Genomic DNA, 57,671 nt, shown 5'->3' with positions numbered 1-57,671 from the left:
TTGAGTGAACAGCTTGGTGTTGACGATTTTTCCGAACTGCTTGCACATGAGTTGTTTTTATACGATACCCAACCCCCGGCGATGGTGGGGATCAATAATGAATTTATTACATCTGCACGGCTGGATAACCTGCTAAGCTGTTTTTTGTGCACGGATGCCATACGGCATGCCGCGCAACAGGAAAAAGGGCAGTTCTCGCTGATGGTTTGCAATGACCATGAAGAGGTGGGCAGTGCTTCAGCCTGTGGTGCGCAGGGGCCGTTTCTGCAGTCAGTGCTATCACGCATTGCCGCACGCTTTTCGCATGCCGAGATCAATCAGCAATCAGAAGCTGTTGAGCGCATGATCCGGCGCTCACTGTTTTTATCCATTGATAACGCACACGGGTTACACCCCAATTTTGCCGATAAGCACGACGCTGGCCATGGTCCGCTGTTGAATCAGGGGCCAGTGATAAAAATTAATGCCAATCAGCGTTATGCCAGTAACAGTCAATCCACTGCGCGATTTGTGAATATCTGTCAGCGCGTCAAAGTTCCTTATCAATCCTTTGTGGTGCGCAGCGATATGGGCTGTGGCAGCACCATTGGTCCGATTACAGCATCCGGCATTGGCGTGGAAACCATCGATATCGGCGTACCCACCTGGGGTATGCATTCCATTCGTGAGACAGCAGGCAGTCAGGATGCGGCCTATCTGGCTGCAGCGCTGTGCGACTTCTTTACCTCGGATACGCCTTAACCGGCTTTATTTTGCTTGCGCAAACGTTTTTGTTCCCGCTGGTCAAATCGCCAGGGATCAACAATGCCAGCCAGTTCCAGACTCAGGGGACTGGGTTCGCCAGCAATGATTGACGCGAGGTATTCTGCCAGCAAAGGACAGGAAACGCTGCCATGAGAACCGTGTCCGGCATTGATATAAAGCCCTGGTAATCTGCTGACAACACTGTTGTCACTGGCGCTGGATTGCAGATGACGGGTGCCGCCATATTGTCGACTTGGTGTCAGCGGATCTGGAATAGCCCCGGCCAGCGGCAGGTAATCACCTGAGCTGCCACGAAAACTGGCGCGACCTTGGGTTGGCGTTTCCTCAGACAGAGCCAATACCTCACCGACAATGCCCAGCTTCTCCCGGTTTTCTTTGTGCTCTTGTGCTGAGATGGCGTCATCGCTGGCGCCTTTGACATAACTGGCACCGACGCAGTGAAAGCCGTTGTTTGCCGGAGTCAGATAACGCTCACCACAGATGACAGCGTGCTGTGTCTGACTGATTTCGGTGGCTGGTATCAGACTGACCTGACCGCGTAGCGGGTTGACAGGGAAGCGTTCGCTGACATCGAGCCCCTGAATACCGAAACTGTTTGCCAGTATGACGATGTCAGCCGTAACCAGGCTCTGGTTTGTCTCATCAAGCAAATGCCACTGATCGTGCTCATAGTGTAGCGAGTCGACTCGGCTGCTCAGTTGTACCGTAATAGCGGGGTGGCTCAGGCAAAATTCAGTGGTCGCCTTAGGGTTGATGGTGCCTCCCTCTGGCAGGTACAGCCCGGCTTCTGTCAGATCAAAGCCCGTTTCCTGCGCAGACTGTTCTGCTGTCAGTTCAGCCAGCGCATGGTTCGGATAATGGTCGAACTCACCGGGTTCAAAGCGGCGACGCGTTTTGGCGTAAGCACTATTGAGAGTCAGTACACCGCAGGGTGACCATTGAATTTGCTGCTCAGAAGCAAGATCCAGCTGATGATAAAAGCGCTGTGCAAACAGGTAGCAGTGCAAGTGAAACTGCCAGAGAGCATCCTGCTGCCGGTTGAGTCGTAACTGCACAACAGCCGTCGGGTTGCCGGAAGCGCCGGATGCCACTTCCTGGGCCGCGTCAATGACAGTGATCGCATAACCACGCTTAGCCAGTGCATAAGCGGTTGTCGCACCCGCCAGGCCTGCGCCAACGACGACAGCGCGGGGTCGCGGCTTGTTTGTGCTTGTCTGCGGTTTGGCATTGGCAGCGACCTGTTCACTTGGCTCTGCGCTCAGGCTGGCTTTGAGCATTTGTCGTTTGTGGCCAAAACCGGGTGGCTTCTCGACACTGAAACCATAACTCTTCAAGGCGCGAACAACACGACCGGTAACGCTATAGCTACTGACTGTTGTGCCAGGCGCAGCCCGGCTGGCAATCAGCTCGAGCAGATCATCCTGCCACAGCTCCGGATTGTGGGGTGGCGTGAACCCGTCCAGAAACCAGCAATCGACTGGCATGCGGGCAGGGTGGCTGCGTAATTGCGTTAAGGCATCACCGAAATAAAGATCCAGGGTGACATTGCCAAACACCAGGCGGTGACAGCCTGCGGTATGGTCATGGTATTGTGCCAGTAACTGGTCACGCCAATGTGCCAGTTCTGGCCATTGAGACAGTGCACGGGTCAGGTCTGTCAGCGTTAACGGGTGTTTTTCACAACTGACATAATGCAGCCTGAGGTGCTTGCATTGTGCCTGTTGCCAACGTTTCCAGCAGGCCAGGAAGTTAAGGCCCGTGCCAAAACCCAGTTCACATAGAAGAAAAGTGCCGTTCTTCCCCTCCTTATCAGCCAGTGCCTGGTCTTTGTCTCGCCACCGTTGCAGCAGATTATTGGCCTGCAGAAAGACATGCTCTGTTTCGGCCAGACCGCCGGCACGGGAAAAATAGACGTCGTCAAACACCGGAGAATAAGGTGATCCGTCAGGCTGCCATTCAATGACTGCCGGTTTAATCTGTCTCTCTGGATGTGCTTTTTGAGGCTGCTTATTGGAAGGGCTGGACATGTCACAAGTGGTGTCGTTGAGTCGGGTTAACAGGATCAGGCCAAGGCCGGATCGTACAGTGGGTCAGGTAATCAGTCATTCTAGCATAATGCCGCTTACCCTGAGGTTTGTGTCAGCCGCAACGAATAAGTCCAGGTCAGTGAAATAAGTCGTCTGCTGGTGTAAAATGCCGCCCTTACTTTGAATGCAACAAATTTAACAGGTGCCGAATGGAAATTAATCCGTTACTTCAAAAGATAAAGGACTTCAGCGAGCGTACTGATACGCTTAGGGGGTATCTTTGACTACGATCTGAAAAAGGATCGTTTGACGGAAGTGGAGCTGGAACTGGGTGAAGCGTCCGTCTGGGAGAAACCGGATTATGCTCAGGAACTGGGGCGTGAACGCTCCAGCCTGGAGCGGGTGGTCGGCACCATCGACCGGATGTACAGCGGACTGGATGACAGCCGTGAACTGCTTGACCTGGCTCAGGAAGAGAGTGACGAAGAACTGCTGGGCGAAGTCATTTCAGAGCTGAACAAGCTGGAAACCGATCTGGAAGCGCTTGAATTCCGTCGTATGTTTTCCGGCAAGATGGATGAAAGCAATGCCTTTCTTGATATACAGGCTGGGTCAGGCGGTACCGAGGCCCAGGACTGGGCAGAGATCCTGATGCGCATGTATATGCGCTGGGGCGAAGACAAAGGCTTTGGCGTGGAGATCATGGAGGTCTCCGCGGGTGAGGTGGCTGGTATTAAAAGTGCCACGATTCATTTCAGTGGCGAATACGCCTTTGGCTGGCTGCGTACTGAAACCGGCGTTCACCGCCTGGTGAGAAAATCACCCTTTGATTCCGGCAACCGTCGTCATACGTCGTTTTCCTCTGTATTCGTTTCTCCGGAAATTGATGATGATATTGAGATCGAGCTGGATATGTCGGATGTTCGAGTCGATACTTACCGTTCCAGCGGCGCCGGTGGCCAGCACGTTAATACCACGGATTCCGCGATCCGTCTGACACACATCCCCAGTGGTATTGTGGTGCAGTGCCAGAACGAGCGTTCCCAGCACAAGAACAAAGACCGTGCGATCAAGCAGCTAAAAGCCAAGCTGTACGAGATGGAGGAAATGAAACGCCGCGAAGAGGCACAGGCGGTGGAAGCAGAAAAGTCAGACATTGGCTGGGGTAGTCAGATTCGTTCCTATGTGCTGGATCAGTCGCGCATCAAGGATCTGCGTACCAATGTCGAAAATACCAACACAGGTGCTGTGCTCAACGGTGATCTGGACAAATTTATCGAAGCCAGTTTGAAAATGGGATTGTAAGCAATGAGCTCGAACCAGGAAAATCAATCAGTCGACAACGCCGCTGCCAGCGCAGCTGAAGATAACAAGCTGATCGCTCAGCGTCGTGAAAAACTGGCAGCCATTCGAGAAAAACGCAACGCTTTCCCGAATGCGTTTAGACGCGATTCGCTGGCTGCTGACCTGCATGCCAAGTTTGCCGAGCATTCTCGTGAAGAGCTTGAGTTACAGGGGCATCCGGTGAAAGTGGCCGGGCGCCTGATTCGTCAACGCGGCCCTTTTTCTGTGATTCAGGACAGCAGTGATCAAATTCAACTGTATGTGAATCACAAAGCGTTGCCTGCGGAAATGATGGCTGAAATTAAGTCGCTGGACCTGGGTGATATCGTTGGCGTAAGTGGGGTTATGTTCCGCACTGGTAAAGGCGAGTTGACGGTCAATGTGGAAGAGCTGCAGTTACTGACCAAAGCACTGCGCCCACTGCCGGACAAATGGAAAGGGCTCTCTGATACCGAGTTGCGCTATCGTCAGCGTTACGTAGACCTGATTGCCAATGAAGAGTCGCGCCGCACATTTAAGCTGCGCTCGCAGATCATCGCCTGTATGCGTCAGTATTTCGAACAGCATCAGTTTATGGAAGTGGAAACACCCATGATGCAGGTCATCCCCGGTGGTGCGACGGCCAAGCCGTTTATCACGCATCATAATGCGCTGGATCAGACCATGTATCTGCGTATTGCACCTGAGCTTTACCTGAAGCGTCTGGTGGTCGGAGGCTTTGAGAAGGTCTTCGAAATCAACCGCAATTTCCGCAACGAAGGTCTGTCGACCCGTCATAATCCGGAATTCACTATGGTTGAGTTCTATCAGGCCTATGCGGATTATCATGACTTGATGAATTTTACCGAAGATATGATGCGGCATATTGCTGAACAGGTTCTGGGTAATAGTGTCGTAACGTACCAGGGACTGGAAATCGATTTTGCCCAACCCTTTAACCGGCTTTCGGTACGCGATGCCGTGCTGAAGCATTGCGATGAAGTCAGTGAGGCGGACCTGGCGGATCGTGACTCACTGAAATCTGCTGCTGAAAAATTTGGTATCAAGGTTGATGATGGCTGGGGCAGTGGCCGCATTCTGATGGAAATTTTTGATGAGAAGGTTGAGCATCATCTGCTGCAACCGACATTCATCACAGAATACCCTACCGAGGTTTCGCCTTTGGCTCGTCGCAGTGACGATAATCCGGAGGTAACGGACCGGTTTGAACTGATTATTGGCGGACGAGAACTGGCTAACGGTTTCTCGGAGCTCAACGATGCGGAAGATCAGGCCGCTCGGTTCAGGGAGCAGGTCGAACAGAAAGATGCCGGCGATGATGAAGCCATGCATTACGATGCCGATTACATCAATGCACTGGAATACGGTATGCCGCCAACGGCCGGTGAGGGCATTGGTATTGATCGTCTGATCATGCTTTTTACCGACTCGGCTTCCATTAAGGATGTGTTGCTGTTTCCGCATATGCGCCCGACAGCAGTTTAAACTTTCCTGTTATTGATGGGGTTCGGCATGAGTGATACGGCGACACGGAGCATTCAACTGGATGAGTCCTGGAAAGCCGTATTGCAATCGGAGTTTGATCAGCAATACATGCTGCGATTGCGTGAGTTTCTGCTGGCTGAGAAACAGGCGGGGCAAACGATCTACCCGCCTGGTTCCGAAATATTCGCTGCGCTTGATACCACACCGTTTGATCGAACGCGTGTGGTCATCATTGGTCAGGATCCTTATCACGGGCCAGATCAGGCGCAAGGGCTGTGTTTTTCGGTTCGCAAGGGTGTGAAGATTCCACCGTCCCTGCAAAACATCTACAAAGAGCTGGCTTCTGATCTGAGCGCCCCTGTGCCCACGCATGGTGATCTTCGCAATTGGGCTGATCAAGGCGTGTTGCTGCTCAACGCGGTGCTTACCGTCAGGGCAGGGCAAGCCAATTCACATCAGGGTAAAGGCTGGGAGACTTTTACAGACAAAGTGATAGCCACCCTCAACGAGCAGCGCGAGAACCTGGTTTTTATCCTCTGGGGCAGCTATGCCCAGAAAAAAGGCAGCGTCATTGATACCGATAAACATTTTGTTATTCGCTCACCACATCCTTCGCCTCTGTCTGCACACCGTGGCTTTTTTGGCAGTCAGCCGTTTTCACGCTGTAATGCTTATCTGCGTCAAACCGGCCAGACAGAAATAAACTGGGCAATTGACTGAACGCGATGCTGACGTCAGTCATGTCGTGATACTGGAGTACATCATGAGTCAAAGCGGACGCGCTATCGTCATCGGAGCCAGTCATGCGGGGTCGCAATTGGCGCTGCATTTGCGTAAGTGTGGCTGGGAAGGAGAGATCGTTCTCATTGGCGCAGAGAATAACCTGCCATATCACCGCCCCCCGCTGTCAAAAGCTGTGATGTCCGGCGATAAAACGGCTGAGCAGATCCTGTTGCGCCCGGAAGCCATGTACGAGAAGCAGTCAGTGACCCTGAAATTGGGCACACAAGTTAAGGCGATTGATCCCGACAATCACCTCGTCACGTTGAGTGATGGCAGTGAGTTAAGTTACGACAAGCTGGCACTTTGTACCGGTGCCCGGCCTGTCAAGTTGCCCCTGGGTGATGGTCTGGGTGGCGTACATTATTTACGCACCCTGGATGATGTGCTGGCCATCAAGGCAGAGCTGGATGGTATTTCACGAGTCGTCGTTGTCGGTGGCGGGTATATCGGCCTGGAGGCCGCTGCAGTGCTCGCCAAAGCTGGCAAGCAGGTGACAGTCCTGGAGCGAGAATCCCGGCTGTTACAGCGTGTCACCGGTGAGCAGATGTCTGCTTATTTTAAAGCACTGCATGAGCATCATGGTGTTGAGGTGGTCACCCATTGTGAAGTTACCGCTATCAATGGCGAGGGTTCGGTCAGCGAAGTCGTAACGGCGGATGATAAGGTCTTTGCTGCTGATATGGTTATCGTGGGTATCGGCGTGGTGCCGGAAACCGGACTGGCAGAGCAGGCCGGCCTGCGTCTCGATAATGGTATTGCCGTTGATGCTTATGCGCAGACCAGCATGACCGATATCTACGCGGCAGGGGACTGCAGTTCACACCCCAGTGCATTGTATCAACGCAGTATTCGCCTTGAGTCTGTGCAGAATGCCAATGACCAGTCACGTGTGGCGGCAATCAATATGTGTGGCGAACAGCAGCAATACACTGCTACTCCCTGGTTCTGGTCGGATCAGTTTGACATCAAGCTTCAGTCAGCGGGTCTTTGCGAAGGCTATGACCAGGTGGAAACGGATGGCGAGGTCAGTCCTGAGAACAAAGACGGATTCGTTGTCAGGTACTACCATCAAGGCCGATTAATTGCAGCCGATTGCATCAACCGCCCCAAAGATTTTATGGCAATAAAAAACAGCCTGGCCTAGTGTCACAGATTTAGTGACAGGTTAGTGGCATCTTGAGTGTCAGCCTCGATAGACACAACCGCTGGTGCAGGTTTCGCGAATCTGGATTTCGCTAAGTTCGGGCAGTGTCGGCTTGAGTTTGTCCCAGATCCAGCGTGCGATGTTTTCACTGGTCGGGTTTTCCAGCCCTTCAATATCATTCAGATAATAATGATCCAGCTGGTTCAGGATGGGCTTGAAGGCCTGTTTGATGTCACCGAAGTCCATCACCCAGCCGGATACCTCGCCAACGGGTCCGGATACACTCAGGCGTATCTGAAAAGAGTGTCCGTGCAGGCGGGCACATTTGTGATCTTCTGGCACATTGGGTAAACGATGTGCCGCTTCAAAACTAAATTCTTTAAAAATTTCCATGGTAACCCGTGGTTAATCGGTTGAGACAGTCGACTGTGTCATGAAAGTGCGATGATGAAAATTCTGCCTCCACTTTCGTTGACAGTGCCAGGTATTGCGTAGACAGATTACCCTGCCTTTACTGCAAAATCTGGCTGAATTCAAGGGCGCACATAGTACTCTCAGTAAATTAAAAAACAAAGCGACATTTTTGTAAATTTCATTTGACAAGTCTGCTCAAGTCGGTAAAATGCGCGTCACTCAATACAGCGGGTGGTTAGCTCAGTTGGTAGAGCGTCGCCCTTACAAGGCGAATGTCGGGGGTTCAAATCCCTCACCACCCACCAGACTTCCTTGCGTTGTTAACGCAAGTTTAGTGACAAAGTCTGGGTTCATTCGCAGTATTGCGGTATGCGGACCGGTAGTTCAGCTGGTTAGAATGCCGGCCTGTCACGCCGGAGGTCGCGGGTTCGAGTCCCGTCCGGTCCGCCATTATTTTGAAAAGCCGTTGTTTATCAACGGCTTTTTTTATGTCTGATATTTCTGTACGCCTGCCTCATTCGTCTTTGCCAATTGTGCCGGCCACACTATGATAGTTTCACGACATTCACACAGTGATTCCCGATGGCACTGACAGATATCAGCCAGGACATTCTCACGCTGGCCGGCAACCCTGGGTCTGTCAGGATTACTGCCATCCATGACGATCTGCTGCGCAAGCGGGGTGTCAGGCTGCACCTGCTTCGTCTGGATTTGATCGATGTTGCACTGGGTGGTAACAAGATCTTCAAGCTCTACGGCAATTTGCTCACTGCTCAGAAACTGGGGTTTGATACGCTAATCAGTTTTGGTGGTGTCTGGTCTAACCACCTCTATGCCTTGGCTGCAGCCGGGCAGCGCCTGGGTCTGAAAACCAAAGCCATTATTCGTGGCGAATTACCTGCCCATGGCAATCATTGTCTGTCTTTCCTCAAATCCTGTGGCATGGAACTGTATCCGGCCAGTCGTCAGCAATACCGCCAGCGTCATGATCCGGTGTGGCAGCAGGAACTGTTGTCGTTACATGGTCCCGCCTGGCTGATTCCAGAGGGGGGAGCAAACCTGGCAGGAGTGGAAGGCTGTCAGCAACTGGCATTTCTGATTTCACAGTTGCCTGGCGGATATGATGAAGTCGTGCTGCCATGCGGAACGGCAACAACGCTGGCAGGCCTGGTGGCAGGCATCAGTCTGCTTTCGAGGCAACAAGGTACACCTTCACTGTCATTCAGACACCCTGCATTCGAGACGAGAGAGAAAGTCCCTGCTGTCAGAGGCATGGTGGTGTTGAAAGGCATGACGTCATTGCAGGCTGAGATTGAGCACTGGCTGCGCTGCCAGGGCGTCAAACATTGTGTCGACTGGTGCCTGGATGCCTCTGCGCATTTTGGTGGCTACGCGAAACGTTCGGCAGAAATCAGCCACTTTAATTATTCCTTCTGGCAAACGCACGGCATACCACTTGAACCGGTCTACAGTGGCCGCATGATGCGAGCCCTTTTTCAGCGTATTGAGGATGGTTACTATCCGCACGGAACTCGATTGCTGGCGTTGCATACGGGTGGTTTGCAGGGGCGCAGTGTAGACGAAGCCGATATTGCATGAGGGCGGTGTTGATGGTCTTCTTTGTTAGTAAGTGGTAAAAATTCCCACAAACAGGTAAGCTGTCGATCCGACACTGATTCTTGAACCTGGCTTGAACCTATGACAGCCGATCAGCCGTGTTTTGAACCACGACAGCAAGGCTCTGAGCCGCGCATTCAGGCGCGCGCTTTGCCTTGTTCAGCACTGCATTCATCATCATTAACGATGGTACTGCTGGCGTTCTGTGCCTGGTTGTCCGTATTCGCTGTGAGCAAGGTGTCAGCGGCCCAGGAAACGGCACCTGTCAGCGCTACCTCTGCTACGACAAGGGGTGTACAGGAATCAACTGCAGGCAGTCGGTTCAATTTCCCTGTCAGTGATATCGAAAGTTTACGCCAGGGGCAGCTATTTACCTTTACCCTGCCGGGTAACCAGCCAGTGGCTGTCAGAATTCGTCATGACAGCTTTTACCCCAATGGTGACCGGGTTATCCGCGGCTACAGCGACGACGGGCTTTTCTCACTGGTACTGACAATCAATAGCCAGGCTGCTTTTGCTGATATTGTCACACCAGACAGGCACTGGCTGTTTGAAGGCCAGCGCGTCGGTGAAATGATGCAGGGGCGTTTCTTTGAGCCGCAAACCCAGTCTGGACACGGCTCTTTGCAGGATTATGTGTTGCCGCGTCAGACATTGCAGCAATCGCCAAAACCCTCGCGCTCTGACAGAACCGGTGATGTCGTGGCAGCGACTTCTGGTCTGTCGATCAGCCAGCACTTTAGTGAGACAGCATTATTTCTGGATCGTAGTCAGGACCTGGAAGTGACGATTGAGGTTGAGAACAGCAGCCAACTGACTCTAAGACGCCCCATTATTGATATTTACTTCATCCTGGAAGACAGTGCGCTACTGTCTGCACCGGCCTGCCAGCAACGTTTTTCACAAGGCCAGCCGGTCCTGTCCTGCCAATTGAATGAAACAGTCGCTCCTGGAGAACGGGCGGAGCTGCGTTACCAGGTACGGGTACCGCCCAAAACATCACCCATGCGGCTGTGGAGTACCGTGTTCGTTGACGAGCTACGCCATGATGCCTGGATAAACGTGGTGCATGATGTGGCGGCAACACAGGAAAATGGTGACCGTGACGCACAACTGAGTCCGTTTAACCAGGTTCTTGATGAGAAGCTGGACAGGGACCGGCTGGACAATGTCATCATTGATCTGATGGCGGTCTATTCCAGCGATACCGCTGGTCTGTATGGGCGACAGGTAACCACGCGAATTAACCAGCTGATCAGCGTCAGTAACCAGGTCTTTCAGGACAGTGGTATCGGTATCACCCTTCGGCCAGTGTATTACCATGAAGCTGATTACCCCTCCGCCGGCGTGGACATGCATCAGCAGCTCGATGAGCTGACAGCAGGTTCACATCCTGAATTCCGCGACCTGGCGTCTCTTAGACAGCGTTACGGTGCAGACCTGGTCGCCATGTTTCGTCCGGTCGGCAATGGTAATCCGCTGTGCGGATTGGCTAACCTGGGTGGCCATCGCAGCCTGGGCGATTTCACTGCCTTTAATGACAAGGCCTATGCTTATTCGCTGATCGGTATAGATTGCGGCGTTAGCTCGGTACTGGCCCACGAACTCGGGCATTTGATGGGGTTAACGCATTCGCGCCGCGAGAACGGCGAGGGCGGCACCTTCCCTTATGCCACAGGGCATGGTGTTGACGGACGGTTTGCTACGGTGATGGCCAACCCGGCCGATTTCAACGCCTCGCTGCGTATACCGTTGTTCTCCAGTCCGGCGTTATCCTGCCAGGGACAGCCTTGCGGTGTTGATCACCGTGACTTGCAAGCAGGCGCTGATGCTGTGCGAACCTTGAATCTGGTACGTTTCCAGATTGCCGATTACATGCCGACCCGGATGCCATTATTGCCGTCCCGAACCGTGGGTAGTATGACGGGTAACAGCAGCAATGCTCACATTTCACTTGCTGCCATGGTTGACGGCAGCCTGGATTACTCCTACACCGTGACGCCGACCCAGCAGCTTGATATCAATGCTGGTTTTTATATTGATCCGGTGCATGTGGGTAAACAGGGACAGTTCCATGTTCTGGCTGACCTGAGTGCGGCAGGGCTGGGTTATTTGCAACTGGAACATAACGGGCAGATACACAGCTGGGATGGTACTGCCGGGGATCTTGTTCCCTACCGGCCGGAAGAGCAGCTATCGCCTGTGGAATATCTCAATATACTGGACAACTTCCAACCGTTGCCAGAGTTGGTCGGACACCCTCTGGTGCTATATATCGCTTACCAATTGCCTGCTACTGGTGAACTGGTTTATACCGTCGAGCCACTAGTGGTGCAGATTGAGGGACAGCCCTGATATACTCGCGCACTGGCACTCCACTCTTGCGGGCGAAATCACAACATGTCCAGTTTCCAAAAAATCGGCTTGGTGGGACGACCGGATCATGCCGGTGTTGTTACCACGTTACGCCGCCTCATTGATTTTCTTCTGTCCCGTGAACTCGATGTGAAGCTTGAGTCCCGCACCGCCGACATGGTGCCGGAAATTCATCAACCACATTGCCATCGTGATGAACTCGGTGCTCAGGTTGACCTGGTGATTGTCGTTGGTGGTGATGGCAGTATGCTCAACGCGGCCCGGGCACTGGCCAATGATACTGTTCCGGTACTTGGCATTAATCGGGGGCGATTGGGTTTTCTCACCGACATACGCCCGGATGAAATCGAAACAGCCCTGTCAAAAGTGCTCGATGGGCAATTTCGCGACGAATACCGTTTTATGCTGGAATTCTCAGTCCGGCGTAACAATGAATTGCTCAGCGGCGGGACAGCCCTGAATGATGTTGTTCTGCATCCGGGCACAGCCGCGCAAATGATTGAGTTTGAGCTGTTTGTGGATCAGCAGTTTGTGAATTCCCAGCAGTCTGACGGGCTGATTGTAGCAACGCCTACGGGCTCAACCGCCTATTCACTGTCTGCGGGCGGACCGATTATGCATCCGAATATGAATGCACTGGTGCTGGTGCCAATGAACCCGCATACCCTAAGCAGCCGGCCACTGGTGATAGATGCTGATCTGGAAATTTGCGTAAATGTGGTTAAACAACGCTCAGTGTTACCGCTGGTCAGTTGTGATGGTGCGGTGCAATTCTATACAGAGCCGGGAGATCAGATCATTATTCGTAAAAAGCCAGGCGCACTGCGGCTGATCCACCCACTGGATTACAATTACTATGAGGCTTGTCGCAGTAAACTGGGCTGGGGCAATCGGCTGGTCAAAGACAATGATTAAAGCATTACAGGTTGCCGAAGGTACAGATCTGCGGCCCCTGGTGGCCATTCTGCGTCGCCAGGCGATTCCGCATCAGGTGACCGAAGCCGCTGGCGAACTGGTGGTCTGGACGCGCAGTGAAGCGGATGCCCAGCTTATTCAGGCCAGTTATCAAGCCTGGCTGGAAGGACGAATAGAAGTGCCTGACAGCCAGATTGCAAATGGTACTGCCGGTATTCCGGTCAAAGACCTGGCCAACAACTTCCTGGCCGCATACTGGCGAGCCCCGATCACCGTTTGTACCATTCTGGCAGCGGTGTTACTGGCACTGGCCAGTGGCTTTGGTACCGACCGGGTTGTGATCTCTGCCTGGCTGTTTCCGGATGTGATTCGCGGTGGCATGAGCTGGCTGTCGCCAATGCTATGGCTGCAGATGCTGGCGCCGGCATTACTGCATTTTGGTGCTATTCATTTGATTTTTAATACCTTGTGGCTATGGTTTTTCGGCCGCATGATGGAACCCCACCTAGGATGGCAGCGGTACCTGCCACTGCTGCTCTTGCTGGCTCTGGCGGGTAACGCCGCCCAGTATCTGTGGAGTGGTGGGCAAAATAATTTTGGCGGACTGTCCGGTGTCGTCTATGGCCAGATCGGCTTTATCTGGATCTGGCAAACGCTCAACCCGGCCAGTCCATTACGATTACCCAGGGCAATGATTGGCCTGTTTATCTTCGCATTAATTGCCATGGAAGTGCTGGCGTCCTCGTTTATTGCTACCGCAGCGCATGCCGGTGGCCTGGTAGCCGGGATGGCGGCAGCAGGCCTGTTCTCATTGGGTCGCCGTTAAGCGGATTAGACAGAGGGAGTGTTTATGTCAGATAACTCAGATAAGCCAGATCACCTGGCTAAAGCGTCAGAAAAAGAAATCAATTCCATTCAGGATATTCTGGAGATGATGAATCCGGAAGTGCATATGAACCTGAAAACGGCAGTGGAATTGGGCAAATGGCCTGATGGCCGCAAGCTGACCGATGAGCAGCGGGCGAACTGCCTGCAGGCGATTATTGCTTATGAACGCGCAAATTTGCCGGAAGAGCAGCGTGTCGGCTACATTGACCGCAGTGGTCAGCAGAAGACGCATTGTGATGATCCGGTCGCGACAGATGAACCGGTGCCATTGAATATCATCAAGCACTGATTGTGAAAATGTTAAGGGGATAATGTTGGAAACACTGGCTACAGGCGTCGCAAGAAAAATGCGTAGCCGTCTAACTGCACCTGTCAGTTATGAGATGCCGTTAGGCGAGTCATCGGTCGGGATGAATGAGCTGATCGGTGGCACTGTCCGCTTGCGTTACCTGGGGCGGATATTCTGTGTGCACTGCGGTCGTGCCAGCAACAAGAGCTTTAACCAGGGATACTGCTATCCCTGCTTTCAGTCGCTGGCGCAGTGTGACAGCTGCATTATTCACCCGGAGCGTTGTCACTTTGATCAGGGCACCTGCCGGGAACCGGCCTGGGGTGAAGCGTTCTGCATGCAGGATCATATTGTTTACCTGGCCAATTCTTCCGGGTTGAAAGTCGGCATTACCCGCTCAACCCAGATACCGACCCGCTGGATTGACCAGGGCGCCATTCAGGCGCTGGCCATTGCCCGGGTTCGCAGCCGCTTGCAAAGCGGTGTGCTGGAGGTGATGTTCAAGAAATTCGTCAACGACAAAACCAACTGGCGCGATATGCTGCGCGAAGGAGACCAGCCGGTTGATTTGATTTATGAGCGGAATACCCTGTTGGAAAACAGTGCCGAAGACCTCAAAGAGATGACAGAACAATACGGCTTTCATGCCTTGAGTCTGATCAAGGGAATCGAACCGACTGATATTACGTACCCGGTGCACGGGTACCCGGAGAAGATTTCTTCGTTTAACTTTGACAAAGATCCGGTGGTGGAAGGCACATTGTTAGGTATCAAAGGACAGTACCTGATGTTTGATACCGGAGTGATTAACATTCGCCGTTTCGGCGGTTATGAACTGGAACTGGCAAGAGACTGATTATGAAAGAAGCACAGGCAAGCACGATTTACTTAAAAGATTACCGCGTGCCGGAATTTCTGATAGACCGCACAGAGTTACGTTTTGAACTGGGTGAATCAGAGACACGCGTGATCTCTCAGTTAACCATGCGCCGTAACCCGGAATTGCTGGGCAATGCCGCAAACACGTTGCGCCTTGATGGCCAGGAGATGGAGCTGGTCACGCTCAGTCTGAATGGCCGGCAACTGACCCCCGATCAATATAGCGTGGATGACGATTCGCTGACGATTCATGGACTGGATGCACTGCAGGGTGATAATGACGACGGGGCATTCCTGCTCAGTTGCGAGACGCTGATCAAGCCCCAGGAGAATACCAGCCTGGAAGGGTTGTATAAATCCAGTGGCATGTTCTGTACTCAGTGCGAAGCAGAAGGTTTCCGCAAGATTACCTACTACCTGGACCGCCCGGATGTGATGTCTGAGTTCATAACAACGGTCGTAGCCGATAAAGCAAAGTACCCGGTACTTTTGTCCAATGGTAATGATATCGAACGAGGTGAATTTGAAGGTGGCAAGCACTGGGTCACCTGGGAGGATCCGTTTCGCAAGCCCTGCTACCTGTTTGCCCTGGTGGCCGGCGATCTGAAATCCATTGATGATCAATACACTACCATGAGCGGTCGTACGATTGACCTGAGAATCTTTGTCGAAGCCAAAGACCTGGACAAATGTGATCACGCCATGGTGTCCCTGAAAAATGCCATGGCCTGGGATGAGAAAGTTTACGGGCGCGAATATGATCTCGATATTTTCATGATCGTGGCGGTGGATGATTTCAATATGGGCGCCATGGAGAACAAGGGCCTGAATATTTTCAATACTTCCTGCGTCCTGGCGAACCCACAAACCACAACCGATACCGCTTTTCAGCGCGTCGAAGCCGTTGTTGCGCACGAGTACTTCCATAACTGGTCCGGTAACCGGGTCACATGCCGTGACTGGTTCCAGCTCAGCCTCAAAGAAGGTTTTACCGTATTCCGTGATTCCGAGTTTTCTGCGGATATGGGCTCTCGCACCGTTAAACGCGTGGAAGATGTCAGTTTCCTGCGCACGCACCAGTTTGCAGAAGATGCCGGTCCAATGGCACATCCTGTGCGACCTGATTCTTATATGGAGATTTCCAATTTCTATACGCTGACCATTTATGAAAAAGGTGCAGAAGTCGTGCGCATGATTCATGAGCTGTTAGGCGCGGAAAATTTCCGTAAAGGGTCTGATCTGTACTTCCAGCGCCATGATGGCCAGGCGGTAACCACTGAAGATTTTGTCGTGGCGATGGAAGAAGCCAGTGGTCGAGATCTGACCCTGTTCCGCCGCTGGTACAGCCAGGCGGGTACGCCGGTGCTGACTGTCAGTGGGCGGTATAACAGTGAGGAGCAGGAGTATCACCTGCGCGTCAAACAGACCTGTCCGGCCACACCCGGACAGCCCGAAAAACTGCCCCTGCACATTCCGCTGAAAATGGCGTTGCTGGATTCACAAGGGCAGGAAATAGCGTGCCAGTTGCAGGGTGAATCGAAAGACACGGGAGAATCCGATCCACAGCAGGAGCGGGTCCTGGATGTCACCGAAGTTGAGCAGGTGTTTGTCTTTGCAAATGTGCCAGAAGCACCAGTACCTTCGTTATTACGTGGCTTCTCGGCTCCCGTCAAACTGCAGTGTGATTATAGTCGTGACGAATTGGTCTTTTTAATGACTCAGGACAGTGATGGTTTCAATCGCTGGAATGCGGCACAGTCGCTGGCAGTGGATGTTATCCAGGAGTTGTTGCAGGCTCACCAGTCCGGCAGCAGTGTCAGTGCCGACCCTCTTCTGAGCCAGGCTTTTGCCGATGTACTGAACACAGCGATTGTGGACGCCGAAGCCAGAGCAAACAATGCACAAGACTCTGATGCATTTGCAGATCAGGCAATGCTGGCCAAGTTACTGGCACTGCCCAGTGAAGCCTATCTTAGTGAACTCTATGATGTCGTGGATGTGGACGGCATTCATGCGGTTCGCGAGAGACTTGCCAGCGACTTGGCTGCAACGCATAAAGCGGCTTTCTCACGCCTCTTTGAGCTGTGCCGCAGCGACGCGCCTTATGTGGCTGATGCGGCCGGTATCGGTCAGCGTGCCTTGAAAAATACGGCGCTGGCCTGGATGGTAAGAGCCGAGACACCAGAAGCACTGTCAGTCTGTTATGCCCAGTTTGAACAGGCAGAAAACATGACAGATCGCGATGCGGCGTTACGATTACTGACCAATGCTCAGTCCGACTATGCCGAACCGTTACGTGAGAAAGCCCTGAGTGCATTCTATGAGCAGTGGCAACACGAAGCCCTGGTGGTTAATCAGTGGTTCTCGATTCAGGCTTTGAGTGACCGTCCTGGTGCGCTGAGTCGTGTTAAAGCACTGATGGCACATTCGGCATTTGATATCCGTAATCCGAACAAGGTGCGATCAGTCATTGGTGCTTTCTGTCAGCACAATGCCTTGCATTTTCATGACCGCAGTGGTGAAGGCTATGCCTTCCTGGCTGATCAGATTATCGTGCTCGATGGTTTAAATCCGCAGATTGCCGCTCGTTTGCTGACGCCTCTGACACGGTGGCGTAAGTATGATGCCGACCGCCAGGAGAAGATGAAAGCTGAGTTGCAGCGAATTGCCCAACAGAGCGATCTTTCTCCCGATGTCTATGAGGTCGTCAGCAAGAGCCTTAAATAACAGCAGGGTAGTGCGTCAGCGGCATTACTGCGCTGGCGCACTGTCCGCCATGACATTGTCCGATTCCAGGGTAAAGGTGCCGCTGAACTCTTCGTTTAATGTATAGGTGTATTCACCGGCTGGCTGCCCGTAAACAGACAGAGGCAGGTACTTGGTAAAGGGTCGTGTCGCCTGTGTGCACAGGACCACTTCAGGGCTCTCCAGCCAGGTATCATTCAGGTAATACGCCCGGACTTCATAATGGTTCTCGGCCAGCTTTTCCCGAACATAGCCAAAACCTCCGCATCCAGTGGGGAAGGTTCCCTCAACCCGCAGTAATACCTGGGCGGGTGTGTTTGACGTCTGGACGACTTCGACACTTTCAATCACATCCAGTAGTACACCCTCCTTGATGTTGGTCAGTTTCCACTGGTTATCCCCGGCAGGCTCCAGGCCAATATCCTGGAAATGCCCCGGCATACCTGCGGCATCAACCATGGGTATAAACAGCTCTCCGCTGTTTTCGTCGTAGCTCGGAACAGGCTCGGCCATGACTGCTGAGCTTATCGCGGCGCTGGCGATCAGGACGGATAATGATGTAACTGCTTTCATTGCTAACCTCCGTTAAGGTAAATTCGTGTGGGAATTTTTATCAGTTTTTCCGGGGAGGCGTCAATGTATTAACGACTTGATGTAAGCAATGTGTGACTGCAGACACATCTGGGCTGTAGTGAGTGATATCAGGGGCAGGGAGGTGAGGGCAGGTAAAGCAGAGCAAAGGCTGCTCTACCTGCCAGTGAAGGGGAGGTTTAATCGGCGGGTGTAATGCGCAGAATCTGGTCTGGCTGCTCCCGCTTGGCTGGTGTCATTTGCCGGCCATCGTGATTACTGGTACCGACATAGAGTGCACCATCAGGGCCTACTGCCAGTGCTCGCAGGCGTCCGTAAACGCTGTTGCCTTCGGCATCATTGAACCATCGCTCAATGGCAGTTGGCTTGGTGGGCTGACTTTCATCTTCAAAACGGATCCGCATCAGGTTTTGCCGATCCTGAGGCTGGAAGCCCAGCACAGAGACGAAAAGGTCGCCCTGAAACTGAGGCATCAGGTCCGCGTCATAGAACAATACGTCACCGGGAGGTGAGGAGTTGGGCGCAAACGCAAGAATGGGATCCACATACTCAGGTGAATCAATGGCACCGACCATGACTGGCCAGCCGTGGTGCTCGCCGCCTTGCAGCACAATAATGCGATCATGTGCCATCAGACGGTCTTCGCCTGTTGGACCGTGATCACCAGCAAACAGCAGGCCAGTATCAGGCTGCCAGCTCAGGCCGTGCGGGTTACGCATGCCGTGAGCCCAGATCGGGTTGCCGGGCCAGGGGTTGTCGGCTGGCACGCTACCATCAGGGTTCAGGCGTAATACAGCGCCGTTAGGGTCTTCCAGGTTGTTTGAACGCTGCCTTTCGAAGGCATCACCGGTTGCCGCATAGAGTTTGCCATCCGGCCCGAATTCCAGTGTGCCGCCACTATGACTGCCTCCGCGGGCTTGTGCTGCCAGGCCATCCAGCAGTATTTCTTCCTCACCGGCACGATCACCCAGATCCTGGAATCGGCTGATACGGTTTAGTGGCCCCTCTTCGGTCTGGTAGGTATACATCAGATACACCCAGGGTGTTTCCGGATAATCCGGGTGAAAGGCCTGACCGGTCAGGCCACTTTCGCCCTGGAAAAACGTGATGTCTTCGATCGATAGCCATGGTGTATCTGAGGTGCTGCCATCCTGTTCAAAGATTCTCACGCGCCCGGGTCGCTCGGTTACCCACATGCGCTCATCAGGCGCAAAGCGGATATTCCAGACCACTTCCAGGTCACTGGCAAACTGCTCAACCTGAATGCCTTCAGGCTCCGGTACCCACTGCATTTCGGGCATGTCAGGAATGTCGCCGCGAATGATCTCATCCTGGGCACTGGCCTGGCTCATGCCAATACACAGCGCCAATGCACTGGCCGTGCCGATAAACTGATTGTTTCGATGTTGGAGGGTGTTCATTCGCTTCATACTGTATTCCTTTATCAGCGTGTTTAAGCGGGGGCTGTCTTATCGACTGCCCAATTTTGCGAGAGTATAGGTCAGCGAGACCTTCTAGTCAGTGTCACTGGGCGTGTATCCACGACGGTGTGTCTATTTTGCTCACTATTTGTCAGCATTTTTAACAGGGGTGCTTGCATTGAACAGGTGACGAAAGTCATGCCAATTTCACCAATGTTTGGTGATTTCGCCAATATGAGGAATCAGCGACTTATTCTGTTAAGCCCCGTTAACGTATCTATTGGTATATAAATCATAGGGTTGGGTTTATATGTGGTAATTGGCACAAAATGTGCTCAACACTACCCTGTCACGATTTAAAAAATTAAAAACTGAACGATCACGGAGGGATTATGTTGCGAATGTTATTGATGGGTGCCTTGTGTCTGTCGCTGATGAGTTGCCTGTTTACGGTGGACTCCAAGCAATCAACGCGAGAAAGCAGCTGGAGCGATCATGAGCGTGACCAGCTGGTTGTCGGCCAGACGGATGCGCAGTGGCTGCGAACGCATATTGGCGAACCCGATCAAGTCAGTCGCCTGGAAGGAGGGGCTGAGATCTGGCGCTATGAAAATGATAAACGCTCAAAGTCACGGGTGGGGCTGATTTTACTGTTCAATATTAACATTGAAAGCGATTCCACGGAGACACTGGCGTTAACGCTGGAGAACGGTGTGGTGACCGATCAGTGGGTGGAATACCGTTAACCGGGGAAAGTGCTCAAAAGATTTTGCAAGGCAACAGTCAGTGGGCTTTGTGAACTCATGGCTGACAAAAAAAGCCTGCCGGTCATGCTGAACGGCAGGCTTTTTTAACGGTGCGGTCTGTCTCTATTAAGAGGTGACAGCCACGTTAGTCACGGGAATTTCTTTGGCACGATCAGCCGCTTCCATATACGACTTGATCTCGTTGAAATTCAGGTAACGGTAGATGCTGTCAGACATGGTTTTCACTTCACCCATGTAGGACATGTACTCTTCCATGTTGGGGATTTTGCCCAGTGCAGATGCCACCGCAGCCAGCTCGGAAGAGGCCAGGTAAACATTGGCACCGTCACCCAGACGGTTCGGGAAGTTACGCGTTGACGTTGAAATCACCGTTGAATTTGGTGCCACACGTGCCTGGTTACCCATGCACAGTGAGCAGCCAGGCATTTCCGTGCGTGCACCGGCGACACCGAATACGCTGTAAACGCCTTCTTCTGTCAGTTGGTGCTGGTCCATCTTCGTTGGCGGAGACACCCACAGGCGTGTTGGCAGAGTGCCCTTAACCTGCTTCAGTACTTCACTGGCGGCACGGAAGTGGCCAATGTTGGTCATACAGGAGCCGATGAAGACCTCATCGATTTTCGTACCCTGAACGTCAGACAGTGTTTTCACATCGTCCGGATCGTTCGGGCAGGCCAGCAGCGGCTCTTTGATTTCATTCAGGTCAATTTCAATGACCTTGTGGTAATCGGCATCGCTGTCAGCTTCCATCAACTGAGGATCTTCCAGCCAGGCTTCCATCGCCTGGGCACGACGCTCCAGTGTACGGGCATCGCCGTAGCCTTCGCTGATCATCCAGCGCAGCAGGGTGATGTTGGACTTGAAGTACTCGATGATTGGCTCTTTGCCCAGGTTGATCGTACAGCCAGCCGCTGAACGTTCGGCAGAGGCGTCAGACAGCTCAAATGCCTGCTCCACTTTCAGGTCAGGCAGACCTTCGATTTCCAGGATACGGCCAGAGAAGATGTTCTTCTTGCCTTTCTTGGCGACGGTTAAGTCACCAGACTGGATCGCAGCATAAGGAATGGCATTAACCAGATCACGGAGAGTGATACCTGGCTGCATTTCACCTTTGAAACGAACCAGTACCGACTCAGGCATGTCCAGTGGCATAACACCTGTGGCAGCAGCAAACGCTACCAGGCCGGAGCCAGCCGGGAAGGAAATGCCCAGCGGGAAACGGGTGTGTGAGTCACCACCGGTACCGACGGTGTCAGGTAACAGCATGCGGTTCAGCCAGCTGTGGATGATGCCGTCACCCGGACGCAGGGCAACACCGCCACGGGTCTGAATGAAATCAGGCAGTGTGTGCTGGGTATCGATATCAACAGGCTTGGGATAAGCGGCCGTGTGACAGAAAGACTGCATGACCAGGTCAGCAGAGAAGCCGAGACAGGCCAGATCTTTGAGCTCGTCACGGGTCATTGGACCGGTCGTATCCTGAGAGCCAACCGTCGTCATTTTCGGTTCGCAGTAGCTGCCAGGGCGAACGCCCTTAACGCCACAGGCTTTACCCACCATTTTCTGGGCCAGGGTAAAGCCTTTGCCACTTTCTTCGACAGTAAATGGCTTGCGGAAATCTTTGGCAGGGCCAAGACCCAGTGAAGTTCGGGCCTTGTCCGTCAGACCGCGACCAATGATCAGCGGGATACGGCCACCGGCACGCACTTCGTCCAGCAACACGTCAGTTTTCAGTTGGAATTCGCAGACCAGTTCGTCTGTACCATGACGCATGACCTTACCCTCGTAAGGGTAGATATCTAACACGTCACCGGTTTCCATGTTTTCTACGTCACACTCAAATGGCAGAGCACCGGCATCTTCCATGGTGTTGAAGAAAATAGGTGCGATTTTGCCACCGATACAAACACCACCATTGCGCTTGTTAGGGATGTAAGGAATGTCATCACCGATTTTCCACAGCACGGAGTTGGTGGCGGACTTACGAGAAGAGCCTGTACCTACCACGTCGCCGACCAGGGCAACCGGGTGGCCCTTTTCTTTCAGTTCTTCAATCTGCTCGCTGGCATTGGTTACACCTTCACGTGGCATTTTGTACATGGCCAGTGCATGCAACGGGATATCAGGACGAGACCAGGCATCAGGTGCTGGCGACAGGTCGTCAGTGTTTGTCTCACCAGGAACCTTGAATACCGTGACCGTCATTTTCTCAGGAACCGGTTTGCGCGCTTTGAACCACTCGGCATCGGCCCAGCTCTCGATCAGGGCTTTGGCGTGTGCGTTGCCAGCCTGCATTTTTTCTTCCACATCATGGAATGCGTCAAACATCAGCAGGGTGTGTTTCAGTTCTTCCGCAGCAGCTTCTGCCAGATCCGCGTCGTCCAGCAATTCCACCAGCGTGTTGATGTTGTAACCACCGAGCATGGTGCCCAGCAGTTTGACCGCGTGCTTGCGATCGATCAGTGGAGAAGTCGCTTCGCCTTTGGCGAGGGCTGACAGAAAGCCGGCTTTGACATAGGCCGCTTCGTCCACACCAGCCGGTACGCGATTGCTGATCAGGTCCAGGATGAATTCTTCTTCGCCTGCTGGCGGTGCTTTTAGCAATTCAACCAGGTCGGCAACCTGCGCTGCATCCAGAGGTTTGGGCACGATGCCCTGTTCAGCCCGTTCGGCTACGTGTTTACGATAGGCTTCTAACACAGTATTCCCCTTCAGGTTAATAATGGTAAATCGGGTAAGCGGTGAAAAATGGGTCGCTATTTTAGTGTAAAATGGCTGAAATTTCCAGTTTCACGGCAGTTTCATCATGCAACAAAAAGTACGTACACCCTGTATTGGCGTTTGCTCGGCCACTTCCTTCGGCGACCGGATATGCCGGGGCTGCAAGCGTTTCGGGTTCGAAGTGATCAACTGGAATCTGTATAGCGAGGTTGAAAAACAGGCAGTACTGAACCGGGTAGAAGCGCTGGTCATACCACTGGTAGATGCGCGCTTTATCATTCGCTCGGAAGACGATCTGGCAGCTGGCCTGCGACGTCACAGTGTGCCCTGTAACCCGGACCTGTCACCGGCGATCTGGTTGCATAACCTGCTGAAGAAGCGCCATGGCAAGCTGGATAACCTGGCTGATGTAGGGGTCGAGGTGCGGCCAGAGTGGCAGTCGATGTCATTGGCAGACCTGGCGGAGGATCTGGATTTGCGGTTGCTGGCGTTGGCGGAGGCGCATTTGCAGCGGTATTTTCCGGAGTATCGGGGGGAGGGGGCGCAGTCTTTGTGAGCGTGTTCTTGATCCGGCCTCTTAAGCCAGGGGCTATGCTGCTGGCATGGCAATGATATAGCTCACCACATGTGAAAGCGCGTGAGCGAAAATGGCTGCTTCCAAGCCATATCGCCAGAAGAGGTAGCCGAAGAGCACACCGAAGGCAGTATTTGCGCCCACCACGAACATTATCAATCCAGCCGTCAGTTCCTCGACCTGCATAGCTGCAGCTGGCAGGTGACCTGCGCCGAATAAGAGTGCACTGACCACAATGGCAAGCCATACAAAGACAGGCTGTGGTGTACCTTTTTGACGTTGCAAAAGTCGCCAGGCTATCCAGGTTAGCAGCGTCATGACACCCCAACGCAAAAGCAGCTCTTCTGTGATACCACCGTATAGCAAGCGGGCAAGAAGCGGGATGGTGAACTGCTGTTCCGCACCGGCAATCACCGCCGGTGAGGCGTAACCACCAATCGCAAAGAGTCCGATCCCTCCCAGTACGCCGGCAATGAGTCCTGGAAAGATCTGGGGCCGTAGTGCTGTCATTACTGATCTGGCGGTCACCATGGCTTCAAAAGCCGGAGCGCTAAGACCTATTCTGGGTGTCAGTAACACGCCCAGCCACACGGCGAGTGCGACAAGCAGCGCACTCTGCGTGATGCTTGCCACCATTACCAGCCATAAGGGGGCAGGGAGAGACACATCGTCACAAATCTGGGGAAGTAACGTTACGACAAGTGCAGCCACGCCAAGCAAGCCTGCAAGGAACAGGAGCAAACCAAGCTTCAGTCGCGGGAATTTAATACTATCAGGTATCATATGTCTTTCTTCAGGATTGTGGCCTGAATCTCCAGAAGGTTTCATATACAAACAGTGGAACATCAGGCCGGCACGTAACTATCTTGGACATTCCAATGAGTTTTCTAGCATCAAAGTAGTTTGGAGAAAGTTTGAGACTTCATCAAAATGGTCTAATACTGAAGCATGACCACCTTCGACCGCTAAATGCTCAACCACAATAAGTGAGCCTCAATAGGTGTTTGCTGTAAGTCACTCACAGCCAACGATGACAGATGAAGTAGGGTCACACGCTCAGGGAATTGATATTGACCGCTGTCGCGGCCAATCAAAAAACTATTGCCTATTGACTCGGAGAAGGCTCATAGGTGATAGCAATATGATTTCCACGGATGATTTCTCCATTGCTTAGTACATCTGCTCGCAGGCCGCCACGGTGAAGCCAGCGTTTTATGACTGCTGAAGCAGGAAGTGACTCAGAACTTAGGTTTTTTCCAAGAAGACTGCATGGTTCACAAAGCTCAACTCCACGTAATCTTACTGTACCAATACTGAACTCTTTATTCACAAGATTATTTAATTTTACGCCTCTGGTCACAATATTTCGGCGCGTGATTGATAGATTTTTTGCTAGTTGGTTTTCTGAGCAGAAGCGCTCGATCTCTTCTGCTTCTACCAATGTGATATTTTGACCGGGATAGATATTTTTTCCGAAGTTTCGATCACCTAATACCCCCATTCCAATTTTGACTGTGATTCTTTCACATTCAATTTGCTTCACACCACGTTCTGGGCAAATAAAAATACGCTCAACGTTCACTGAACTCTCCAAGTTGCATCCGGCGCCGAAGGCGCGAACTGCATGAGATTGTTAGCCGGCATCTCGTATCTCTTTCTGAAGTGCCTCTTGAGCGAGTTTATTGACGCTTGTACCTTTTGCCTGTGCAGTGATCGCCAGTTGTTCATGCAGCTCCGGCGGGATTCGGAGGTTAAATTTGCCTGAATAATGGCGACGAGGCTCAATACCTTTCTCTTTGCATACCTCAAGAAAGGCGTGTAACGACCTCTTAAATTCTGCCCGTAGTTCCTTCGGGTTGCGGCCATAAAAATCTGCGCCTCCATTCAACCCTAGAATCTCGCCTCTAAATGTATCTAACTCTGCGTCATACTCAATTTTGGCGTGATAACCATCATATGTCATTACAAAACGATGTCCGGAGTCATTGATCAAATGCATTTATTCAATGGGCTTTCTATTTTTTAATGAGTGTCTTTTCAGGTCTAACGCTGCATTCAGCGCAGCTTCGCTGCGTCCGAGTGCTTTGATTTGTTAAAGCATTACTGATTAATTGGAGGAATAAAATTTTCTTTCTCCAAAACTTGAATTAAGCTTCTCATGAGAAAATTATTCATAAAACTAACGCAGTATGTTCGCCCCTTTTCTTTCAATGGCCGGATAAACCCAGAATCTTTCATTTTAGCAATAAGGTGCGTTCTTTGCCTTGAGGTAAGCGCCTCAAGGACCGCATCCAACTCATTGGCTTTGAACTTTTGTTTTTTAATACCAATATTCAGAACTTTGGCTTCCTCTTTATTTAGGTAGCCTCTATCGATGCCTAGATTAATCGTAGGAACCAAAATAATTTGGTACAAATAGTCAAAGTCCAACAACTTGTTAACTTTTGTTACTTCCTCAAGTATCCCTGTTAGTACATAGTCACACCAATTTAGCAAAGATGTATCATCTCCTAAATCGGCCTCCGAAAGCTTTTCATAATATAAGTCTCGATCATTACAAAATACGGCAGTAGGATTTAGGATCTTCCCGTCTTTGACATTAAATCCATATTTAATTAGCAATGCATAGGTTAACAACCTAACTACACGACCATTGCCATTACCAAATGGGTGTATCCAAGTAAATCTATGATGTGCAATCGCTGTTTTCAATAGGTCATATTTATCCGGGGCTTTTTCGTTGATGAACTCAAGAAATTCATCCATATGAGATTGTACTTGGATAGGATCAGGTGGTATGTGTGTGGACTTAGATATCTCAACGTTCCATGTTCGGTACGCCCCAGGTGTTCTGTCACCCTCATCACTTAGTTCGCCTACAACCAGGTGATGAAGCTCTCTGATGAAGTGGTGCGTTATCTCTGTACCTTCATCAATACTCTCTTCGATAAAATCCATGGCGGCTTCAACATTAGCGATTTCTGAGAACCGCTCACTTGAGCGCTCTTGGTGCTCAATTTTCCTTTCAATGTACTCAGAAATGGTAGTCCGATTACCCTCGATTCTGGCGGAACCAACGCTTTCTAAGATATGGAAGATATTTTTTAGCTGAAAGAATATCCAAGGCGCTGTTGAGCCTTGCAACTTGAGCTTTCGCAGATGATTGAGCTCTATAAGGGTGTCTGTTAGCTGAGAATCAAAGCTTGGACTGACAAGCCTTAGATTAAAATCCTTCACTTTGTTCATAATATTTACATAAAATGAATATAAATTATTGATATATGGGGTTTTATATACTTAATGTCGCGGAAACTAATTACATTTTAGGAGATTAATTATCTACATGCAACGAAGATTTTAGATACAAGCCTGGAGGAGTTAGAGATAAGGAAAGGAATCAAATTGCTACAAGCTTTAACGCCGCGCACAGCGGTGGCAGCGCAGCTGCCATCCGAGCGCTGAAGGCGCGAACTGCTGCGCCTGGTTAGACGGCTTTACTCTTGAATAGATAGTGAACTTAGGCTGCGGGTTTGACATGAAACTGCAGACCAAGCGCCTTGGCTACTTTCAGCACAGTGCCAAGTTGAGGATTACCTTCCGCTGACAGTGCTTTGTACAAGCTCTCGCGCCCAAGTCCAGTCTCCCTCGATAGTTCCGCCATGCCTTTTGCACGGGCAATATCTCCGAGCGCCATTGCGATAAACACGGCATCCCCGTCGCTTTCTTCAATAGCAGCCTCAAGATAGGCAGCCATCTCTTCCGGGGTACGAAGATGTTTTGCCACATCGTAATCATGAAGTTTAGTTGTCATTGCCTGACTCCAAGCCTTTTACCAATTCGTAGGCCAGTTGAATATCGCCGTTCTGGCTTGATTTATCCCCACCGCAGAGCAGGATGATCAGCACATCGTCGCGTTCGGTGTAATAAACTCGATATCCAGGTCCCACATCGACCTTTATCCGTTCTTAAGGTTCCGGTGTTTGCCAGGATTACCAAGCGCTAAACGCTGAATACGGGTCTGTACCCGAGCCCGGCCGCTTAAATCCTTTAGGCGATCCAGCCATTTGGCGAACTGACTGGTAGTTTGAATCCTTTTTATGCAGTTATTGTATCCCACGGGATACGAATTGCAAGGTCAATTTTACGCCCCAGGGCTGGAGCAGGGATCGCCGTCTAACGCTGTTCATAACCGGCGCGGCACGTAGTGCTGCGTCCGGCGCCGAAGGCGCGACGTTGATGACTTTGTTAGGCAATTTATCAAAGAAATGATCCCTCTGGTTTCAATGGGTTGGATAGGTGAGGGGGAATTATATTTAGTTCTTCCTTGTAGAAGCGATCAGCTAACCATGCTGATAGAGGCTCAACTGGTTCATTCATCATAGCGATTTCCGCTATGGTAAAGTATCTCGCGGCATCCATCTCCCAATCTTGAGGTTCCGGGTCTCCACTGATGTGTTTACATAGATATATCAACCCAAGCCAGCCAGACCAAGGCGACGGCAGTTCCTGGACCCCGAGAAGACCCTCGACTTCGGCAACTATGCCAGCTTCTTCAAACGTCTCTCGCAGGGCTGCCATCATTGGGGATTCCCCTCTATCAAGTCTTCCCCACGGAATGGTCCACTGCCCTTCCAAAGAGTGACCTTTTGCCTGGCGAGCCAGCAAAATTTTATCATCCCGGTAGACCACGGTACCCACACATACTATTGTTTCAGACATCCCTTAGATCCTGGGCGGTTGCATAACATTATATTAGTGCGCAGGCGCACATTCTCTATCCCGCTGCACACTATCCAGGCACGTATATTTATCCGGTACCCACTCTAACTAACTGTTATCGCAATATTCAAAGCGTCACAACCGCATTTCGACAGATATAGGCGTGCCCACGACTATCTGAATAGTACTGCATGCATATCTATCCAGGTAATTCGCCGATTGTCGCAGGGAAAACTGATAGTACATTCAAAAGCCAGACCGTCGGCGGACATGGATGTCCGACGCCGAGCCCCCCAGTGATGGGTTCACGGGCGTGTCTGGCGTCTGGTTTTCCCCACAGAAGGTGTCGGGAAGAGAAGGAAAAACAAAATCAGGCGGACTGATGTGCCACCGGCTTCAAATCATACCCATCCGGCCGAAACTCCAGAATCCACGCCTTTTGATCCCAGGCCCCCAGCACAATACGGTGCGCCTCAGTACTGCCATTAACGTCTTCAGGCAATCGGATTGTGTGAATGCCGGGCCGGTGCGTATGACCATGAATCATCAGATTCACGTCATGCTTGACCAGAGATTTGATAACTTCCTCATGGGTCACATCCATGATATCCGAGGCTTTGTTGGAGTTGGCGGCCTGGCTTTGCTGGCGCAGTTGCTGGGCCACCATCATGCGCTCGAGCAGGGGGCGGGCCAGGAAAGCTTGCTGCCAGGCTGGGTCGCGTACTTGCTGGCGGAACTCCATGTAGGCTGAGTCGCGTGTGCACAGCGAGTCACCGTGCATAAGGACCACGCGCTGGCCGTAGAGGTCGACGACTGTCGGGTCATCGATCAGCTTGCCGCCGCAGCGGCTGGCAAATTCGTCGCCCAGCAGGAAGTCACGATTGCCGTGCATAAAGTAAATGCCGGTGCCATTCTGGCTGAGTGAACTGAGGACTTCAGCCATTTTGTCGGCAGCCGGGCAATCATCATCGTCGCCAATCCAGGCTTCAAACACGTCACCAAGAAAATAAATGGCATCGGCACCTTTGGCATCGTTGTGCAGGATTCTGAGCAAACTATCCATAATCGGGCCCTGATCGGACTCGATGTGCAAGTCCGACAGGAACAGCGTTTTGGTGCCGGTTTTCCGGTTTTGCGTTTCCGTCATTACAGTCCTGTTATGTGCTTATTGGTCTTCCGGGTAGGTGACTACCGTTTCGTTGATGACCACTTCATCCAGTGGCACATCCTGGTGACCAGCAACATAGCCAGTGCGGCATTGCTTGATCTTGTTAACCACGTCCATGCCGTCAGTCACGCGGCCAAACACGGCATAACCCCAACCTTGCAGGGTCTTGTTCTTGTGGTCAAGGAATGTATTATCGGCGACATTGATAAAAAATTGAGCACTGGCAGAATGAGGGTCCTGCGTACGAGCCATGGCCAGAGTGCCAACCTCGTTGCTCAAGCCGTTATCAGCCTCGTTTTCAATCGATGCATTGGTCTCTTTCTGTTCCATGCCGCTGGCAAAACCACCGCCCTGGATCATGAAATTGTCGATAACCCGGTGGAACAATGTACCGTCGTAGTAACCGTCCCGGGCATAGGCAAGGAAGTTGGCAGCCGTCGCTGGCGCTTTGTCGAAATCCAGTTCAATCTGGATATCACCGTAATTTGTCTTGAAAACTATCATGTTTAAACGGACTCGTTGTTTCAGCTTAAGGTTGGTAGCAGCTATAATAATGACTTTAGCTCTGATGAGAAAGCAGATTTGCCAATATGACCGATTCACTTAGCAAGGAAACCACAGTGGCGACTGATGATAAAACAGTAGACAGCAACGATGGTGCGCCGTCGAACTTCATCCGACACCTGATTGACCAGGACCTGGCCAGCGGCAAGCATGATGGTCGTGTGCAGACCCGGTTCCCGCCGGAGCCCAATGGTTTTCTGCACATTGGCCACGCCAAGTCGATTTGCCTGAATTTTGGCCTGGCGGAGCGCTATGGCGCGCAGGCAGCAGCGGCGTGCAACCTGCGTTTTGACGACACCAACCCGGCCAAGGAAGAGCAGACCTTCATTGATGCCATTCAGGCTGATATTGAGTGGCTGGGCTTTGAATGGGCCGGGGACATCCGCTATACCTCTGATTACTTTGTGTATTTGTATGAGTTTGCACTGCAACTGATCAAAAATGGCAAAGCATACGTTGACAGCCTGACGCCGGAAGAGGCTCGCGAGTATCGCGGCACGCTGACTGAACCTGGCAAGGAAAGCCCTTACCGCAACCGCAGTGTTGAGGAGAGCCTGGATCTGTTCAAGCGCATGCAGGCAGGAGAGTTTGCAGATGGCGAGCACAGTCTGCGAGCGCGAATTGATATGGCATCGCCAAACATCAATATGCGTGACCCGGTGATTTACCGCATCCGCAAACTGGTTCACCACCAGACCGGCGATACCTGGAACGTTTATCCGATGTATGACTATGCGCATTGCATCTCGGATGCACTGGAGCATGTGACGCATTCTCTGTGTACGCTGGAGTTCGAAGACCACCGTCCTCTGTATAACTGGATTCTGGATAACCTGGAAATTGAATCAGTAGAGAACGCTTGCCGGGAACTGGGTAATTTTGATGATGCGCCGCGTTATGTTCTGCCAGGACAGACCGAGTTTGCCCGTCTGAATATCAACTACACGGTGCTCAGCAAGCGTAAACTGAAAGAGCTGGTTGATTTGCAGCACGTATCCGGCTGGGACGATCCGCGTATGCCAACTATTTCTGGCCTGCGTCGTCGCGGCTATACCCCGACAGCCATCCGTCACTTCTGTGACATTATTGGCATGGGTCGCAGCGACAGTATTGTCGATGTGGGGATGCTGGAGCACAGTATCCGTGAGGATCTGGATGCGACTGCATCACGCGCGATGTGTGTGCTGCGGCCATTGAAAGTGACATTGTTGAATGTGGATGCCGACCATGAACAGATGCTGCACCTGCCCAAACACCCCAAGCAAGACATGGGAACACGGGATGTGCCTTTCGGTAAAACGATATACATCGATCAGACTGACTTTGAGGAAGAGCCGCCGAAAGGCTTCAAACGCCTGATGCCAGGCACTGAGGTGCGTCTGCGCGGCTCCTATGTCATCCGTTGTGATGAGATCATCAAAGACAGCGACGGGAATGTCGTGGAACTGAAGTGTACTGTCGACCTCGATACCCTGGGTAAAAACCCGGAGGGTCGCAAAGTCAAAGGTGTGATTCACTGGGTTCCGGCTGAGGCAGCGATAGAGGCCGAGGTGCGTGTCTATGACCGCCTGTTTAATGAAGCCAACCCCAATGACAAGACACATGGTGATTTCAAAAACTGTTTGAACCCGGATTCTCTGCAGGTGCTGACGGGCTGTCTGGTTGAACCTTCACTGGCCAGTGCCAAAGCCGGGGACAGCTTCCAGTTTGAGCGTGAGGGTTATTACTGTGTGGATAGCAAGGACAGCACCCCTGAGAAACCGGTGTTCAACCGGACCGTGAGTCTTCGTGATTCCTGGGGCAAGCAGCAGGGTGGCCGATAATCGTCACCGACTCTGCAACATTTTATCAAGCAAGTGAGTGCTAAGTGCTAACAATTTACAACACGCTAACGCGTAAGAAAGAAAAATTTCAGCCAATCGATGCCGGTAAGGTACGCATGTATGTGTGCGGCCTGACGACTTATGATTATGCCCATATTGGTCACGCCCGCATGCTGGTGGCATTTGATGTGATCCAGCGCTATCTGCGTTACAGCGGCCTGGATGTTGAATATGTGCGCAATATTACCGATATCGATGACAAGATACTCAAGCGTGCGTCGGAGAACGGAGAGTATTTCGCCGATCTGACCGAGCGTTTTATTGCCGCAACGCATGAGGATGAGGCCAGCCTGTTCATTCAGCGGCCTGACCAGGAGCCCAGGGCTACGGCCCATATTGCTGATATCGTAGCGATGATCGAGCGGCTGGTGGAACAGGATTATGCCTACCGGGCCGAAAATGGAGACGTATATTTTTCGGTAAAGCAGTTTAAAAACTATGGTCATCTGTCCAACAAAAACGTGGAAGAGCTGCTAGCTGGCGCGCGGATTGATATCGGTGAACTGAAACGTGATCCGCGTGATTTTGCCCTGTGGAAGTCGGCCAGCGATGAAGATGTGGGCTGGGATTCTCCCTGGGGTTATGGTCGCCCTGGCTGGCACATAGAGTGTTCAGCCATGTCGACCTGCTGCCTGGGGGATACCTTTGATATTCATGGCGGTGGTTCCGACTTGATGTTCCCGCATCACGAGAATGAAATCGCGCAGTCAGAAGCGGCGACAGGGCAGTCGTTTGCCCGCTACTGGATGCACAACGGTCCGGTTCGTGTTGATAATGAGAAAATGTCCAAATCGCTGGGCAATTTTTTCACGATTCGTGATGTGCTGAAAAAGTACCCGGCCGAAGTTATTCGCTATCTGCTGGTCAGTTCGCACTATCGCAGCCCGATCAACTACTCGGATCAGGGGCTGGACCAGGCGGCAGCAGCGCTGGGACGACTTTATACAGCGCTGCGTGATCATGATGTGACATCTGCCAAGGATCTGGCCAACAGTCGCTTTGAAAAAGCCTTTCAGGCGGCCATGGACGATGATTTCAATACTCCGGAAGCCATGAGTGCGCTGTTTGATCTGGCGCGTGAATGTAACCGGGTGGCCAAGTCCGGTGAAGCTGATGCAGAGCAGCGGGCAGCACAACTGGCACGTCTGCTGGTGCGCCTGGGAGGCGTGCTTGGTTTGCTGCAGGGCGATGCTGAAACATTCCTGCAAAGCGGCAGTGCAGATGCCGGAATCGATGCGGATGCGATTGATGCACTGGTGGCACAGCGCCGCCAGGCCAGGGCTGATAAAAACTGGGCACTGGCTGATGAAATCCGCGATAAACTGACGGCAATGGATGTCGTGGTGGAAGACGGTGCCGATGGCAGTCGCTGGCGCATTGAACGTCATGGAAGTGATAAATAATCGCAATCTTTGATTGACGACTCAGGGCTGCATAGGTATTATGCCGTCCTCGCGATGAGGGCAGAGTCCTCAGCAGTGATATTCGGGGTATAGCGCAGTCTGGTAGCGCGCCTGCTTTGGGTGCAGGATGTCGGGAGTTCAAATCTCTCTACCCCGACCAATTTCTCGCTTATTTCGCGAACAGTGGTGGTTGTAGCTCAGTTGGTAGAGCCCCGGACTGTGACTCCGGTTGTCGTGGGTTCGAGCCCCATCAGCCACCCCATATTTTTCACCCTGACCAGATTGGCAGCGTGAAGCAAGAAAGGCCGCATCGTCTAACGATACGGCCTTTTTTGTTGGCCTTGTCCCGTCCTGAAATAGGTTTACACCTAGAGGACCTATTATGGACAGGCCAGAAAATACGCAGCGCAAGCGCACTCAACGCGATTACACATTGGGCTTTAAATTGCAGGTTGTTTCTGCTGTTGAAAAAGGCGATATGACCTATAAGCAAGCCCAGAAGATCTACGGCATTCAGGGTCGATCGACAGTGCTGACCTGGCTAAGAAAGCACGGTAAGATGGACTGGTCGCAGCCAACTCTTCGTATTATGACTACATCACCGAAAGCCAAAGAGTCACCAGCCCAAAAGATTAAGCGCCTGGAGAAGGAGCTTGATGATGAGCGAGCCAGAAACCTGCTGCTCAATGAAGTGGTGGATATTCTGGATGCTGAGCACGGGGCAGGATTGAGAAAAAAGCTTATTGCCAAGGAGATAGAAGCCTCCAACAGCAAGGTAAAGTAAGCCTGAGTCAATCGAGCAGGCTTCTTGGCATTAGTCGTCAAGCTATTTATCAAAGTGAGCAACGCCACAAGAGGCGGGAATCCGAACGGGTTCCAGTGACCAATATGGTCATGGAGCTACGAAGGCTGATGCCCCGCTTGGGCACACGCAAACTGTACCAGTTGATTAAACCTCAATTGGTCGAGTTAGGGATAAAGCTAGGCAGAGATGGATTATTTACCCATCTGCGAGATCAGCAAATGCTGGTGAAACCTCGTAAAAGCTATATCAAAACGACAGATAGCAAACACTGGATGAAGAAATACCCAAATTTGTTGAAGGGACTTGAGGTTAATAAACCCGAACAGGCTCTGGTAAGCGATATTACTTACGTTGAAAGTGATGAAGGTGTTCACTACCTCTCGTTGGTCACTGATGCGAACAGCCGCAAAATAATGGGGCATGAGCTGAGTCGTGATATGAAGGCAGAGAATGTTGTAAAAGCCCTTCATCAGGCAACCCGGGCGTGTCATCAAACGGAATCGGTTATTCACCACTCTGATAGAGGGGTACAGTATTGCTCTTCGCTGTACCAAGGGGTGCTGAAGCTAAACAGGATGGTGCCGTCGATGACAGATGGCTATGATTGTTATCAGAATGCGCTGGCGGAGAGAGTCAATGGGATATTGAAGCAGGAGTTCCTTCTGTATCGCTGTAAAACCTTCGCTGAGCTGAAAGTTTTAATTAATGAGTCGATAACGATCTACAACCGAATGAGGCCGCATCTAAGCCTTGGCATGAAAACGCCAGAAGAGGTGCATAGCAAAGCGGCTGCCTAGGGCAGCCGCTTAAAACTAAAACCGTCAACTTATTCTAGGACGGGACACCTGAGAACAGGCGCTGATCCCTGGAAACAGGGGGTTTTAGCCTTTTGAGTTGGAGCGATCGTGGTGCGTCACTTGCCCGAGGTTGCCTCCTGAACCCCAGTTCCCGGCCTTACGGATCCGTATACCCACGCTGCGGGTTTCTGAAATCAGGACCCCTGCTGGTGTGTAACGCCAGTAACCACCCATCACATGAGCCTTGTCGTGTGTCGCATGAATAACCAGAGGTTCTACCGGGATGATGCGTGTATAGCCGTAGTCCCCCACGGTACCACCGGCCAGCTCCACAAACTGATCCAGGTTGGTGTCGTACTCGCCAGACGGTTCGCTCACTTCACTGACGCGCAGCCGTGACGTTACACCCTCGGTAACCCAGCCCTTCATGGGCTCATTGTTACGGGCATTGTTGGTTCGGTCTCTGGGGCTATAATTGAAGCTGACACTGGCTGTCCTGGTGCCCAGGGGCAGGGAAGGTTCATACGAACCCCGACCATTACTGCGATCATTGAGAAGTTCTTCATCACGGTAACCAAATGCGGAGAGATAACCCTGGCTGCCCAGTCGATAGGCGACCTCTGCATCGGGGTAGGTATTATTCTCATAGCCTGCTTCATGGAAAATGGTAGAAATCAGCTGGATTGCCCAGCGGCCGTCGTTGTTGGTGACCGAAAGCAGGTTGTCACACTCCATCAGCTTGTGACCGTCCGGTGTGAAGCGTTTGAACTTCAGTGAGAAGACTCCCCCTACCGGGCAATACAGATGCACGTTGATGCCTTCCAGCATGTCGTAAGAGCCGGGCAGCATGGCACGCTGCCCCAGAGCCCGATTACCCGTTTCACTGAAGCAGGGCGGCGGGTTGTTTATAAACTCGCTGGCGCTCTGATAAACCAGTGGTTCAATGTCTTCATATATCGCAAAAGGGAAGTGAAGCAGACTGGCAATGCCCTCCAGGTCGCGCTGGTTCAGGGCGGTGAAAAACGCCATGGTCAGTCGCAGGCCATTTCCGACAGAGTCCTCAAATGATACCGGGAAACGGGAGTCTGATTGCCCGCCGGGCAACAGTCCGTCCGGTTTGGCAAAACTACTGGGTGATTGCGGCTGTGCTTGAACAGATGGTGTGAACCCGGCACCCACGCCGATTGCACCCATGGCTCCAACCAGGGATGCCGTTCGGAAAAATTCTCGTCGGCTTTGGGTGGCTTCCTGATCCTGGTTGAGGTTTCCAGTTACTTCCTTATCTTGCAGGTTATTGTTATTTTCCATAATCGCTCCATTTGGTTTGCTTGGTATTGGAAGTCGGCGAAATCCACGGCCCTGAGTGGCCTGAGCGCTTATTTTCAATAATATCAACCTGCCCCTGATTTATTGAACGGTTGGGATAAAGCGAAATCTTGCCTCGACAGTCTGGTTGATTGCCTGGTTAAGTGATTAAGCGGCTGAAAGAATATCGGTAACAACTAAAAACAGATCCTAAATCGTGGGCGCAGATTAATGGACAACATCAATGGTTCCTGTAAAATACCCCGCCTGATCACATGCGCTCGTAGCTCAACCGGATAGAGCATCGGCCTTCTAAGCCGAGGGTTGCAGGTTCGAGTCCTGCCGGGCGCGCCATATCAAAAGGGTCACCTGTTAAGGTGGCCCTTTTTATTAGGCGGGCCCAAAGGACGAGGCAGTTTTTGCGCCAGCAAAAAATGCGTATCCGCCATTTATGGCGGAACAACCTGCCAGGTTCGACAAAACGGCACAAGGGAAGGACATCATAGATCCGATGGCAGACAGTAAGACCACGTTTAGCACATCGCTTGCCGCTCGATAAAGCAGACGGACTGTCTGAAGCCGCCAGGCTGAGTTTCCGTCCGCCGAGCGACAAGCGAGGTGCTGTGGTCGTCTGCCATCGGATCTATGATGTCCTGACCGCTGCCTGATCTATTTCTTTCCCCGGGTGAACGTAGGATAATTGCCCTGTCAGCCTGCACAGGCTCCAGACAACCGGGCAAAGCAATTTTGCGGAGTACTTTGAGAATGATCGCAATCATTGGTGGCAGCGGATTGAACAATCTCTCCGCGCTTGAGCAAGTCTCAGAAAAATGGGTAGATACGCCATATTCAGAAGGAGGGGTACTGGTGACCCAGGGACATCTGCCAGGTGTAGAACTCCCCGTCTGCTTTCTGCCCCGTCATGGTAAAGGGCACGTGTTGCCTCCGCACCGCATCAACTACCGGGCCAATCTTTATGCCTTGCATGAACTGGGTGTGAGGGCTGTGCTGGCCGTGAATGCCGTCGGTGGCATCACCTCAGCGACAGGGCCGGGGGCGATTGTGATACCCGATCAGGTTATTGATTATACCTGGGGGCGGGAGCATACCTTCTTTGATGGCAGTGACAGCGGTTTGTCCTCACCGGACAAGTTTTCCCAGACAGTGGCGCATGTGGACATGACTAACCCGTATGACGAATTGCTGCGCACGTTGTTGCAGGATGCATCCGTGAATTTGCGCCACCCGGTTGTGACCCAGGCTGTATACGGAGCAACGCAGGGCCCGCGACTTGAAACACCGGCAGAAATCAAACGTCTGGCTCAGGATGGTTGTGACATAGTGGGGATGACAGGTATGCCCGAAGCCGCTCTGGCCAGGGAGCTGGGCATGGCGTATGCCAGCCTGGCATTGTCGGTCAACTGGGCAGCCGGGATCAGTCAGGAAGAGATCACCATGGAGGCGATTCATCGCGTACTGGAAGAGGGTATGGCAGTGATCGAGCAGCTGTTACTGGTTGCCGTACAGCGTTATTCTGATACTTCCAACTCATAGGGGAAGACTTCTACCAACGCACCGACCACGGGGTGGTCGAGGTAATGGAATTCATCACTGCGCAGTTCCCTCGTTGTCATGACCGGAATGCTTTGTGCGATTGATGCAGTTGACGACACTGCTGAGCCGGCTTCCCCCGTTGCGCTTGCTTGCGCACGCCCTGTTGTGATTCTGTTGCTAGCGGTGCCAGGCGTCTCTGTTTCACCCCATATATTCAGCAGTAATTGATTGTCGAGGATGATACGGTCGCGGCGATTGTTGAAATAGAAGCGTAACGTACCTTCAAGCTCGTATCGGTCGCCGACCTGTTGTCCTGCCTGAATCACCATATTCTGAGTCGCATTTGCCAGCCGCATCGGCTGACGCCATGCATTATGGTACAGCACGCGATAACCAGCCGAGCGTTGCAGCGCTGCATTGGTTTCGGAGAAGTTCCAGTCTTCAGGTGTCAATGCGATAAAACCGTCCGTGACCGGATCTGGTATACGGAAATCACTTTGATGGGCAGGCTCCGGTCCGTTAATCAGAGGTTCCGGGGCTGCTTCCTGCTCAACGGCAACAGCGTCCCGTTGTGTACGGCTGGTTCGTGACACAGAACGTCCGGACTGATCTGCATTTTGCATGTCGGTGCTTTGCTCAGTTTCGGACCACTCGGGCAGTGCCAGCAACTCTGTCAGAGACAGTAACCGGGTGGTACCAGCCGGTGACGCTGTCAAAGAGTCTGCCTGCTGCCAGGCTTCTTCTTGCGGGTCATAAAAACTATGCAGAAACAGCGTCACTTCCACCTGGTACCAGCGCTCGCTGCTGTTGTTGATATTGGGTAACCCGATCACCAGTGTCTCGGCCGATGTTGCTGTCACACTTGCTGGTATCGCATTCTGCGCGATGAGAGGCGCCGCCAGACCCGTCAGTGCGATACCGCACAACAAGGCGATTGTCTGGTGTGAGTTTTTCATTACTGCAATTACATCAGGCATGGATATTAACAATCTTCTCTCATTGGTCATGTGCTTGTAACGGTCAGCGCCCAGCCGGTATTCCGGTGAGACTGCCGGTACTGCCGTGTCATCGGCAAGCATGAATGAGGGGTATCGTCTTACAAGCAGCCCTGCAAGGCAAGTGGGACATTGAGAAATCAGCATGTTAGGCTTTTGTCATTGATGTGATTTCAAACAATAACGGCTGACCAATATCATAAGGCCAATAACAAAAGGCCAATAACAAAAGACAAGGAGCGGACACATGGATCAACTGGCACAGGCACTTCAGGCGCTATCCGGTTTTTTATGGGGGACGCCGCTTATTGTGCTGCTGGTTGGCGGTGGTATCTTTTTTACCTGTTACAGCAGGTTTCAGTTATTCCGCTATTTTCCTCACGCTATTGCCATCCTGAAAGGCCAGTTTGATGATAAGGATGATCCCGGCGATCTGAGCCATGCGCAGGCGCTGTCAGCTGCATTGTCCGGTACGCTTGGTATGGGTAACATTGCGGGGGTGGCGCTGGCAATCGGGCTGGGTGGCCCCGGGGCTGTGTTCTGGATGTGGATGACAGCGATTGTGGGTATTTCCACCAAGTTTTTCACCTGTACCCTGGCAGTGATGTACCGTGGCAAGGACAGTCTGGGCAACGTTCAGGGTGGCCCGATGTATGTCATTCGTGAAGGGCTGGGTGCGCGCTGGCACTGGCTGGCTGCCATGTTTGCGGCAGCCGGTCTGATTGGCACCTTGCCTGTGGTTCAGATCAATCAACTGACCCAGGTTGTCAGGGATGTGGTGTTTATTCCTTCCGGCCTGGTAGATCCGGCCAGTCCTGGTGCTTTTAATCTGATGTTTGGTATCTTTGCGGCGGCCGTTGTGGGCAGTGTTATCTTTGGTGGCATCAAGCGGGTTGGCTATGTGGCTGTCAGGCTGGTGCCCATGATGGTGATTGTCTACATGGCGATGACACTGATGGTTCTGGCGTTGCATTTGCCTGAATTACCAGGCTATCTGGTAATGATCGTCAGGGAAGCCTTTACGGCCGAATCAGTGGCGGGTGGTTTTGTGGGGGTACTGACGATCGGTGTGATGCGTGGCGCCTTTTCCAATGAGGCCGGTATCGGTACGGAAGCGATGTCTCATGGTGCCGCCAAAACCACAGAGCCAGTGCGCGAAGGTCTGGTCGCCATGATGGGGCCAGTTATCGACACGTTGATTGTCTGTACCTGTACTGCACTGGTCATTCTGGTGACCGGTGTCTGGCAGAGTGGCGGGGCGGATGGTGTCAGCCTGACTGCCAGTGCCTTTGCTGAAGTGCTGCCCGGTCAAATCGGTGCCTGGGCCATTGCCTTCATTGTGATGATTTTTGCCTCCAGCACCATGTTCACTTTCTGGTATTACGGTGCCAAATGCCTGGGCTTCCTGATCGGTGCCGAGCGTCAGCATTATTACCGCTACTTCTATGTATTACTGGTGGTGCTGGGGGCCGTGGCGCCGCTGGAGGCAGTGTTTGGCCTCATAGACAGTGCCTATGCCTTGATGGCGATTCCATCGATGACGGTTGCTTTCATGCTATCGCCGAAAGTAATGGCGGCGGCAAAAACCTATTTTGCCAATTTGTCAGCGCGGCGCTGATCGTCAAACCTGTGACCGTGGCGCGGAAAGGGTGGTGTGCAGTCCTGGTGGCGCATCTGGCTGACTTTGAAGCTGGTGCCTGAAACTGGGGCCAGAACTGCGCTTGAAGCTGACGCATAAAACCACCCGGTTGCAGACTGACAGAGAAATCGATAAGATCGCGCACAATTTTGGTGCGAGCGACCTTCCTTTTCATGCAACAAACTCTCAAATCCCTGCTTGGTATTGAACGAAATACCAGCAGCCATAAAGAAAAGCTCTTATCTGCGCTTGGGGTGGTTTCGGCCATGCTGGCGCTGATTGCTGTTTGTCTTTGGTGGCTTGATGACAGTACCAGCAAGATGCTGGTCATCTCCTCGATGGGGGCTACGGCAGTACTGCTGTTTGCCGCACCGCATGGGGCGTTGTCGCAACCCTGGCAGGTGATAGGCGGACATTTCTTTTCGGCCTTGATAGGCGTTACCTGCTCTCAGTGGATACCTGATGTGGTGCTGGCCAGTGCCATGGCGGTGGGATTGTCGGTGCTAGTGATGACCTATCTGGGTTGCATCCACCCACCTGGCGGCGCTACAGCCTTAACAGCCGTACTTGGCGGGGCTGATGTGCAAGCGCTGGGGTATGGCTTTGTGCTGGCCCCAGTGATGATTAATGTCATGGTCATGTTGGTGCTGGCTGTGCTTTACAACAGTGTGTTTCCCTGGCGACGCTATCCGGCACATTTAAGCCACCAGCACCTGGAGTACCGCAAAACCCGTCAGAAGCGCCAGGTGGCCGACAAGGTCAGCCAGCAGGACATTGAAGCAGCGATGAAAGAGATGGATGGCTACTTTGATGTGACTGCCGAGGAGTTACAGGACCTGTTAAACCTGGCAGTGCAACATGCCGAGCGACGTCACCAGCAACAGCAGCGACTGGGTTTCTGGGAGCGAGCCTTGGGAGCGCGACGGGAAAGTCGTCGACGCAGATTGCTCTCAAGTGTGCAGTCAGGGGAGAGTGATGCGCCTGCAACGAATGCCAGTGATTCCGGCGAGTCCAGGGTCGCCTGATTTTTCGCTCCTCACTCCTCACCTTATTTCTTGCCCCTGGCACTGGTGTTGGAGCCACATCTTATTCTGAGCTTGATTCGTGAATCAGGCCTGTAGCCTGAACTGATCCAGCGTTTGCTCTATAAACTCGATGCGAGCTGCCGGCTTTTCCTTGCCGTGGGTGAAGCTCAGCTGCGTTGGGCCGCTCAGTTTGTAAATCCGTGAATGTTTCTGCACTAACTGAACAATCGATAGCGGGTCGATGCTGGTTTGCTGCGCAAACAGTATGCGGCCACTGGCTGCGCTGGCATCGATCTTGTTTATGCCAAACTGCTGGGCACGCAGTTTCAGGCGTGTGACGGCAAACAGCGTTTTGGTTGCTTCGGGCAACAGACCAAACCGGTCGATCATTTCCACATGCAGCTCTTCGAGTTCGTCTTTGTCCTTGGCGCCGGCAATTCGCTTGTACATGATCAGTCGGGTATGAATATCCGGCAGGTAATCATCCGGAATGAGTGCCGGGACGCGCAGATTAATTTCGCAACCGCTTTGCAGCACCAGGTCGATATTGGGTGTGCGGCCTTCCTTCATCGCTTTTACGGCTTCTTCGAGCATTTCGGTATAAAGCGTGAAACCGATTTTCTGCATGTGACCGGTCTGTTCCTCACCCAGAATTTCACCGGCACCCCGTATCTCCAGGTCATGACTGGCCAGGGTAAAGCCAGCGCCCAGTGTGTCAGCTGAGCTGATGGCTTCCAGGCGTTTCTGGGCATCGTTGGAAAGACTTTTCCAGGGCGGTGTCAGCAAATAGGCATAGGCCTGATGGTGTGATCGACCGACACGTCCGCGAAGTTGATGCAACTGGGCCAGGCCCAGTTTGTCCGCACGATCCATGATAATGGTGTTGGCGCTGGGTACATCGATACCGGTTTCAATAATGGTGGAGCAGACCAGGATGTTATAGCGTTTGTGGTAAAAGTCCGCCATGATGGCTTCCAGCTCACGCTCCGGCATCTGGCCGTGTGCCACACATACGCGCGCCTCAGGGATCAGTTCGCGTAACTGTTCAGCACTGCGCTCAATGGTTTTGACTTCATTGTGGAGGTAAAAGACCTGGCCGCCGCGCAGCAATTCACGCAATACCGCTTCTTTGACCAGACTGTCCTGGTGTTCCCGCACGAAGGTTTTAACCGACAGCCGCTTTGCTGGCGCGGTGACAATCAGCGACAGATCGCGCGCTCCCGTCATTGCCAGGTTCAGCGTGCGGGGAATAGGTGTTGCTGTTAAGGTCAGAATATCCACTTCAGCCCGCAGTGCCTTGATGCGTTCTTTTTGCTGCACACCAAAGCGGTGTTCTTCATCAATAATCAGCAGGCCAAGGTCTTTGTATTTGATCTGTTTGTTGAGCAGTTTATGCGTGCCAACCACAATGTCGACTTTGCCTTCGGCCAGCTTTTGCAAGGTATTGTCCTGCTCTTTGGCACTGCGGAAACGTGACATCAGGTCGATCTGGATGGGCCAGTCGGCAAAGCGATCGCGGAAACTCTCAAAGTGTTGCTGGGCGAGCAGGGTGGTCGGCACCAGCATGGTCACCTGTTTGCCGTTTTGTACGGCCAGCCAGGCAGCGCGCATGGCAACCTCGGTTTTACCAAAACCCACATCACCGCAGACCAGACGGTCCATGCTGCGTGGTGAGCGCATGTCTTCCAGTACACTGTTAATGGCATCCTGCTGATCGGGCGTTTCTTCAAACGGGAAGCTGGCAGCAAACTGACGGTATTCGTTGTCTTCGAGTTTGCAGGCATAGCCCGGTCGCGCTTCACGTTTGGCGTAAATGTCGAGCAGCTCCGCGGCGGCATCACGGATTTTCTCGGCAGCTTTGCGCTTGTTCTTCTGCCAGGTGTCATTACCCAGGGTGTCAATCGGTGCCAGTTCAGGGTCTGAACCACCATATCGGCTGATCAGGTGCAGGCTGGCTACCGGGACATAAAGTTTGGCACCCTTGGCATATTCCAGGGTCAGAAACTCTGTCGTTTCGTCTTCTATGGTCAGCGTTTCCAGTCCGCAGTACCGACCCACACCGTGATCGATATGGACCACGGCAGAACCCGGGTGCAGTTCTGTCAGACTCTTGATAATAAAATCGCTGTTGCTTTCCTGGGTGCGACGACGTCGTCTGCGCTGGGCAATGCGGCGGCCCAGCAACTGGCTTTCCGGGATCAAGGCCAGTTTGTGGTCGCTAAGCAGCAGGCCCTGGTCCAGCGCCGCCACAGTCATGGCGCTTTTGGCGTCGCTATTCAGGAATGCCTGCCAGCTATCGACCGGGGCGGGTCGAACACCGGCTTGCTTTAACAGTTCCAGCAGGACTTCCCGCCGGCCAGCAGACTCGGCACAGTAAAGAATCCGGTAGTCCGGATGCTCAGCCAGGAAAGCCTGCAGGGCTGGCATGGCGTTATCAGCCGTGCTGGCAGACGCCAGGGACTTTAATGGTGGTTCACTGTCAGGTGTTTCCAGCGTAATGACACTAAACGGTTTGATCTGTCGGAAGATGTCCTCTGGTGTGAGGAAGACGTCTTTGGGTGGCAGTATGGGACGGTGCCGGTCATAGCGACGATCCTCATAACGGTTTTCGATATCCTGCCAGAACCGTAATGCTGCCGTGTCCAGTTGCCGACTGCGAACAATGACAGTATTGCCTGGCAGATACTCAAACAGGTGGCTGGTGACTTCAAAAAATAACGGCAGATAGTACTCAATGCCGGGGGAGGCCAGGCCTTCACTGACATCCTGATAAAGCGCGCAGTCCCGCGTATCGACGTCAAACCGTTCCCGGAAACTGATACGGAAATGTTTGCGCCCGTCTTCGGTGAGGGGAAATTCCTTGCCTGGCAGCAAACGGATTTCCTCTACCTTGTCTCCAGACAGCTGGGTTTCCGGATCGAACTTGCGCAGCGTTTCGATCTCTTCATCAAACAGATCGATTCGGAAAGGGTGGCGGCTGCCCATCGGAAAAATATCCAGAATCGCGCCGCGAACCGCAAACTCACCATGTTCAAATACCGACTCCACATGCTGATATCCAGCGGCAACCAGGTTGTTGCGGAAAGCGTCCACATCCAGTTCCTGGCCACAATGCAGCATCAGGCTGTGCTGTTGTATATAAGAAGCCGGTGGCAGTCGTTGCATCAGACTGTTGGCTGGTACGATCAGAATGCCACTGCGCATCATGGGCAGGTGGTATAGTGCATTCAGTCGCTCGGAAATGATGTCCTGGTGTGGTGAAAAGACATCGTATGGCAGCGTTTCCCAGTCCGGAAACAGGTAGACCGGAAGTTCTTTCTGGTTGCCGCTGTAAAAAAGCAGCTCGCGCCTGAGTTGTTCGCCCTGTTCGCTGCTGTCAGTGATAACCAGTAACGGAGCCTGCCGGGTCGCGGCAATCTCACGGGCCGCCTGGACCATGGCCTGGGGACGTTCACCCGGGTGGAGGTTGCGCCACTGAGTGGTGTGGGCTTCAGCGGGTAAAGGTGGTGAAAATATGTCGAAAGCAGCCATGAGTCCAATTATTAATCGTTTGCCTGTTGTTCATTGAGCAAAGACTGTACCCGAAAGTGAGGGCAGGAAGTATCCATCGCAGGGAATACTGTCTTTGTGCAACCGTTAAACAGGTGAAAAATCGGGGTGCGTATTCTGGCACAGTCGCGATAAAGTTGCACCGACTGCGTAATAACAAGATAATATGCGCCCCTTTACTACCAAATCCACTTGATTACACAGGTACTATACGTGACTCGACCCAGCCCGGAAGATTATTTCAGTGATTGGAAGCAACGCGAATCCCTGGCCCAGGAAATGATTCCTGTGGTCGGCAAGCTATATAGTGAGCGCAACGTTGGTGTGTTCATCTATGGCCGTCCGCTGCATAACCGTTCGGTTACCAATATCATGAAGTCACACCGGTTTGTCCGACAGGTCGGCCGCAATGAAATGTCCGAGTTTGAGAGCCATCCGGTATTGATGGCGCTGGCCAAGCTGGATTTGTGGCACTGCCAGATTGACCTCGGCAAATTAACCGTCAAATACATGGAGCTTCAGCAGGATAAAGGTGCTGATGCCCCGTCAGTTGATGACTACGTCAAAGAAGAAATGACGTCACTGGCTGGCGACAAAACGCCGCCCAGTGCCAAGTCCCAGGACATCGTTCTGTACGGCTTTGGTCGTATTGGTCGACTGATTGCCCGGCTGCTCATTGAGCGCACCAGCACCGGCGGCGTGATGCGCCTGCGAGCGGTTGTGGTTCGTCCCGGCAAGGAAGGCGATTTGATCAAGCGCGCCAGTTTGTTTACATCAGACTCCGTGCACGGTGCTTTCCAGGGTACGGTACGTATTGATGAAGAGAACAATTGCCTGATCTGTAACGGTAATGTGGTTCACATCATTTATGCCAACAACCCGGACTCAATCGATTACACAGATTACGGTATCGACGATGCCCTGATCATCGATAATACGGGCAAATGGCGTGATGAAGCTGGCCTGTCTCTGCACCTGCAGTCCAAGGGAGCCAGCAAGGTGATGCTGACAGCGCCGGGCAAAGGTGATCTGAAAAATATCGTATATGGCATCAACCACGACCAGATCAGCCCGGACGATAAAATCATCACGGCGGCGTCCTGTACCACCAATGCGATTGCACCTGTGTTGAAAGTACTGAATGACAAGTTCGGTATCGTCGGTGGTCACGTTGAAACTGTTCACGCCTACACCAACGACCAGAACCTGATTGATAACTACCACTCGGGTAACCGTCGTGGCCGTAGCGCGGCACTCAACATGGTACTGACTGAGACCGGTGCAGCGAAGGCCGTGGTCAAGGCGGTGCCGGAACTGGCTGGCAAACTGACCGGTAACGCTGTGCGTGTACCCGTGCCGAATGTGTCCATGGCCATACTGGCGCTGAACCTGGAAACGTCAACGACCAAGGAAGAAATTAACGAGTTCCTGCGTCTGCTGGCGCTGCACTCGCCGCTTCAGAATCAGATCAGTTACACCCAGGACCCTGATGCGGTGTCCAGTGATTTTGTCGGCACCCGGGAAGCGGCAACAGTCGACTCGACTGCCACGATTGTTGATGACAAGCGCTGCGTTCTGTATCTGTGGTACGACAATGAGTTTGGTTACTGCAACCAGGTAGTGCGTATGGTCTATAAAATGGCTGGCGTTAACTATCGAACCTATCCTGTTGCCGGTTAATCCTGTACGGTAACTGTTGATTTGCAATCGGCCAGTCCCCTGAAAACGGGGGGTGGCCGATTGTGACACTCTGTAAGATTTTAGTGATACTTTACTGGTTTGCTCGATTTATCGCTGATATCATTCTACTCATCGACACCTTGTCTGACGGGCGCTTGGCTTCTGATCAGGCAGAGTTTCATATTGTCACAAAACTGAATTTGTTCGTTTAAGCCGAAAAATGGTGGCAAATCAGTGCATCAAAACCTATAATATTGCGCGTTTTCACAACGCCTGCCGATACCTGGCAGCCACATTTTGCTACCCGTACGCGGGTGATGTCTCTCAGGCGGCGCGAGGCCGCAGTGGTGCTTTGATGCGTATGCTGTATCACAATGGCGTGAACGACGTGGTTGTACGACATAGTTAGACAACGATTATCCTGAAATTATTACACTAGGCCTGATGAATGATCAGAATTAAGCGCGGATTGGACTTACCCATCAAGGGCGCTCCGGAGCAGGCAATCGAGAACGCGAAACCGGTCCGTTCAGTCGCCATACTGGGGCAGGATTACGTGGGCATGAAGCCGACGATGGAAGTGAAAGAGGGAGATCGGGTCAAACTCGGTCAGCTTTTGTTTACTGACAAAAAAACCGACGGTGTTAAGTATACTGCGCCGGGTACGGGTACTGTCAGGGCGATTAACCGGGGTGAGAAACGCATGTTTCTGTCTTTGGTTATCGATCTTGATGAAGATGAATCCGATCAGGTGACTTTCAGTAAACTGGACGATGATGCGATTGCCTCTGCACCGCGTGAGTCGCTGGTTGAAAATCTGGTTGAGTCAGGGCTGTGGACGACATTACGCACCCGGCCATTCAGCCGTGTGCCGGATCCGCAAAGCCAGGCTTCGTCCATCTTTGTCAATCTGATGGACAGCAACCCACTGGCCATGAACCCGGAGCTGGTTGCCCAGGCGCATTCACAGGATCTGGTGCGAGGCGTAAATATCCTGTCCCGCCTGACTGATGGCAAAGTTTTTCTGTGCCGTCGTGAGGGCAGTTTTGACGGCCTGGAAAAAGAAACCTTTGCCGGCGATGTTTCGGTAGAGAGCTTCAGCGGTCCTCACCCTGCCGGTTTGACGGGTACACACATCCATTTCCTTGATCCGGTCAGTTTGAACAAGTGGGTCTGGAGCATTGGTGTGCAGGATGTGATTGCCATCGGCAAGCTGTTTGCAACCGGGCAGATCTGGAATGAGCGCGTTGTTGCGCTGGCCGGTCCCCAGGTGAAATCACCACGTCTGCTGCGCACACGGGTTGGCGCTGATCTCAATGAGTTGCTGGCCGGTGAGTTGGAAGACGGTGAAAACCGCGTCATCAGCGGTTCTGTGTTGTCAGGACGTAAAGTCGCTGAGCAGACTAACTTCCTGGGCCGGTACCATCAGCAAATTACTGTCGTGCGTGAAGGTCGTGAACGACCATTCATGGGCTACCTGTCAGCCGGTACCAAACGACACTCCAACCTTGGTATCTATCTGACCAGCCTGTTCAAGGGCAAAAAACTGGATATGAGCACCGCTACGAATGGTAGTGAACGTGCCATGGTGCCGGTTGGCAGTTACGAAACCATCATGCCCCTGGATGTGCTGCCGACACAGTTACTGCGATCGCTGATCGTTGGTGACATTGAGTCGGCAATGGATCTGGGGGCGCTGGAAATGGACGAGGAAGATTTGGCGCTGTGCACCTACGTGTGCCCGGGCAAATATGAATACGGCCCGATTCTGCGTGCCAACCTGACGCGAATCGAAAAAGAGACTTGATGGAATTATAAGCATGGGTCTGCGTAAGATATTAGACGACATCGAACCGCACTTTGAGAAGGGCGGTAAATTTGAAAAAATGTATCCACTGTTCGAAGCTGTGGATACCATTTTCTATACTCCCAGCAAGGTAACCGTTTCCGGTTCGCATGTGCGTGATGGCGTGGATCTCAAGCGCATCATGATCACGGTGTGGCTGGCTGCCTTTCCGGCCATGTTCTACGGCATGTATAACCTGGGCTACCAGGCCAACATGGCGCTGATGGATACCGGTATTCAGGCTGCAGAAGGTTGGCGTGCTGCGCTGATTGGTGCTTTTGCAGGAAATGATCCAGGCAGTATCTGGGACAATTTCTGGTACGGCGCGGTCTACTTTATCCCGATCTACGCCACGGTATTTATCGTGGGTGGTTTCTGGGAAGTGCTGTTTGCCATCAAGCGCGGCCATGAAATTAATGAAGGCTTTTTCGTTACCTCGATTCTGTTTGCCCTGATTGTGCCACCGGCGCTGCCATTGTGGCTGGCTGCACTGGGTATTACCTTCGGCATCATTGTGGGTAAAGAGGTCTTTGGTGGTACGGGTAAGAACTTCCTTAACCCCGCGCTGACCGGTCGGGCATTCCTGTTCTTTGCCTATGCGCCGCAGATGTCCGGTGACTCGGTCTGGACTGCTGTAGATGGTTTCAGCGGCGCGACTGCGCTGGGCCAGATTGCTGCAGACGGTATGGGAGCGATCACTGTTGCCGGTGGTCAGACCCTGACCTGGCTGGATGCATTCTTTGGGCGCCTGCCTGGCTCCATTGGTGAAGTATCCACACTGGCTATCTTCATTGGTGGTGCCATCCTGCTGATCACACGCATTGCATCATGGCGCATCATGGCAGGTGTCTTCCTGGGTATGGTGTTGTTCTCGCTGCTGCTGAATACGATCGGTTCAGATACCAACCCGGCCTTTGCTACACCGTGGTACTGGCACCTGGTGCTGGGCGGTTTTGCCTTCGGCATGGTGTTCATGGCAACAGACCCGGTATCAGCATCCATGACCAATACCGGTAAATGGGTGTTTGGCTTGCTGATCGGTGTGATGGTGGTAATGATTCGCGTGCTTAACCCGGCGTACCCGGAAGGCATGATGCTGGCTATCCTGTTCGGTAACCTGTGTGCACCGCTGATCGACTATTTCGTCGTTAAAGCCAATATCAAACGGAGGATTGCTCGCAATGTCGTCTAATGTGAACTCCGTCCAGAACGTTATCAAGGTGGCGCTGGGCCTGTGCGTGATTTGTTCGATCATGATCTCGAGTGCAGCGGTGTTGCTGAAACCTCGCCAGACTGCCAACCAGTTGCTGGATCGCAACAAGAACGTATTGATCGCTGCAGGTATGTTCAACCCTGATGTGGATACCAATGCGGATGTAGAAGCACGTTTCAGTGAGTTCAATGCCCGCATGGTTGACCTGCAGGAAGGTCGCTTCCTGACTGAAGAAGAGATGCAATCACTGGGAGTTGACCCGCAATCCTATGATCAGCAAAGCGCCAAAAATGATCCGGAGATGTCAATTAACCTGACCGGTGACCAGGACGTTGCCTCGATTCGTCGCCGGGCGAACTACGCAACTGTCTACACGCTGACAAATGATAGCGGTGAAATTGAAAGCATTGTATTGCCGGTTAATGGCTATGGGCTTTGGGGCATCATGTATGGTTTCCTGGCACTGGAAAGTGATGGCTCTACCGTGCGCGGCATTGGTTTCTATGATCATCAGGAAACGCCTGGACTGGGTGGCGAAATCAGCAACCCGGACTGGCAGGCCCAATGGGTCGGCAAGGAAGTGTACGGTGACAACGGTAATGTGAATTTCCGGGTTGTCAAAGGCGGTGGCTCCGGTGATAACGAAATTGATGCGTTATCTGGCGCTACTCTGACCAGCCGTGGTGTGGAAAACATGGTGCAATTCTGGCTGGGTGAAAATGGTTTTGGACCCTTTCTTGAAAACGAAATACAGGGCTGAAGAGATTTAATATGTCTGCTACCAAAACAATCCTGATCAAACCGATCTTTATGAACAACCCGATTGCCTTGCAAATCCTCGGGGTTTGTTCGGCACTGGCGGTGACCACCAGCCTGCAGGTTTCGCTGGTCATGTGTATGGCGCTCACGGCGGTAACAGCGTTTTCCAACCTGTTTATCTCCATGATCCGAAACCATATACCCAGCAGTATTCGTATCATCATTCAGATGACGATTATTGCCTCGCTGGTGATCCTGGTTGACCAGATACTCAAAGCTTACGCCTTTGAGATCAGTAAACAATTGAGCGTATTTGTGGGCCTGATCATCACTAACTGTATTGTGATGGGCCGTGCCGAAGCGTTTGCCATGAAAAATCCGCCCATCCCCAGTTTCATGGATGGTATCGGTAACGGTCTGGGCTACAGCGTGGTACTGATCGTAGTGGGTACCATTCGCGAGCTGTTTGGCTCCGGTACACTGCTGGGCTACACCATTTTGCCAACGGTCTCCGATGGCGGCTGGTATCAGCCTAATGGTCTGATGCTGCTGGCGCCAAGCGCTTTCTTTATTATCGGGTTCTTTATCTGGGTGCTGCGTAACAAGCATGAAGAGCAGGTGGAAGATAACGAGTTTGAAATGATGCCACACACGACTGAGACGGGGGCACACTGATGGAGCATTATCTGAGTCTGTTTGTCAGCGCTATCTTTGTCGAAAACATGGCGCTGATGATGTTCCTGGGCATGTGTACCTTCCTGGCTGTTTCCAAGAAGGTTGATACCGCGCTGGGTCTGGGTGTTGCCGTTATCGTGGTACAAGTCATCACAGTACCGGTCAATAACCTGATCTTTCACTACCTGCTGAAAGACGGTGCACTGGCCTGGGCAGGGCTGCCTGACCTGGACCTGAGCTTCCTTGGGTACCTGTGTTACATCGGTGTGATCGCCGCCATGGTACAGATCCTGGAGATGTTCCTGGATAAGTTTGTGCCCGCCCTGTACAACGCGCTGGGTGTCTTTCTGCCCCTGATCACAGTGAACTGTGCCATCCTCGGTGCCTCACTGTTCATGGTGCAGCGTAGCTACACCTTTGCGGAGAGTACGGTATATGGCATGGGTGCTGGTGTCGGCTGGGCACTGGCAATCGCATTGCTTGCCGGCATTCGCGAAAAGATGAAGTACAGCGATGTGCCAGCCGGATTGCGCGGCCTGGGCATTACATTCATTACAACGGGATTGATGTCACTGGGATTCATGTCGTTCAGCGGCCTGAGCCTCTAAGACTTGTCAGCGACTTTGAAGTGAGAAGGTTACAGAAATAATGGATACCACAACAATTGTAGCTGGTGCCTTGATGTTCACCGTCGTGGTGATGGTGCTGGTGACACTGATTCTCCTGGCCCGTGCCCGTCTGGTCAGCTCAGGCGATGTCAATATTGAGATTAACGGTGACCCCGAGAAATCGATCACAGTCCCCGCTGGCGGCAAACTGCTGAACACTCTGGCAGACGCAGGCATATACCTGTCATCTGCCTGCGGCGGTGGCGGTACCTGTGCGCAATGTAAATGCCAGGTCATTGATGGTGGTGGCTCCATGCTGCCAACCGAAAAAGGCCATTTCACCATGGGTGAGGCCAAGGACCACTGGCGTTTGTCCTGTCAGGTTGCTGTCAAACAGGACATGAAGATCGAAGTTGAACCTGAGTTCTTTGGTGTGAAGCAATGGGAATGTGAAGTTGTTTCCAATCACAACGTCGCTACATTCATCAAAGAGCTGGTACTGAAAATCCCGGACGGTGAAAGCGTTGATTTCCGCGCTGGCGGTTATGTGCAGCTGGAGGTCGGGCCTCATGAAGTCCATTTCAAGGATTTTGACATTGAAGAGCGTTTCCGTGATGACTGGGAGAAATTTGGTCTCTTCGATTTAAGTTCCAAGAGCAACGATACCACGATTCGTGCCTACTCAATGGCCAACTATCCGGAAGAGAAGGGTATCATCAAGTTCAATATCCGTGTGGCCACGCCGCCGCCGCGCAGTAATCATCCGCCCGGCATCATGTCTTCGTATGTTTTCAACCTGAAGCCAGGCGACAAAGTGAAAGTATTTGGCCCCTTCGGTGAATTCTTCGCCAAGGAGACTGATAATGAGATGGTGTTCGTTGGTGGTGGTGCCGGTATGGCGCCTATGCGTTCACATATCTTTGACCAGTTATGTCGCCTGCACTCTAACCGCAAAATTACCTTCTGGTACGGTGCGCGAAGCAAGAAAGAAATGTTCTATGTGGAAGATTTCGATGAACTGGCTGCGAAGCATGACAATTTTGAATGGCATGTGGCGCTATCTGAGCCTCAGCCCGAAGATAACTGGGAAGGTTACACTGGCTTTATTCACAACGTCGTGCATGATCAGTACCTGAAAGATCATCCGGCACCAGAAGACTGTGAATACTATATGTGTGGGCCGCCCATCATGAATGCCTCGGTCATCAAGATGCTCAAGGATCTTGGGGTCGAAGACGAGAATATCGCCCTGGACGAGTTCTCGTGATCCGACAGACCCGTTGAATCGCACACCATGCAGGGGAGCCGAAGTGATACTTCTGCTCCCCTGTTTGCTTTGTCAGGAATAGAAATTCGTGAAGTCCTATCTGCAACGTTTTGTCAGCCGCTTTCAGTTTACTTTGCTGTTGCTTGCCATTCTGGTCGTATGGATCTGGTTGCGTCCAGCGCCTGAAGGCCCGGATATATACCAGCTCGACGGCAACACGATGGGAACCAGCTACCGTGTCTTGGTGACAGGGTTTCCGGCAGCGGTCTCTGGTGAAGAACTGGCCGCAGGTATTAGCGACCGTCTACACCGGATTGACAAAGAACTGATGTCTACCTATGAACCCACTTCCGAGTTGTCGCGATTCAATCAGTCGCCTGCAGGAGAATGGTTTGATGTTTCGCCTGAGCTGGCTGAGGTGATGCAGGAGGCGCTGCAGATCAGTGAGTTGACCGGCGGAGCCTTCGATGTCACGGTGGGGCCGTTAGTGGATCGCTGGGGATTTGGTCCCCAAATGCGGCCAATCGATATGCCGGATGAGCAGACCATACAGCGAATGCTTTCCGAAGTGGGCTATCAGCATCTGGATGTAAAGCTGACGCCGCCACAGCTGCGCAAGCAACAGGATGTGCAGGTGGATTTGAGCGGTATCGCCAAAGGCTATGGCGCTGACTATATCGCCGAGTATTTTGACAGCCTGCAAATGGATAGCTACTTCATAGAAATTGGTGGAGAGTTGCGCATCAAAGGCCGTAAACGTGACGGTAGTGCCTGGGTGCCAGGTATTGAGCGCCCGGTGAACGGATCACCAGAAGTTCATCAAATCATTTATACCCGCGACGAATCGCTGGGTGTGGCAGGCTCCGGAGATTATCGAAATTATTTCGAACAGGACGGGCAGCGCTACTCACACGAGATTGATCCGGCGACGGGCCGCCCCATAACGCACAACCTGGCTGCCTGCTATGTTATTGCAGACAATGCCATGCGTGCGGATGCCCTGGCGACTGCTTTTATGGTCATGGGCGCCGAGTCTTCCATGGCCCTGGCAGAGGAAATCGGTCTTGCCGCCTACTTTATAGTAAAATCAGATAACGAGTCGGGTTTTGACTCGCGATACAGCCGTCAATTTGCACGGTACCTGGAGGAAGAATCATGACAACGATCGTGGCAAGCTTCGTACTTATCCTGTTTGTGATGGCCGGCATGGCAATTGGTGTTCTGTTTGGCCGCCAGCCCATCAAAGGTTCATGTGGTGGATTGAATAAAGCCGGTGTGGATGAATCCTGCGAGCTTTGTGGTGGCAATCCCAACAAGTGTGAGGAGAGCAGGGCCTGAGGGTTTATGTCAGGGAATCAACCTGTCAGCAGAAATCCGCATTAATATCAGCAGTGACGGTAGAGGGAGCAAAACGACATGGCGCGCAGTAAATACGATTTGATCGTAATTGGTAGTGGCCCGGCAGGGGAATCAGCGGCAATCAATGCAGCCAAACACGGCAAGCGCGTTGCACTGATTTCGGATCGGGAACGCGTCGGGGGCAATTGCACTCACCTGGGCACGATTCCGTCCAAGGCGTTGCGCCATTATGTACGCCAGGTTATGCAGTTTCGCTCCAACCCGTTATTGCGTGAATTTGCCAATCTGAATAAGCCCAGTTTCCCGGAAATCATGCGACATGCGGATCGTGTGATTGATGAACAAGTCTATCTGCGTGGCAATTATTACGAAAAGAATGATGTCGAAGTCATTCAGGGTCATGCCGAATTCCAGGATGCTCATACCATCAAACTGGGTAAGAAAGGCCCGATTCTGCATGCTGACTACTTCATCATTGCCACCGGCTCCAGACCGTACCGTCCGGAAAATGTTGACTTTACTCATCCGCGGCTGTTTGACAGCGACAAAATTCTCACCCTGGATCATTCCCCCAAAAAAGTGACAGTGATTGGTGCGGGTGTGATTGGCTGTGAATACGCGTCCATTTTTGGTGGGCTGGGCTGTAAAGTCGAGCTGATCAACCCGGCAGAGTCACTGCTGTCATTCCTGGACTGGGAAATTTCTGATGCGTTGAGCTACCACCTCAAAGATATCGGGGTGCGCAGCCGTCACAATGAAGAATATGAGAAAATTGAGTATCGCGATGACAGTGTCATCACACACCTCAAATCGGGCAAAAAAATCAAAAGTGAAATTATCCTCTGGGCCAATGGCCGTGCCGGTAACTCAGATGGGATGGGGCTCGACAAGTTGGGGATTGAGCCCAATAAACGGGGACAACTGCACGTCAATGAACGCTACCAGACATCTGTAGAAAATATCTTTGCCGCCGGCGACATCATTGGCTGGCCATCGCTGGCCAGTGCCTCCTACGACCAGGGGCGTGCGGCGTCCAATGCCATTTTCAGCCCGGAAGAGTTCGTTGCCATTGACCGGGTAGCCTCCGGTATCTATACCATCCCGGAAATCAGTACCCTGGGTAAAACCGAGCAGGAACTGACTGCCGAGAAAATTCCTTATGAGGTGGGTAAAGCATTCTTTAGCAATACCGCGCGCGGTCAGATTACCGGTGAACTGGTCGGTATGCTGAAGATTATTTTCCACTTCGAGACACTGGAGATTCTGGGTATCCACTGTTTTGGCGACCAGGCATCTGAGATCGTACACATTGGTCAGGCGATCATGGAGCAGGACGGTCAGGCCAATACCATGAAATATTTCCTCAATACGACGTTCAACTACCCGACAATGGCAGAAGCGTATCGAATCGCTGCGCTGGATGGGTTGAACCGCGTATTCTGAGTTATTGTCAGTTTAGGGAGTAAAAGAGTCCATGGAAACGGTAAGTGTAATAGGTGGCGGCAGCTTTGGTACCGTAATCGCCAATATTGTGGCAGGTAATGGCTATCGGGTGAATTTCTGGCTGCGCAATGAAGAATCGGCTACCGAGGTCAACGAGAAACGTGAGAATTCGCGTTACCTGCCAGGCTATCAGATACACGAAAATGTCTATGCCACCACCGACATCCAGGCAGCGGTTGAATCCAGCTCTGTGGTGTTTGTTGCTGTTCCCAGCGCTTTTTTCCGTACTGTGGTGCAGCGCCTTGCCCCGATTATCCGTCCGGATGCTCTGCTGGTCAGTACCACCAAGGGGATTGAGGCAGGTACCTTTTTACTGATGAGCCAGGTGATGCAACAAGAATTGCCTGAGGCAACGATTGGTGTACTCAGTGGGCCAAACCTTGCGCGTGAGATCGCCCAGCAGAGCCTGACCGGAACGGTCATTGCCAGCCCCGATGAGTCGATGCGAGAGCGTGTGCGGGAGATGATGCGTTCAGAGTATTTCCGCGTCTATACCAATAACGATATGTACGGTGTTGAACTGGGGGGTTCACTTAAGAATATTTATGCCATTATCGCTGGGCTGGCCTCTGCCATGGGCATGGGGCACAACACCAACGCTATGTTGGTGACACGCAGCCTGACAGAAATGGCTCGCTTCGGGCGTGAGCTTGGCGCCGATCCTATGACCTTCCTTGGCCTCTCTGGTGTGGGTGATCTCATCGTGACCTGTTCATCTTCGCTGAGTCGAAATTTTCGTGTAGGCTTGGCCTTAGGTGAGGGTAAAACGCTTGATGATGCGGTCGGCGAACTGGGTCAGGTAGCAGAAGGCGTTAATACGCTGAAACAGGTTCAGCAAAAGGCCAAAGAAATGGATGTTTATATGCCACTGGCCGATGGTTTGTATCAGATCGTCTACGAAGGCAAAACGGTTGATCAGGTGCTGTCAGCCCTGATGCATGGAGAAGGTGCTTTAGACGTTGAGTTTGAAGCGCATCGCAGCAAACAGCTCTGACAGAGCGGTTTCAACATCCTGCCGATGACTTTTGGGAGAAACATAAATCCATGTCGAATGTATCGAGTATAGAGAGTGTCTTAAGGAATTTGACGCGCCCAGATACCTGGAAGCGAGTTGCTTTCATGCTGCTGTTCATTGCAGCGATATATATCGTTGCCTTGTTGATGCTGGTGTTGATCCTGGCGCAGGTCATGTTTCATCTGTTTTCAGGCAGTGACAACTCACAGCTACGCCGCGTTTCGTCAGAGCTGACCATGTATATGTCAGAGATTCTGCGTTTCCTGAGTTATAACTCAGAGAATCGACCGTTCCCATTTGCTCCTTTCCCCCAGGCCACAACCGGCGATGCCAAGGCTACCGCGCGGCAGCAACCAGCCGCCGCAAAGCCTGCCACTGCGCCCCCGAGCCAGGCTGAAACTGTACCGGTTTATGCTTCACAACCGGATGAATCTGAAACACACTTAAAGCCAGAGCCAGAGCCAGAGCCAGAGCCAGAGCCAGAGCCAGAGCCGAAAACGCTTGCAACGGCTGGCGTGATGTCCCAACCTGAGACCGAGACCGAGACCGAGACCGAGACCGAGACCGAGACCGAGACCGAGACCGAGACCGAGAC

49 protein-coding genes and 5 tRNA genes (1 of these 54 running past the window's edge) are annotated in these 57,671 nt (G+C 52.3%); 37 read left to right on the top strand and 17 right to left on the bottom strand.

What is annotated here, in order from left to right; genetic code table 11:
* Positions 1-741, top strand: the 3' portion of a protein-coding gene (locus tag PSCS_RS14610; protein WP_068812985.1) for a M18 family aminopeptidase. It extends 600 nt beyond the left edge of the window; only the last 741 of its 1,341 coding nucleotides appear in the window; its start codon lies off the left edge, out of view; it ends in the stop codon at positions 739-741.
* On the opposite strand, the gene mnmC is transcribed toward PSCS_RS14610, so the two are convergent.
* Positions 738-2,792, bottom strand: coding sequence for a bifunctional tRNA (5-methylaminomethyl-2-thiouridine)(34)-methyltransferase MnmD/FAD-dependent 5-carboxymethylaminomethyl-2-thiouridine(34) oxidoreductase MnmC (gene mnmC, locus PSCS_RS14605; protein ID WP_068812983.1), 2,055 nt, complete (start codon positions 2,790-2,792; stop codon positions 738-740). The two genes, PSCS_RS14610 and mnmC, sit on opposite strands and share 4 nt — an antisense overlap.
* Before the next feature lie 209 nt (positions 2,793-3,001).
* Between mnmC and prfB the strand changes: the two genes are divergently transcribed.
* The 4 genes from prfB (at position 3,002) to PSCS_RS14585 (ending at position 7,548) form a co-directional block, all read left to right on the top strand.
* Positions 3,002-4,097 (top strand): peptide chain release factor 2 gene (gene prfB / locus PSCS_RS14600; protein ID WP_106387131.1). Its coding sequence is split into 2 segments (ribosomal slippage): positions 3,002-3,073 and positions 3,075-4,097, totalling 1,095 coding nucleotides; the frame shifts between segments, so codons are not numbered across the junction.
* A gap of 3 nt (positions 4,098-4,100) precedes the next feature.
* Positions 4,101-5,621, top strand: a complete 1,521-nt coding sequence (lysS, locus tag PSCS_RS14595) for a lysine--tRNA ligase (protein ID WP_068812981.1) — start codon at positions 4,101-4,103, stop codon at positions 5,619-5,621.
* Positions 5,622-5,648: 27 nt separating this feature from the next.
* Positions 5,649-6,341 (top strand): uracil-DNA glycosylase, encoded by a 693-nt coding sequence (gene ung / locus PSCS_RS14590; RefSeq protein ID WP_068813271.1) that lies wholly within the window; start codon positions 5,649-5,651, stop codon positions 6,339-6,341.
* Positions 6,342-6,384: 43 nt separating this feature from the next.
* Positions 6,385-7,548: an NAD(P)/FAD-dependent oxidoreductase gene (locus tag PSCS_RS14585; protein ID WP_068813269.1), complete on the top strand. Its 1,164-nt coding sequence runs from the start codon at positions 6,385-6,387 to the stop codon at positions 7,546-7,548.
* Between the two features lie 39 nt (positions 7,549-7,587).
* On the opposite strand, the gene queD is transcribed toward PSCS_RS14585, so the two are convergent.
* Entirely contained in the window at positions 7,588-7,941 is a 354-nt protein-coding gene (queD, locus tag PSCS_RS14580; protein WP_068812979.1) for a 6-carboxytetrahydropterin synthase QueD, read from the bottom strand.
* Between the two features lie 250 nt (positions 7,942-8,191).
* On the opposite strand from queD, the gene PSCS_RS14575 reads away from it, so the two are divergent.
* The 9 genes from PSCS_RS14575 (at position 8,192) to pepN (ending at position 17,653) form a co-directional block, all read left to right on the top strand.
* A tRNA-Val gene (locus PSCS_RS14575) sits at positions 8,192-8,267 on the top strand.
* A 68-nt stretch (positions 8,268-8,335) separates the two neighbouring features.
* Positions 8,336-8,412 (top strand) — tRNA-Asp (locus tag PSCS_RS14570).
* A 132-nt stretch (positions 8,413-8,544) separates the two neighbouring features.
* The gene (locus tag PSCS_RS14565; protein WP_082866759.1) at positions 8,545-9,561 is read left to right on the top strand and encodes a 1-aminocyclopropane-1-carboxylate deaminase/D-cysteine desulfhydrase; all 1,017 of its coding nucleotides are present in this window, start codon (positions 8,545-8,547) and stop codon (positions 9,559-9,561) included.
* A 99-nt stretch (positions 9,562-9,660) separates the two neighbouring features.
* Complete coding sequence (locus PSCS_RS14560; RefSeq protein WP_068812977.1) at positions 9,661-11,934, top strand: M12 family metallo-peptidase; 2,274 nt, start codon at positions 9,661-9,663, stop codon at positions 11,932-11,934.
* A gap of 45 nt (positions 11,935-11,979) precedes the next feature.
* The gene (locus PSCS_RS14555; protein ID WP_068812975.1) at positions 11,980-12,870 is read left to right on the top strand and encodes an NAD(+) kinase; all 891 of its coding nucleotides are present in this window, start codon (positions 11,980-11,982) and stop codon (positions 12,868-12,870) included.
* The gene (locus PSCS_RS14550) at positions 12,863-13,696 is read left to right on the top strand and encodes a rhomboid family intramembrane serine protease (protein ID WP_068812973.1); all 834 of its coding nucleotides are present in this window, start codon (positions 12,863-12,865) and stop codon (positions 13,694-13,696) included. Before PSCS_RS14555 ends, PSCS_RS14550 begins: the two co-directional genes overlap by 8 nt.
* A 78-nt stretch (positions 13,697-13,774) precedes the next feature.
* On the top strand, positions 13,775-14,047 hold the full coding sequence (locus tag PSCS_RS14545) for a YeaC family protein (RefSeq protein WP_397387576.1): 273 nt from the start codon (positions 13,775-13,777) through the stop codon (positions 14,045-14,047).
* A gap of 22 nt (positions 14,048-14,069) precedes the next feature.
* Positions 14,070-14,903, top strand: coding sequence for a DUF2797 domain-containing protein (locus tag PSCS_RS14540; RefSeq protein ID WP_068812969.1), 834 nt, complete (start codon positions 14,070-14,072; stop codon positions 14,901-14,903).
* Between the two features lie 2 nt (positions 14,904-14,905).
* On the top strand, positions 14,906-17,653 hold the full coding sequence (gene pepN / locus PSCS_RS14535) for an aminopeptidase N (protein ID WP_068812967.1): 2,748 nt from the start codon (positions 14,906-14,908) through the stop codon (positions 17,651-17,653).
* A gap of 24 nt (positions 17,654-17,677) precedes the next feature.
* Here the strand turns inward: pepN and PSCS_RS14530 are convergent, their stop codons facing one another.
* Together PSCS_RS14530 and PSCS_RS14525 are read right to left on the bottom strand one after the other, a co-directional pair.
* Positions 17,678-18,244 carry a hypothetical protein gene (locus PSCS_RS14530; RefSeq protein WP_068812964.1) on the bottom strand — a complete coding sequence of 189 codons (567 nt, stop codon included), beginning with the start codon at positions 18,242-18,244 and terminating at the stop codon, positions 17,678-17,680.
* 197 nt (positions 18,245-18,441) lie between these two features.
* Positions 18,442-19,692, bottom strand: coding sequence for a PQQ-dependent sugar dehydrogenase (locus tag PSCS_RS14525; RefSeq protein ID WP_082866757.1), 1,251 nt, complete (start codon positions 19,690-19,692; stop codon positions 18,442-18,444).
* A gap of 383 nt (positions 19,693-20,075) precedes the next feature.
* On the opposite strand from PSCS_RS14525, the gene PSCS_RS14520 reads away from it, so the two are divergent.
* Positions 20,076-20,429 carry a hypothetical protein gene (locus PSCS_RS14520; protein WP_068893818.1) on the top strand — a complete coding sequence of 118 codons (354 nt, stop codon included), beginning with the start codon at positions 20,076-20,078 and terminating at the stop codon, positions 20,427-20,429.
* A gap of 126 nt (positions 20,430-20,555) precedes the next feature.
* Here PSCS_RS14520 and acnB read toward each other — a convergent pair whose 3' ends face one another.
* Entirely contained in the window at positions 20,556-23,150 is a 2,595-nt protein-coding gene (gene acnB, locus PSCS_RS14515; RefSeq protein WP_188619133.1) for a bifunctional aconitate hydratase 2/2-methylisocitrate dehydratase, read from the bottom strand.
* A gap of 106 nt (positions 23,151-23,256) precedes the next feature.
* On the opposite strand from acnB, the gene PSCS_RS14510 reads away from it, so the two are divergent.
* Positions 23,257-23,727 (top strand): DUF1289 domain-containing protein, encoded by a 471-nt coding sequence (locus tag PSCS_RS14510; RefSeq protein ID WP_082866756.1) that lies wholly within the window; start codon positions 23,257-23,259, stop codon positions 23,725-23,727.
* Positions 23,728-23,760: 33 nt separating this feature from the next.
* Here PSCS_RS14510 and PSCS_RS14505 read toward each other — a convergent pair whose 3' ends face one another.
* The 9 genes from PSCS_RS14505 to PSCS_RS14465 all read right to left on the bottom strand — a co-directional run bounded on the left by PSCS_RS14505 (position 23,761) and on the right by PSCS_RS14465 (position 30,136).
* Complete coding sequence (locus PSCS_RS14505) at positions 23,761-24,528, bottom strand: CPBP family intramembrane glutamic endopeptidase (protein ID WP_188619132.1); 768 nt, start codon at positions 24,526-24,528, stop codon at positions 23,761-23,763.
* A gap of 322 nt (positions 24,529-24,850) precedes the next feature.
* On the bottom strand, positions 24,851-25,327 hold the full coding sequence (locus tag PSCS_RS14500; protein WP_106404812.1) for an MOSC domain-containing protein: 477 nt from the start codon (positions 25,325-25,327) through the stop codon (positions 24,851-24,853).
* 51 nt (positions 25,328-25,378) lie between these two features.
* Positions 25,379-25,744 carry a type II toxin-antitoxin system HicB family antitoxin gene (locus PSCS_RS14495; RefSeq protein WP_068812955.1) on the bottom strand — a complete coding sequence of 122 codons (366 nt, stop codon included), beginning with the start codon at positions 25,742-25,744 and terminating at the stop codon, positions 25,379-25,381.
* Positions 25,745-25,845: 101 nt separating this feature from the next.
* Positions 25,846-26,991, bottom strand: coding sequence for a Fic family protein (locus PSCS_RS14490; protein WP_068812954.1), 1,146 nt, complete (start codon positions 26,989-26,991; stop codon positions 25,846-25,848).
* A gap of 271 nt (positions 26,992-27,262) precedes the next feature.
* Complete coding sequence (locus PSCS_RS14485) at positions 27,263-27,556, bottom strand: addiction module antidote protein (protein WP_068812952.1); 294 nt, start codon at positions 27,554-27,556, stop codon at positions 27,263-27,265.
* Positions 27,546-27,692: an addiction module killer protein gene (locus PSCS_RS16360; protein WP_317621816.1), complete on the bottom strand. Its 147-nt coding sequence runs from the start codon at positions 27,690-27,692 to the stop codon at positions 27,546-27,548. Before PSCS_RS16360 ends, PSCS_RS14485 begins: the two co-directional genes overlap by 11 nt.
* Positions 27,693-28,002: 310 nt before the next feature.
* Positions 28,003-28,464, bottom strand: a complete 462-nt coding sequence (locus PSCS_RS14475) for an NUDIX domain-containing protein (protein ID WP_068812950.1) — start codon at positions 28,462-28,464, stop codon at positions 28,003-28,005.
* Positions 28,465-28,834: 370 nt separating this feature from the next.
* Positions 28,835-29,611 carry a UDP-2,3-diacylglucosamine diphosphatase gene (locus PSCS_RS14470; protein WP_068812948.1) on the bottom strand — a complete coding sequence of 259 codons (777 nt, stop codon included), beginning with the start codon at positions 29,609-29,611 and terminating at the stop codon, positions 28,835-28,837.
* Between the two features lie 18 nt (positions 29,612-29,629).
* Positions 29,630-30,136 carry a peptidylprolyl isomerase gene (locus tag PSCS_RS14465; RefSeq protein WP_068812946.1) on the bottom strand — a complete coding sequence of 169 codons (507 nt, stop codon included), beginning with the start codon at positions 30,134-30,136 and terminating at the stop codon, positions 29,630-29,632.
* Between the two features lie 86 nt (positions 30,137-30,222).
* Between PSCS_RS14465 and PSCS_RS14460 the strand changes: the two genes are divergently transcribed.
* The 5 genes from PSCS_RS14460 (at position 30,223) to PSCS_RS15710 (ending at position 35,084) form a co-directional block, all read left to right on the top strand.
* Positions 30,223-32,019: a glutamine--tRNA ligase/YqeY domain fusion protein gene (locus PSCS_RS14460; protein WP_082866755.1), complete on the top strand. Its 1,797-nt coding sequence runs from the start codon at positions 30,223-30,225 to the stop codon at positions 32,017-32,019.
* 44 nt (positions 32,020-32,063) lie between these two features.
* The gene (cysS, locus tag PSCS_RS14455) at positions 32,064-33,482 is read left to right on the top strand and encodes a cysteine--tRNA ligase (RefSeq protein ID WP_068812944.1); all 1,419 of its coding nucleotides are present in this window, start codon (positions 32,064-32,066) and stop codon (positions 33,480-33,482) included.
* Positions 33,483-33,565: 83 nt separating this feature from the next.
* Positions 33,566-33,642: transfer RNA gene (locus tag PSCS_RS14450), tRNA-Pro, on the top strand.
* A 26-nt stretch (positions 33,643-33,668) separates the two neighbouring features.
* Positions 33,669-33,744 (top strand) — tRNA-His (locus PSCS_RS14445).
* 120 nt (positions 33,745-33,864) lie between these two features.
* A protein-coding gene (locus tag PSCS_RS15710; protein ID WP_397387527.1) for an IS3 family transposase occupies positions 33,865-35,084 on the top strand; the annotation gives its coding sequence in 2 pieces (ribosomal slippage) (positions 33,865-34,228 and positions 34,228-35,084; 1,221 coding nt in all).
* Positions 35,085-35,168: 84 nt separating this feature from the next.
* Here the strand turns inward: PSCS_RS15710 and PSCS_RS14430 are convergent.
* A complete protein-coding gene (locus PSCS_RS14430; protein WP_068812940.1) occupies positions 35,169-36,392 on the bottom strand; it encodes a hypothetical protein in 1,224 nt (407 codons plus the stop codon).
* A gap of 274 nt (positions 36,393-36,666) precedes the next feature.
* Here PSCS_RS14430 and PSCS_RS14425 point away from each other — a divergent pair.
* Both PSCS_RS14425 and PSCS_RS14420 read left to right on the top strand, forming a co-directional pair.
* Positions 36,667-36,743: transfer RNA gene (locus PSCS_RS14425), tRNA-Arg, on the top strand.
* Between the two features lie 411 nt (positions 36,744-37,154).
* Positions 37,155-37,943, top strand: coding sequence for an S-methyl-5'-thioinosine phosphorylase (locus tag PSCS_RS14420; RefSeq protein ID WP_082866754.1), 789 nt, complete (start codon positions 37,155-37,157; stop codon positions 37,941-37,943).
* On the opposite strand, the gene PSCS_RS14415 is transcribed toward PSCS_RS14420, so the two are convergent.
* Entirely contained in the window at positions 37,919-39,022 is a 1,104-nt protein-coding gene (locus PSCS_RS14415; protein WP_068812937.1) for a CsiV family protein, read from the bottom strand. The genes PSCS_RS14420 and PSCS_RS14415 overlap by 25 nt on opposite strands.
* Before the next feature lie 163 nt (positions 39,023-39,185).
* Between PSCS_RS14415 and PSCS_RS14410 the strand changes: the two genes are divergently transcribed.
* Both PSCS_RS14410 and PSCS_RS14400 read left to right on the top strand, forming a co-directional pair.
* On the top strand, positions 39,186-40,556 hold the full coding sequence (locus tag PSCS_RS14410) for an alanine/glycine:cation symporter family protein (protein WP_068812935.1): 1,371 nt from the start codon (positions 39,186-39,188) through the stop codon (positions 40,554-40,556).
* A gap of 194 nt (positions 40,557-40,750) precedes the next feature.
* Entirely contained in the window at positions 40,751-41,602 is an 852-nt protein-coding gene (locus PSCS_RS14400; protein ID WP_068893817.1) for an HPP family protein, read from the top strand.
* A gap of 84 nt (positions 41,603-41,686) precedes the next feature.
* Here the strand turns inward: PSCS_RS14400 and mfd are convergent, their stop codons facing one another.
* Positions 41,687-45,133, bottom strand: coding sequence for a transcription-repair coupling factor (mfd, locus tag PSCS_RS14395; RefSeq protein ID WP_068812929.1), 3,447 nt, complete (start codon positions 45,131-45,133; stop codon positions 41,687-41,689).
* Between the two features lie 231 nt (positions 45,134-45,364).
* Here mfd and PSCS_RS14390 point away from each other — a divergent pair, with 231 nt between their 5' ends.
* The 12 genes from PSCS_RS14390 to PSCS_RS15940 form a co-directional block, all read left to right on the top strand.
* The gene (locus tag PSCS_RS14390; RefSeq protein ID WP_068812927.1) at positions 45,365-46,831 is read left to right on the top strand and encodes a glyceraldehyde-3-phosphate dehydrogenase; all 1,467 of its coding nucleotides are present in this window, start codon (positions 45,365-45,367) and stop codon (positions 46,829-46,831) included.
* Between the two features lie 448 nt (positions 46,832-47,279).
* Positions 47,280-48,638 (top strand): Na(+)-translocating NADH-quinone reductase subunit A, encoded by a 1,359-nt coding sequence (locus PSCS_RS14380; RefSeq protein WP_068812923.1) that lies wholly within the window; start codon positions 47,280-47,282, stop codon positions 48,636-48,638.
* Positions 48,639-48,651: 13 nt separating this feature from the next.
* Positions 48,652-49,869, top strand: coding sequence for an NADH:ubiquinone reductase (Na(+)-transporting) subunit B (locus PSCS_RS14375; protein WP_068812921.1), 1,218 nt, complete (start codon positions 48,652-48,654; stop codon positions 49,867-49,869).
* Positions 49,859-50,650, top strand: a complete 792-nt coding sequence (locus tag PSCS_RS14370; protein ID WP_068812919.1) for a Na(+)-translocating NADH-quinone reductase subunit C — start codon at positions 49,859-49,861, stop codon at positions 50,648-50,650. Before PSCS_RS14375 ends, PSCS_RS14370 begins: the two co-directional genes overlap by 11 nt.
* Positions 50,651-50,661: 11 nt before the next feature.
* Complete coding sequence (locus tag PSCS_RS14365) at positions 50,662-51,324, top strand: NADH:ubiquinone reductase (Na(+)-transporting) subunit D (protein ID WP_068812917.1); 663 nt, start codon at positions 50,662-50,664, stop codon at positions 51,322-51,324.
* The gene (nqrE, locus tag PSCS_RS14360; protein WP_068812915.1) at positions 51,324-51,932 is read left to right on the top strand and encodes an NADH:ubiquinone reductase (Na(+)-transporting) subunit E; all 609 of its coding nucleotides are present in this window, start codon (positions 51,324-51,326) and stop codon (positions 51,930-51,932) included. Before PSCS_RS14365 ends, nqrE begins: the two co-directional genes overlap by 1 nt.
* Before the next feature lie 40 nt (positions 51,933-51,972).
* Positions 51,973-53,199 carry an NADH:ubiquinone reductase (Na(+)-transporting) subunit F gene (gene nqrF / locus PSCS_RS14355; RefSeq protein WP_068812913.1) on the top strand — a complete coding sequence of 409 codons (1,227 nt, stop codon included), beginning with the start codon at positions 51,973-51,975 and terminating at the stop codon, positions 53,197-53,199.
* Between the two features lie 88 nt (positions 53,200-53,287).
* A complete protein-coding gene (locus PSCS_RS14350) occupies positions 53,288-54,358 on the top strand; it encodes an FAD:protein FMN transferase (protein ID WP_068812911.1) in 1,071 nt (356 codons plus the stop codon).
* Positions 54,355-54,537 (top strand): (Na+)-NQR maturation NqrM, encoded by a 183-nt coding sequence (nqrM, locus tag PSCS_RS14345; RefSeq protein ID WP_068812909.1) that lies wholly within the window; start codon positions 54,355-54,357, stop codon positions 54,535-54,537. Before PSCS_RS14350 ends, nqrM begins: the two co-directional genes overlap by 4 nt.
* A gap of 78 nt (positions 54,538-54,615) precedes the next feature.
* Positions 54,616-56,001 carry a Si-specific NAD(P)(+) transhydrogenase gene (sthA, locus tag PSCS_RS14340; RefSeq protein ID WP_068812906.1) on the top strand — a complete coding sequence of 462 codons (1,386 nt, stop codon included), beginning with the start codon at positions 54,616-54,618 and terminating at the stop codon, positions 55,999-56,001.
* Between the two features lie 31 nt (positions 56,002-56,032).
* A complete protein-coding gene (locus PSCS_RS14335; RefSeq protein WP_068812904.1) occupies positions 56,033-57,055 on the top strand; it encodes an NAD(P)H-dependent glycerol-3-phosphate dehydrogenase in 1,023 nt (340 codons plus the stop codon).
* A gap of 125 nt (positions 57,056-57,180) precedes the next feature.
* A partial coding sequence (locus PSCS_RS15940; protein WP_232790088.1) for a DUF4389 domain-containing protein occupies positions 57,181-57,671 on the top strand: 491 nt, incomplete at its 3' end.

Source organism: Pseudohongiella nitratireducens (genome assembly GCF_001642735.1).
Lineage (GTDB): Bacteria > Pseudomonadota > Gammaproteobacteria > Pseudomonadales > Pseudohongiellaceae > Pseudohongiella > Pseudohongiella nitratireducens.
Note: the sequence above shows the minus strand (reverse complement) of the source record. Positions and strands in the feature narration are given on the sequence as shown.

Coding starts and splice junctions, on each gene's coding strand:
- nqrE (WP_068812915.1), top strand. CDS start 51,324: ATGGAGCATTATCTGAGTCTGTTTGTCAGCGCTATCTTTGTCGAAAAC.
- PSCS_RS14470 (WP_068812948.1), bottom strand. CDS start 29,611: ATGACGGAAACGCAAAACCGGAAAACCGGCACCAAAACGCTGTTCCTG.
- PSCS_RS14420 (WP_082866754.1), top strand. CDS start 37,155: ATGATCGCAATCATTGGTGGCAGCGGATTGAACAATCTCTCCGCGCTT.
- nqrM (WP_068812909.1), top strand. CDS start 54,355: ATGACAACGATCGTGGCAAGCTTCGTACTTATCCTGTTTGTGATGGCC.
- PSCS_RS14465 (WP_068812946.1), bottom strand. CDS start 30,136: ATGATAGTTTTCAAGACAAATTACGGTGATATCCAGATTGAACTGGAT.
- PSCS_RS14370 (WP_068812919.1), top strand. CDS start 49,859: ATGTCGTCTAATGTGAACTCCGTCCAGAACGTTATCAAGGTGGCGCTG.
- PSCS_RS14495 (WP_068812955.1), bottom strand. CDS start 25,744: ATGCATTTGATCAATGACTCCGGACATCGTTTTGTAATGACATATGAT.
- PSCS_RS14490 (WP_068812954.1), bottom strand. CDS start 26,991: ATGAACAAAGTGAAGGATTTTAATCTAAGGCTTGTCAGTCCAAGCTTT.
- PSCS_RS14560 (WP_068812977.1), top strand. CDS start 9,661: ATGACAGCCGATCAGCCGTGTTTTGAACCACGACAGCAAGGCTCTGAG.
- PSCS_RS14540 (WP_068812969.1), top strand. CDS start 14,070: ATGTTGGAAACACTGGCTACAGGCGTCGCAAGAAAAATGCGTAGCCGT.
- PSCS_RS14335 (WP_068812904.1), top strand. CDS start 56,033: ATGGAAACGGTAAGTGTAATAGGTGGCGGCAGCTTTGGTACCGTAATC.
- PSCS_RS14400 (WP_068893817.1), top strand. CDS start 40,751: ATGCAACAAACTCTCAAATCCCTGCTTGGTATTGAACGAAATACCAGC.
- PSCS_RS14415 (WP_068812937.1), bottom strand. CDS start 39,022: ATGCTTGCCGATGACACGGCAGTACCGGCAGTCTCACCGGAATACCGG.
- PSCS_RS14555 (WP_068812975.1), top strand. CDS start 11,980: ATGTCCAGTTTCCAAAAAATCGGCTTGGTGGGACGACCGGATCATGCC.
- PSCS_RS14525 (WP_082866757.1), bottom strand. CDS start 19,692: ATGAAGCGAATGAACACCCTCCAACATCGAAACAATCAGTTTATCGGC.
- PSCS_RS14485 (WP_068812952.1), bottom strand. CDS start 27,556: ATGACAACTAAACTTCATGATTACGATGTGGCAAAACATCTTCGTACC.
- PSCS_RS14565 (WP_082866759.1), top strand. CDS start 8,545: ATGGCACTGACAGATATCAGCCAGGACATTCTCACGCTGGCCGGCAAC.
- PSCS_RS14375 (WP_068812921.1), top strand. CDS start 48,652: ATGGGTCTGCGTAAGATATTAGACGACATCGAACCGCACTTTGAGAAG.
- PSCS_RS14365 (WP_068812917.1), top strand. CDS start 50,662: ATGTCTGCTACCAAAACAATCCTGATCAAACCGATCTTTATGAACAAC.
- sthA (WP_068812906.1), top strand. CDS start 54,616: ATGGCGCGCAGTAAATACGATTTGATCGTAATTGGTAGTGGCCCGGCA.
- PSCS_RS14380 (WP_068812923.1), top strand. CDS start 47,280: ATGATCAGAATTAAGCGCGGATTGGACTTACCCATCAAGGGCGCTCCG.
- PSCS_RS14520 (WP_068893818.1), top strand. CDS start 20,076: ATGTTGCGAATGTTATTGATGGGTGCCTTGTGTCTGTCGCTGATGAGT.
- PSCS_RS14510 (WP_082866756.1), top strand. CDS start 23,257: ATGCAACAAAAAGTACGTACACCCTGTATTGGCGTTTGCTCGGCCACT.
- PSCS_RS14550 (WP_068812973.1), top strand. CDS start 12,863: ATGATTAAAGCATTACAGGTTGCCGAAGGTACAGATCTGCGGCCCCTG.
- PSCS_RS14430 (WP_068812940.1), bottom strand. CDS start 36,392: ATGGAAAATAACAATAACCTGCAAGATAAGGAAGTAACTGGAAACCTC.
- nqrF (WP_068812913.1), top strand. CDS start 51,973: ATGGATACCACAACAATTGTAGCTGGTGCCTTGATGTTCACCGTCGTG.
- PSCS_RS14460 (WP_082866755.1), top strand. CDS start 30,223: ATGACCGATTCACTTAGCAAGGAAACCACAGTGGCGACTGATGATAAA.
- queD (WP_068812979.1), bottom strand. CDS start 7,941: ATGGAAATTTTTAAAGAATTTAGTTTTGAAGCGGCACATCGTTTACCC.
- PSCS_RS14585 (WP_068813269.1), top strand. CDS start 6,385: ATGAGTCAAAGCGGACGCGCTATCGTCATCGGAGCCAGTCATGCGGGG.
- PSCS_RS14410 (WP_068812935.1), top strand. CDS start 39,186: ATGGATCAACTGGCACAGGCACTTCAGGCGCTATCCGGTTTTTTATGG.
- mnmC (WP_068812983.1), bottom strand. CDS start 2,792: ATGTCCAGCCCTTCCAATAAGCAGCCTCAAAAAGCACATCCAGAGAGA.
- PSCS_RS14475 (WP_068812950.1), bottom strand. CDS start 28,464: ATGTCTGAAACAATAGTATGTGTGGGTACCGTGGTCTACCGGGATGAT.
- pepN (WP_068812967.1), top strand. CDS start 14,906: ATGAAAGAAGCACAGGCAAGCACGATTTACTTAAAAGATTACCGCGTG.
- lysS (WP_068812981.1), top strand. CDS start 4,101: ATGAGCTCGAACCAGGAAAATCAATCAGTCGACAACGCCGCTGCCAGC.
- mfd (WP_068812929.1), bottom strand. CDS start 45,133: ATGGCTGCTTTCGACATATTTTCACCACCTTTACCCGCTGAAGCCCAC.
- ung (WP_068813271.1), top strand. CDS start 5,649: ATGAGTGATACGGCGACACGGAGCATTCAACTGGATGAGTCCTGGAAA.
- PSCS_RS14530 (WP_068812964.1), bottom strand. CDS start 18,244: ATGAAAGCAGTTACATCATTATCCGTCCTGATCGCCAGCGCCGCGATA.
- PSCS_RS14505 (WP_188619132.1), bottom strand. CDS start 24,528: ATGATACCTGATAGTATTAAATTCCCGCGACTGAAGCTTGGTTTGCTC.